Source organism: Microbaculum mangrovi (assembly GCF_051390635.1).
Taxonomy (GTDB): Bacteria; Pseudomonadota; Alphaproteobacteria; order Rhizobiales; family Tepidamorphaceae; genus Microbaculum.
In genome coordinates, this window is sequence record NZ_JBPODT010000001.1 from 345,811 (window position 1) to 403,481 (window position 57,671).

At 61.7% G+C, this 57,671-nt stretch carries 47 protein-coding genes and 1 tRNA gene (1 of these 48 running past the window's edge); 16 read left to right on the plus strand and 32 right to left on the minus strand.

The window, feature by feature from the left end; genetic code table 11:
- Positions 1-1,269, minus strand: the 5' portion of a protein-coding gene (locus ACSF9G_RS01695; protein ID WP_436637631.1) for a DegT/DnrJ/EryC1/StrS family aminotransferase. The gene continues 54 nt to the left of window position 1, outside the view; 1,269 of the gene's 1,323 nt are visible here — the first part of the coding sequence; the start codon lies at positions 1,267-1,269; the stop codon falls past the left edge of the window.
- 598 nt (positions 1,270-1,867) lie between these two features.
- Between ACSF9G_RS01695 and ACSF9G_RS01700 the strand changes: the two genes are divergently transcribed.
- From ACSF9G_RS01700 to ACSF9G_RS01715, 4 genes are all read left to right on the plus strand, one after another.
- Positions 1,868-3,019, plus strand: a complete 1,152-nt coding sequence (locus ACSF9G_RS01700; RefSeq protein ID WP_436637632.1) for a tyrosine-type recombinase/integrase — start codon at positions 1,868-1,870, stop codon at positions 3,017-3,019.
- A gap of 166 nt (positions 3,020-3,185) precedes the next feature.
- Complete coding sequence (locus tag ACSF9G_RS01705) at positions 3,186-3,446, plus strand: helix-turn-helix transcriptional regulator (RefSeq protein ID WP_436637634.1); 261 nt, start codon at positions 3,186-3,188, stop codon at positions 3,444-3,446.
- Between the two features lie 5 nt (positions 3,447-3,451).
- Positions 3,452-4,342, plus strand: coding sequence for a DUF7146 domain-containing protein (locus ACSF9G_RS01710; RefSeq protein WP_436637636.1), 891 nt, complete (start codon positions 3,452-3,454; stop codon positions 4,340-4,342).
- On the plus strand, positions 4,332-5,618 hold the full coding sequence (locus tag ACSF9G_RS01715) for a virulence-associated E family protein (protein ID WP_436637638.1): 1,287 nt from the start codon (positions 4,332-4,334) through the stop codon (positions 5,616-5,618). The genes ACSF9G_RS01710 and ACSF9G_RS01715 overlap by 11 nt, the downstream gene beginning before the upstream one ends.
- A gap of 1,211 nt (positions 5,619-6,829) precedes the next feature.
- Here ACSF9G_RS01715 and ACSF9G_RS01720 read toward each other — a convergent pair.
- Positions 6,830-7,600 carry an HTH domain-containing protein gene (locus tag ACSF9G_RS01720; protein WP_436637640.1) on the minus strand — a complete coding sequence of 257 codons (771 nt, stop codon included), beginning with the start codon at positions 7,598-7,600 and terminating at the stop codon, positions 6,830-6,832.
- A gap of 733 nt (positions 7,601-8,333) precedes the next feature.
- On the opposite strand from ACSF9G_RS01720, the gene ACSF9G_RS01725 reads away from it, so the two are divergent.
- From ACSF9G_RS01725 to ACSF9G_RS01745, 5 genes are all read left to right on the plus strand, one after another.
- Positions 8,334-9,431 carry a COG3904 family protein gene (locus ACSF9G_RS01725; RefSeq protein ID WP_436637642.1) on the plus strand — a complete coding sequence of 366 codons (1,098 nt, stop codon included), beginning with the start codon at positions 8,334-8,336 and terminating at the stop codon, positions 9,429-9,431.
- Positions 9,432-9,802: 371 nt separating this feature from the next.
- Entirely contained in the window at positions 9,803-10,699 is an 897-nt protein-coding gene (locus ACSF9G_RS01730; protein WP_436639630.1) for a competence protein CoiA family protein, read from the plus strand.
- Between the two features lie 411 nt (positions 10,700-11,110).
- Positions 11,111-11,557: a hypothetical protein gene (locus ACSF9G_RS01735; RefSeq protein WP_436637644.1), complete on the plus strand. Its 447-nt coding sequence runs from the start codon at positions 11,111-11,113 to the stop codon at positions 11,555-11,557.
- A 152-nt stretch (positions 11,558-11,709) separates the two neighbouring features.
- Positions 11,710-12,792 carry a hypothetical protein gene (locus ACSF9G_RS01740; protein WP_436637646.1) on the plus strand — a complete coding sequence of 361 codons (1,083 nt, stop codon included), beginning with the start codon at positions 11,710-11,712 and terminating at the stop codon, positions 12,790-12,792.
- Between the two features lie 40 nt (positions 12,793-12,832).
- Positions 12,833-13,774, plus strand: a complete 942-nt coding sequence (locus ACSF9G_RS01745) for a site-specific integrase (RefSeq protein WP_436637648.1) — start codon at positions 12,833-12,835, stop codon at positions 13,772-13,774.
- Between the two features lie 441 nt (positions 13,775-14,215).
- Here the strand turns inward: ACSF9G_RS01745 and brxL are convergent, their stop codons facing one another.
- The 14 genes from brxL to ilvC form a co-directional block, all read right to left on the minus strand.
- Positions 14,216-16,264, minus strand: coding sequence for a protease Lon-related BREX system protein BrxL (brxL, locus tag ACSF9G_RS01750; protein ID WP_436637650.1), 2,049 nt, complete (start codon positions 16,262-16,264; stop codon positions 14,216-14,218).
- A 1-nt stretch (position 16,265) separates the two neighbouring features.
- The gene (gene pglZ, locus ACSF9G_RS01755) at positions 16,266-18,548 is read right to left on the minus strand and encodes a BREX-1 system phosphatase PglZ type B (RefSeq protein WP_436637652.1); all 2,283 of its coding nucleotides are present in this window, start codon (positions 18,546-18,548) and stop codon (positions 16,266-16,268) included.
- Positions 18,545-19,003, minus strand: coding sequence for a hypothetical protein (locus ACSF9G_RS01760; protein WP_436637654.1), 459 nt, complete (start codon positions 19,001-19,003; stop codon positions 18,545-18,547). Before ACSF9G_RS01760 ends, pglZ begins: the two co-directional genes overlap by 4 nt.
- On the minus strand, positions 19,000-22,350 hold the full coding sequence (locus tag ACSF9G_RS01765; RefSeq protein ID WP_436637656.1) for an Eco57I restriction-modification methylase domain-containing protein: 3,351 nt from the start codon (positions 22,348-22,350) through the stop codon (positions 19,000-19,002). Before ACSF9G_RS01765 ends, ACSF9G_RS01760 begins: the two co-directional genes overlap by 4 nt.
- Before the next feature lie 4 nt (positions 22,351-22,354).
- Entirely contained in the window at positions 22,355-25,777 is a 3,423-nt protein-coding gene (gene brxC / locus ACSF9G_RS01770; RefSeq protein WP_436637658.1) for a BREX system P-loop protein BrxC, read from the minus strand.
- A gap of 10 nt (positions 25,778-25,787) precedes the next feature.
- Positions 25,788-26,333, minus strand: coding sequence for a DUF1788 domain-containing protein (locus tag ACSF9G_RS01775; protein WP_436637660.1), 546 nt, complete (start codon positions 26,331-26,333; stop codon positions 25,788-25,790).
- On the minus strand, positions 26,320-27,126 hold the full coding sequence (locus ACSF9G_RS01780) for a hypothetical protein (RefSeq protein ID WP_436637662.1): 807 nt from the start codon (positions 27,124-27,126) through the stop codon (positions 26,320-26,322). The genes ACSF9G_RS01775 and ACSF9G_RS01780 overlap by 14 nt, the downstream gene beginning before the upstream one ends.
- A gap of 506 nt (positions 27,127-27,632) precedes the next feature.
- Positions 27,633-27,708: transfer RNA gene (locus tag ACSF9G_RS01785), tRNA-Lys, on the minus strand.
- A 241-nt stretch (positions 27,709-27,949) separates the two neighbouring features.
- Positions 27,950-28,558, minus strand: a complete 609-nt coding sequence (locus ACSF9G_RS01790) for a cytochrome b/b6 domain-containing protein (protein ID WP_436637664.1) — start codon at positions 28,556-28,558, stop codon at positions 27,950-27,952.
- Positions 28,559-28,752: 194 nt separating this feature from the next.
- Positions 28,753-30,324, minus strand: a complete 1,572-nt coding sequence (locus ACSF9G_RS01795) for a 2-isopropylmalate synthase (RefSeq protein ID WP_436637666.1) — start codon at positions 30,322-30,324, stop codon at positions 28,753-28,755.
- Between the two features lie 355 nt (positions 30,325-30,679).
- Positions 30,680-31,099 (minus strand): hypothetical protein, encoded by a 420-nt coding sequence (locus ACSF9G_RS01800; RefSeq protein ID WP_436637668.1) that lies wholly within the window; start codon positions 31,097-31,099, stop codon positions 30,680-30,682.
- A gap of 9 nt (positions 31,100-31,108) precedes the next feature.
- Positions 31,109-32,011: a PhzF family phenazine biosynthesis protein gene (locus tag ACSF9G_RS01805; protein WP_436637670.1), complete on the minus strand. Its 903-nt coding sequence runs from the start codon at positions 32,009-32,011 to the stop codon at positions 31,109-31,111.
- Between the two features lie 95 nt (positions 32,012-32,106).
- Positions 32,107-32,571 (minus strand): GNAT family N-acetyltransferase, encoded by a 465-nt coding sequence (locus ACSF9G_RS01810; protein ID WP_436637672.1) that lies wholly within the window; start codon positions 32,569-32,571, stop codon positions 32,107-32,109.
- A gap of 197 nt (positions 32,572-32,768) precedes the next feature.
- Positions 32,769-33,788, minus strand: coding sequence for a ketol-acid reductoisomerase (ilvC, locus tag ACSF9G_RS01815; protein ID WP_436637674.1), 1,020 nt, complete (start codon positions 33,786-33,788; stop codon positions 32,769-32,771).
- Positions 33,789-33,935: 147 nt separating this feature from the next.
- On the opposite strand from ilvC, the gene folP reads away from it, so the two are divergent.
- Genes folP through folK form a run of 3 tightly spaced genes read left to right on the plus strand, consistent with a single transcriptional unit; the run spans position 33,936 to position 35,612 of the window.
- Entirely contained in the window at positions 33,936-34,742 is an 807-nt protein-coding gene (gene folP, locus ACSF9G_RS01820; protein WP_436637676.1) for a dihydropteroate synthase, read from the plus strand.
- A gap of 1 nt (position 34,743) precedes the next feature.
- Positions 34,744-35,115 carry a dihydroneopterin aldolase gene (gene folB / locus ACSF9G_RS01825; protein ID WP_436637678.1) on the plus strand — a complete coding sequence of 124 codons (372 nt, stop codon included), beginning with the start codon at positions 34,744-34,746 and terminating at the stop codon, positions 35,113-35,115.
- Positions 35,112-35,612 carry a 2-amino-4-hydroxy-6-hydroxymethyldihydropteridine diphosphokinase gene (gene folK / locus ACSF9G_RS01830; protein WP_436637680.1) on the plus strand — a complete coding sequence of 167 codons (501 nt, stop codon included), beginning with the start codon at positions 35,112-35,114 and terminating at the stop codon, positions 35,610-35,612. The genes folB and folK overlap by 4 nt, the downstream gene beginning before the upstream one ends.
- A 3-nt stretch (positions 35,613-35,615) precedes the next feature.
- Here the strand turns inward: folK and ACSF9G_RS01835 are convergent, their stop codons facing one another.
- The 5 genes from ACSF9G_RS01835 to ACSF9G_RS01855 all read right to left on the minus strand — a co-directional run bounded on the left by ACSF9G_RS01835 (position 35,616) and on the right by ACSF9G_RS01855 (position 40,861).
- Positions 35,616-36,704: an ATP-dependent DNA helicase gene (locus ACSF9G_RS01835; RefSeq protein WP_436639632.1), complete on the minus strand. Its 1,089-nt coding sequence runs from the start codon at positions 36,702-36,704 to the stop codon at positions 35,616-35,618.
- A 149-nt stretch (positions 36,705-36,853) separates the two neighbouring features.
- Positions 36,854-37,771 (minus strand): aminotransferase class IV, encoded by a 918-nt coding sequence (locus ACSF9G_RS01840; protein ID WP_436637682.1) that lies wholly within the window; start codon positions 37,769-37,771, stop codon positions 36,854-36,856.
- A complete protein-coding gene (gene ilvN / locus ACSF9G_RS01845; RefSeq protein ID WP_436637684.1) occupies positions 37,768-38,283 on the minus strand; it encodes an acetolactate synthase small subunit in 516 nt (171 codons plus the stop codon). Before ilvN ends, ACSF9G_RS01840 begins: the two co-directional genes overlap by 4 nt.
- An 18-nt stretch (positions 38,284-38,301) precedes the next feature.
- Positions 38,302-38,973, minus strand: coding sequence for a glutathione S-transferase family protein (locus ACSF9G_RS01850; protein WP_436637686.1), 672 nt, complete (start codon positions 38,971-38,973; stop codon positions 38,302-38,304).
- A gap of 109 nt (positions 38,974-39,082) precedes the next feature.
- Positions 39,083-40,861, minus strand: coding sequence for an acetolactate synthase 3 large subunit (locus tag ACSF9G_RS01855; protein ID WP_436637688.1), 1,779 nt, complete (start codon positions 40,859-40,861; stop codon positions 39,083-39,085).
- A 427-nt stretch (positions 40,862-41,288) separates the two neighbouring features.
- Between ACSF9G_RS01855 and ACSF9G_RS01860 the strand changes: the two genes are divergently transcribed.
- Both ACSF9G_RS01860 and ACSF9G_RS01865 read left to right on the plus strand, forming a co-directional pair.
- On the plus strand, positions 41,289-43,088 hold the full coding sequence (locus ACSF9G_RS01860; protein ID WP_436637690.1) for an RCC1 domain-containing protein: 1,800 nt from the start codon (positions 41,289-41,291) through the stop codon (positions 43,086-43,088).
- Positions 43,089-43,290: 202 nt separating this feature from the next.
- Positions 43,291-45,105 (plus strand): RCC1 domain-containing protein, encoded by a 1,815-nt coding sequence (locus tag ACSF9G_RS01865; RefSeq protein WP_436637692.1) that lies wholly within the window; start codon positions 43,291-43,293, stop codon positions 45,103-45,105.
- On the opposite strand, the gene miaA is transcribed toward ACSF9G_RS01865, so the two are convergent.
- Complete coding sequence (gene miaA / locus ACSF9G_RS01870) at positions 45,102-46,079, minus strand: tRNA (adenosine(37)-N6)-dimethylallyltransferase MiaA (protein WP_436637694.1); 978 nt, start codon at positions 46,077-46,079, stop codon at positions 45,102-45,104. The genes ACSF9G_RS01865 and miaA overlap by 4 nt on opposite strands.
- On the opposite strand from miaA, the gene serB reads away from it, so the two are divergent.
- Positions 46,078-46,968: a phosphoserine phosphatase SerB gene (gene serB / locus ACSF9G_RS01875; protein ID WP_436637696.1), complete on the plus strand. Its 891-nt coding sequence runs from the start codon at positions 46,078-46,080 to the stop codon at positions 46,966-46,968. The genes miaA and serB overlap by 2 nt on opposite strands.
- A 99-nt stretch (positions 46,969-47,067) precedes the next feature.
- Here serB and ACSF9G_RS01880 read toward each other — a convergent pair whose 3' ends face one another.
- The 10 genes from ACSF9G_RS01880 to ACSF9G_RS01925 form a co-directional block, all read right to left on the minus strand.
- The gene (locus ACSF9G_RS01880) at positions 47,068-48,594 is read right to left on the minus strand and encodes a DegQ family serine endoprotease (RefSeq protein WP_436637698.1); all 1,527 of its coding nucleotides are present in this window, start codon (positions 48,592-48,594) and stop codon (positions 47,068-47,070) included.
- Positions 48,595-48,734: 140 nt separating this feature from the next.
- Positions 48,735-48,920 (minus strand): DUF2065 domain-containing protein, encoded by a 186-nt coding sequence (locus ACSF9G_RS01885; protein WP_261616234.1) that lies wholly within the window; start codon positions 48,918-48,920, stop codon positions 48,735-48,737.
- Positions 48,917-49,849, minus strand: a complete 933-nt coding sequence (gene hflC / locus ACSF9G_RS01890) for a protease modulator HflC (RefSeq protein WP_436637700.1) — start codon at positions 49,847-49,849, stop codon at positions 48,917-48,919. The genes ACSF9G_RS01885 and hflC overlap by 4 nt, the downstream gene beginning before the upstream one ends.
- Positions 49,846-50,976 (minus strand): FtsH protease activity modulator HflK, encoded by a 1,131-nt coding sequence (gene hflK / locus ACSF9G_RS01895; RefSeq protein ID WP_436637702.1) that lies wholly within the window; start codon positions 50,974-50,976, stop codon positions 49,846-49,848. Before hflK ends, hflC begins: the two co-directional genes overlap by 4 nt.
- Before the next feature lie 147 nt (positions 50,977-51,123).
- Positions 51,124-52,251: an S-(hydroxymethyl)glutathione dehydrogenase/class III alcohol dehydrogenase gene (locus ACSF9G_RS01900; RefSeq protein ID WP_436637704.1), complete on the minus strand. Its 1,128-nt coding sequence runs from the start codon at positions 52,249-52,251 to the stop codon at positions 51,124-51,126.
- A gap of 77 nt (positions 52,252-52,328) precedes the next feature.
- Positions 52,329-53,324, minus strand: coding sequence for a serine hydrolase (locus ACSF9G_RS01905; protein WP_436637706.1), 996 nt, complete (start codon positions 53,322-53,324; stop codon positions 52,329-52,331).
- Positions 53,325-53,486: 162 nt separating this feature from the next.
- Positions 53,487-53,999 carry a dihydrofolate reductase gene (locus ACSF9G_RS01910; RefSeq protein ID WP_436637708.1) on the minus strand — a complete coding sequence of 171 codons (513 nt, stop codon included), beginning with the start codon at positions 53,997-53,999 and terminating at the stop codon, positions 53,487-53,489.
- Positions 53,996-54,511: a GNAT family N-acetyltransferase gene (locus tag ACSF9G_RS01915; protein WP_436637710.1), complete on the minus strand. Its 516-nt coding sequence runs from the start codon at positions 54,509-54,511 to the stop codon at positions 53,996-53,998. The genes ACSF9G_RS01910 and ACSF9G_RS01915 overlap by 4 nt, the downstream gene beginning before the upstream one ends.
- Before the next feature lie 18 nt (positions 54,512-54,529).
- Complete coding sequence (locus ACSF9G_RS01920; RefSeq protein WP_436637712.1) at positions 54,530-54,865, minus strand: DMT family transporter; 336 nt, start codon at positions 54,863-54,865, stop codon at positions 54,530-54,532.
- Positions 54,866-54,895: 30 nt separating this feature from the next.
- The gene (locus tag ACSF9G_RS01925) at positions 54,896-55,690 is read right to left on the minus strand and encodes a thymidylate synthase (protein WP_436637714.1); all 795 of its coding nucleotides are present in this window, start codon (positions 55,688-55,690) and stop codon (positions 54,896-54,898) included.
- 195 nt (positions 55,691-55,885) lie between these two features.
- On the opposite strand from ACSF9G_RS01925, the gene ACSF9G_RS01930 reads away from it, so the two are divergent.
- Positions 55,886-57,658: an adenylate/guanylate cyclase domain-containing protein gene (locus tag ACSF9G_RS01930; RefSeq protein ID WP_436637716.1), complete on the plus strand. Its 1,773-nt coding sequence runs from the start codon at positions 55,886-55,888 to the stop codon at positions 57,656-57,658.
- The last annotated feature ends 13 nt before the right edge of the window (positions 57,659-57,671 follow it).

Genomic DNA, 57,671 nt, shown 5'->3' on the forward strand with positions numbered 1-57,671 from the left:
GACATCCTCGTCGCTGAGCTTCGACGCGATGGACAGGAGCGCGGAGCGGTCGTGCATGTCGTCGCAGACCGGCAGGTTTCCGCGGTCGTAGGAAATCCCCGCCGCGAACGCGTTCGCGGGATGGGTCCACGGAAACCCGTCGCGCGCGTTCGATCGCTTGTGCGTCAGGCTCGGAATGTTGAAATACCAGTGCAGGCCCCATTCGCGCATGGTCAGGCAGCTCAGCGAGCCCTCGGGCCCCCGGATACCTTCCGCCCTCAGCGCATCGACGAACTTCGTGCAGATCTCGGAGTTGGCGAATGTGGTGATCAGGAAGGGACCGCTATCGCCCTTGGGATCGGGAACGGTGCGAAACGTCAGTTCGGGAATGTCCGACAGCGCTTCGCGGATCCGCCACTTGGCGTCGCGCATGGCACCGGTGATCGTCTGCAGCTTGCGCGACTGCGCCAGAGCCATCGCGCCGGCGAGGTCGGACATGCGTGCGCCGATGCCCCACAGCTGGCAGGTTTCGTCGGACGTATCCAGCCGACCGGCGGCATTGCGGGCGTATCCGAGATCGTGCAACGCGACGATGCGGCGGAACAGGCCGTCGTCGTCGCTGACCACCATGCCGCCGTCGCCGGACGTCATGTTCTTGTTCAGCTGAAAACTGAAGGTGGCGATATCGCCGAACCGACCGACTGGCGTGCCGTCCAGACTGGCGCCCGCCGCCTGGGCGCAATCCTCGATCAGCGGAACGCCGTGCTTGCGGGCGATTTCGGATATCCGCCGAACATGTCCCGGCGCGCCGCTCATGTGCACCAGCAGAATGGCGCGGCTGCGCGGATTGATCTTCGCTTCCAGGTCGTCCGGATCCATGCAGAACGTCGCGTCGATGTCGACGAGCCGCGGGATCGCGCCGTTGCGGACGATCGCGGAGATGCAGCTCACCCACATGTAGCCGGCGACCAGCACTTCGTCGCCCGGACCGATCTCCAGGGCGGAAAGCGCGATGGTCAGGGCCGCCGTTCCCGACGACACGGCCAGCGCGTGACGGTGCCCGAAGCGCTCGCACCATTCGGCCTCCAGCGTTTTGACCATGTACTGCGGGTCCGGGCCGTAGAAACGGAACGGGCTTTGCGCGCGAACGACCCGATCGACCAGTTCGCGCTCTTCCTCTCCGATCCAGTGCGCGCCGGGAAGCTCCCACGGCAGCGGGGCGGTTCGAACCGGCGTACCACCGTCGATTGCCAGTCGGTTGGCGCGTGCGGATGGGGGCGAACCGTTCACGGCGTGTCTCCTTATTTCGGGGCCGCCGGCGAATTGCCGCTCCGCCGCAAGGCAGGCCCTTGTTTTGTCCTCCCCCGGTCGACGGGGCTCGACGCGAGGCCAGCGAAACGCCGCTGGTCTCGTTCCGTCACAACAGCCTTGGCCGGAATGCCGGGCCGCAAGGTCGCGCACCCGATTTCACGAGGCGGCGCGAATACTGTCCGGGAAAATGTTAAGGAGGTCTGTGCCCGGCGAAGAAAATCGAGCCGCGACGATCGATTGCCCCCGGTGGACCGGCAACGGTCAGCGTCGGCGATCGCCACGCCGGAGGCGAACCGGGAACATAAACGTCAAACCGGCTTCAAACCGGCACGCGAGAGTCCGCGTCGGTGACTGCTAAGGTATTGTGAGGAATGGTGGGCGCACACGGACTCGAACCGTGGACCCGCTGATTAAGAGTAAGTGCAACCTACCCATTTATTTCCTTCACAATTACATTGCCTTACAAAATTAATCTCGTAATATCAATATATTATAGAAAGACAGCAATCGACACGCAAAGCCAGCAGTGCGCTTCGAATACGCATTTCTGTGCGGACACAATGCGGACACGACTGATATGGCGCAGCGCATCACTGAGAGTCTTGTTAGGGCTCTTCCAGGACCGACAACGGGCAACACAATCACCTACGACACCGATGTGAAGGGATTCGGGATCCGGGTCACAGCGGCGGGGGCAAAAGCCTTCGTGCTGAACTACCGCGTGGGAGGCCGGGAACGCAGACTGACCATAGGCAGCTATCCAGACTGGTCAGCAGCGGCGGCGCGCGATGAAGCCAAAAAACTGAAGCGGGAGATTGATCGGGGCGAAGACCCAATGGCGCAGCGCCAGGAAGACCGCGCCGCACTGACCGTTGCCGAGCTGTGCCACCTGTACATCGACAAGCGCGTCTCAAAGAAACGCCCCAAGACGCAACGCGATGATTTGGCCATCATCAAAACCATCATCCTGCCGAGATGGGGTAAGCAGAAGGCCGCCTCGATCCGCTACCAGGACACCGAAGCCCTTCACAGTGAGATCTCCGCAAGAGCCCCGTACAGGGCCAATCGGGTCCTTGCCCTCCTCTCCAACATGTACGCCTTCGCCATAATGCTGGGAGTGACAAGCGAGAATCCGACGAAACACATCGAGCGCAATCCCGAGAACCCGCGCCATCGATATCTCAACGGCGAAGAACTCGGGCGTCTGGTCCAGGTGCTAATCGAGCACCCCAACCAACAGGTCTGCAACGCCATCCGCCTCCTATTGCTTACAGGCGCGCGCAAGGGAGAAGTGCTATCCGCCACATGGGATCAGTTCGATCTCGAGATTGGCTATTGGGTGAAGCCTGCCGCCTCCGTGAAACAGGCTCGCCTGCACCGCGTGCCGCTCTCCGAACCTGCCCTGGAGTTGTTGCGGGAAATGCGGGCGGCAAACCCAGAGAGCAAGTTCCTTTTCCCAGGGAACGATCCAGAAAAGCCGATAGCCGACATCAAGAAGAGCTGGGCCGCCATCCGAGCAAAGGCACAGCTCGACGACGTCCGCCTCCACGACCTCCGCCATACGTATGCCTCGCACCTTGCTTCGGCTGGGAACTCGCTCCCCGTCATTGGTGCCCTGCTGGGGCATACCCAGGCTCAGACCACACAGCGCTACGCCCATCTCCTCGATGACCCTCTGAAAAAAGCAACGGAAGCCATTGGATCGCTAATCGATAATTTTAAGAATTAGATATGTTGTATTCGAGTTAGAACGCCATTAGATCTCTGTTATACTTTATTTGTACATAATTTATTCTTGACTATCCCGCCAAGACCCTCGTAATCATGTAATCCAAGCGCCACAACAGGCCTTTCACGCTGATTTGTGGACAGCAGTTACATGAAGGATATCGAAGATGAACGGCTCTAAACTTCCGTCTGATCGCGGCGATGTCCACGGTCTAGACGATATCCTTGACCGCGAAGGGGCAGCTGATCTCCTAGGCGTCAGTGCGCGAACTCTCGATCGGTGGCACGCGCTCCGAATAGGCCCCCCGCGTATTCGGATGGGCAGTCAACTGGTGCGCTATCGCCGCTCATCGATTCTCGAGTGGCTTTCAGACCAGGAAGTTGCCGGGCCGCGTCTAGTCGAGAACCCGACCGCAAGAGGGCGTTGACCACAATGACTCTCGAGCAACTCGCCTCTGCTCTCGGCGGAGATTTGAACGGCCGCTGGATCAATATTCCAGGGCCAGGCCACAGCAAGACAGACCGGTCCCTGGGTTTCAGCCTCGAAAAAGCGGCTCCCGCTGGGATTCGAACTCATAGCTTCGCAGGCGACGACGAAGAAAGGTGCCGCGAGCACATCCTAGGGCTGCTTGAAGGGAAGCCTTCAGTGCAATTTTTCAACGGAACAGCCCCGGAAACTGATGAGCAACGCGAGCGGAAAAAGGTCAGTGCACTTGACATCTGGCACCAATCAACAGCGCAACAAGGGACTCAGGTCGAAACCTATCTGAGGGCTCGCGGCTGTCCACTGTCCCAGCATCATATTGAAGCCGACGCCATTCGCTTTCACCCAGCCTGTCCGTTCGGCACGTTGCGCGTTCCGGCCATGATCGGATTGATGCGAAACCCCGAAACTAACCAGCCGACAGGCATTCATCGCACGGCACTTCGCGACGACGGGCGCGGCAAACGAAACATGCCGGATGGTTCGTCCCCCAAACGCATGCTGGGCATTGCGAAGGGAGCTGTCGTGAAGCTCCAAATCGAAGCGCCCCGGATGGGAATTGCTGAGGGAATCGAGACCGCACTCAGCGCAAGCTTGCTCTTCGACCAACCTGTATGGGCAGCTCTCTCCACTAATGGAATCCGCAACTTTCCGCTTCTGAAGCCTCTGCAGTTTCTGAGCATTTTCGCGGATAACGACGAAGCTGGACTCGCGGCTTCTAAAGAATGCGCGAGGCGTTATGCATTGGCCGGCATCAACGGAAGCATCTGCGCGCCGTTAGAACGTGGTGCCGACTGGAACAATTTTTCGCGAGAAGGAATCCCAGACAATGCCAGTTAAAGTAACGAAGAAGATAAAGCCCAATGATCCGGCCGCAAAGGTCATTGCGTTTTCCGATTTTGGACTTCCGAACGACACCTCAGACCCACCGATTTGGCTCGATCTTTGTCAAAAGACAAAGGACAAGCCTAATAGCAATTTGGCCAACGCCATGATCGCGCTGCGTATCGACCCGGCTCTCGCGGGCGCAATCGCGTTCGATGAGATGGCTGGGTTGTCCATGCTAATGAAGCCGCTGCCAAAACAAAATATAAGTGAATTTGCTGCCCGTCCGCTAAAAGACGAAGATGTGACCGCCATCAGAGAATTCCTTCAGTTGTGTGGCTTAAAATCAATATCGAAGGCGACAGCGCACGACGCAGTTGATTTTGTCGCGGCACAAAATAGTTTCCATCCGCTGAGGAAACAATTGAACGAATTAGTTTGGGATGGCGTTTCGAGAGTCGATTCCTGGCTTTCCGTTTATCTTGGCTGCGCGAATTCAGTTTATGTTTCCGCCGTTGGCAGAATGTTCTTGATATCGATGATCGCTCGGGTTTTTGAGCCCGGATGCAAAGCTGACTATATGCTCGTGCTCGAAGGACCTCAGGGAATTGGGAAGTCTACGGCGTGTGCAATACTTGGTGGTGACTGGTTTTCAGATAATTTACCCGACGTCACAGGTGGAAAAGATGTCAAGCAGCACTTGAAGGGCAAATGGCTAATCGAAATCGCTGAGATGTCGGCAATGAGTAAGGCTGAAAGTTCCCATCTCAAAGCTTTTTTAACAACGCGAATAGACCAATACCGTCCGAGTTACGCTCGCAAACCAATTGAACAACCGCGCCAATGCATCTTTATCGGGACTACAAATCTCTCCGAATACCTCCGCGATGAAACTGGTGGAAGGCGTTTCTGGCCAGTTTGTGTTGGGAAAATTCAAATCGAAAAGCTCGAAAAAGACAGAGACAAGCTTTTCGCGGAAGCATTAGAATTATACAGGCAAGGTCACAAATGGCATCCGAATCGAGAGTTTGAGCGAAAATATATACTTCCGGAACAAGAAGCACGTTTTGAGGCTGATACCTGGGAAGACACAATTAAAGAATATCTGCTAAAAAACGAGTTCGACAAAATAAAAATTGGGCTGATATTGGCTAACGCCCTCCAGATAGATACGCAAAATCGAAGCACCAGAAACGAAAGACGTGTTAGAGCGATTCTTCAGAAAATTGGTTGGAAAAAGGAATCGAAAAAAGACGCTGAAGGGAACTTCTGGTGGGTTAGACATAAATGAATGCGCAGAAGTTCACAGGTAGCCCGGATGACACGGATGACACGGATGACTTTTTCGATATTAGACGGAGAAAATAACACTGGCAGAAAAGCCAGCTAGGACTCATTTGGCGACGCAGATACTGCGCGTATGCAGTCGACCATAGGATTCGCTCGTCACTCAGAGCCCGGTAATTTAGCGCAAAAAAGTAGCGGTCCCTTGTGCATAGTCGTCGCTGTCGCGCAGGCCAGTCTCACAATGATGAGATAAATTCCCTCAAATTGTCTGGTGCCCGCCCGCAAAGCATGCTGCAGATCCCGCCATCACGATTCACTACATCCATAGCCCTGACCCGAGGTATCTGAGTGGGCGACGATCTAGAGAATCATAACGCATTAAGAATTCAATCCACTAAAAAGTCATCCGTGTCATCCGTGTCATCCGTGTCATCCGTTTTTGAAATTTCTGATCACTTCAGTTCACAAAATTCACGGCCCCGCCCTGCTAGATCATCATCTGGATTGATAATGAAAAACGTTCGGCAACAATTGCGCTATAGGCGCTCGCCCGTTCTCAATCGTGTACTGCCAAGGCGCGGGAAGTAACTGGTAGCCGGCGCGCCGCACTTCTCGACAAAGCCGATGCCGGGAAATGGAATATGCATGCCGGCGGTCGTCAATCTATGGAATCGCACTCAGTGTCACGGCGATCAGGGAAGTGAAGATAATTTCACAGCGCGATACTACCTGGAAACTGTTTGAATCGAGCTTTTGCCGCCATCGAAAAGGCAGCACGAATACGCGACCCAAGCGTAAACAGATCCAGCACTCCCCCACTGGAATCTGAATGCAGCGCGCAAACACTCTGCGTTTCCTATGGAGAGGTTCTTAAAAGCAAAATACGATCCAGCCGCCCGAGCCACTTTGAGCTGGAATCATAGCTGGCGCCGCTCGTATTGCGCAGTCTACAGGCTGTGGCTAAGCGCGATTGTGACTGGGCTAGCGCCGTCAACATTTATCGCGAATTACTCTAAGAGACGGGCCTTCCGTCGCCCGAGGAACTTCAGCAGGGACAAACTCAAAAATGCGAGCTAAGCGACTGCCCTCTCTTCCCAATCTTCGTCCTCAGTTGTTTCATGCCGCGCGTTGATTCAATAAACAGCAGGCCCAGTTCCTTTTGAGGTTCCCGCAATTAAAGACGCTCATTATTTTAAAAAATGGAATTTGAAAGCATCAATCACCAAATAATTTATTTTGCATATTTTTAAACATATCCTCCATTTGAACCCTCTCAATTTTCGGGTCTTTCACTTGTAAATACTCGGCACCAGAAAATCTATCCCCCCCCCCTTTTCTATTGAGAGGGGGTTCAAGACTTTCAATTAGTAATGCCTCCATTGTATCTATAACAACAGACTGTGACCAATGTGGGCTATCATCGGAGAGTTGCCCTTTCTCATCTACGGACCGAAGCCCGAACCACGAAAATCTATTCCAGCGCCCGCCGAGACGATCCGAAATATGAGTACGCAAGCGCACTCCGAGACCGTCAGCAGAGCGACCGACGTAAATAACGCGCTCCCTGTCGTGCAGAAGATAAACACCAATCTGCTCCGAAAAATTCACTTTCTCAGCGCCTAAACCCTGCCTTCCGAATAACGATGGTCTAGCAGATTTCCAATAAACAAACTCTCTTTGCCAGAACATCCCGAAAGAACGAAGCGCTCCAGCCTCTTTTTCTTCTTCTGCGGCCTCTAATGATGTTGTTAAATCACTTTTTTCTTTTGCCGACTCTTTTAAGGTGTATTCCCCTCTGCCAATCCTCAAATACGGTGAGTTGTCCCCCTTCAGAGAAACACTAAGGTGGGACGCAACTGTAGAGGCAGGTGTGGCCCCTACTTTTTTCCTCAGCCCTTGGGATACTATCCGGTCAGCAATTTCAGAGTAATGTAGCGCGCCATCTGCCTCTTTCAGTACTTGATTGATTGCGTCTTCCCAAGCCATTTCTCCTCTTGACATATCGACTCCTAGTCGCAGTTTCGTTAAATATACTTCAAGATAGTTTCTGCTGATTTTCCTTCGTTTTTGACAGCCGGGCTTCCCCATTTGGATCGCTAACGGTAAGTTTGCTGCAGTGGGTAGCGGCGATCAAGTTGAATGACCGCCCACACCGGTTGGGCGGACGGCCTCCCAAAAGCGAGAACGCAAGCCCACAGGCGTCAAGTGCCGCAAAGATGGCTATACAGCCGTGTTCCGGACAAGCCCCTCTCATCGCCAGCGCTGCGTGCCGACGATTTAGTGCTGGTCCCGATCATGCGGAATCGGCCTCGACAGGGGGGGGGCGCCGCGCAAACCTTCGATCAGCGCAACGATACGTGCGAACACCTGCCGAGGTAGCGCCGTCTCAGTCAGGCGGATCTAGAGGCTCCCTTGCCCCCCAAGGACATTTCTGGAGACAGCCATTCGTTCCGTCTCAAAGGGGGTACTGCCGAGGGGATTCAAAAGGCAATAGCTCCAGCAATTCAATGCCTTAGTTATTACGAGGTTGGGAGGCCCCGCGAAGGCCCTAAATGTGGAAAAGCCGAATCTGTCCTATGAGGACACCGGGGGACATACCAGCTCCTTTGGAAGGACATTTCCTGTCGCCGGGAGAGACATCACCAAAGGTGTCGGATACTACTCGTTCCGGGATTGGCATGCCTCATCGAGAGAGACATCTTCATCGAATGAGAGCCAGATGCGCAATTCTAGGGATGAGATAAAGGCGCTGGCTCGTTGGAAGACATACGAGGGAGGTGCAATTTTGAAGGTCGCCGCTAGGAAACTGTTTTTTGTTCTCTCTGGCCTCCTGTTCGTTGCGATTTCTCATGCTGCTTTCGGTCAGGAATTTAGCGTCATTGGAGACGGCCGGTTTGCCGAAATGACGGGTGCAATCGAAATTGATGCGGACAAAGAATTTTCCGCGTTTCTTAATTCTAATCCAAACGTAATCGGAATCCGTTTGAACAGTCCTGGGGGAATAGTTGTGAACGCCATCGCGATGGCGGAAGAAATATCTAAAAGGCGGCTGAGCACTTTTATCGCGGAAGACCAATCCTGCGCATCTGCATGCGCTATTCTGTTTTTCGCTGGCTATGATCGGTTGGTGAAAGGTCGGTTAGGAGTCCACCAAATGGATGATGGCGGACGAGGCGACGCATCAACGTTGCAATTTGTTCTCGCTGAGCAACTCGATGCCTTCCAACGGTTTGGCGTGCCTTGGACCGTTACACACTACATGCTGACGACTCCGCCGTGGGAAATGCGTTGGCTTAGTGATGATGATATTGAAAACTTGGCTCTAAATCGCGATCTGCCCGGCGACGCTTCGGAATTCGCACTCGCACAACCCGCTCCTAAAAGTCGTTCGGAGCAGTTTATATTTAGCGATTATCCGCCACATGAACATTTCACGGGACAACCTCGTCTGCCCGACTTTTCTGGTCGCGATTCCGACTACCGAATGTACCGCACTCGCATCCGAGAAGGTGCTGCGCGGGGCGTGAATTTCGCCGGCCACTACTCAATCGTTGAAATCGGGTGCGGTACATCTTGTCGCTTCGCATTCGTGGTGGACCTTCGGACAGGAGAGGTGGGGTCGTTTCCGCATGGAGGCGAAGAGAATTACCAAATGAAATTGCTCTACTCGCCAGATAGCAGACTGTTAAAGGTCCGTTGGATGGGCGACATAAATAGCGAGACTTGTACGGAGCAGGACATGCTCGTCGAAGGACTTAGGTGGCAGATTCTTGATAAGCGACCCGCTCCGATCATCAACGGGTTTTGCGACTACTGAGTGTTCGCACTCAGCGGGACGACGGCGAGCAAAGCCGCAATGCGTAGGTAACCGAGCCTCCGCCGACTGCACTTAGTCAAAGCAGGATGATACATTCGACGCAATGCTGGCTGACCGCCGACGAAGTTCCGAAAGTAGGCTCTCAAGTGTTTGCTAAGTTATACGGTGGTGAAAAAAAGCCGATGCCGCTTCGATGCTTGGACGAACATGGTCGGAGTATTCAATCATTTGATTTGACACCCGAGCAATGGCAGTTGCTTCGTTCGAGGAACAAATGCGTAGCGCACCTGCGGATGCCCTGCTGCGATTCCAAAGTCACCCTCAAATCGTCAAAACGCGGGACCCAGTTTTTTGCGCACAAGGCCCGCGGAATGTGCGCGACAGCGCCCGAGGGTGAAGTGCACCTTCGACTGAAGGCAGCAGCGGTTAGGATTGCCCGTGCCAATGGTTGGACAGCAGAGACAGAAGTTACCGGTTCGACACCTTCGGGAAAAACTTGGAGGGCGGACGTCCTCGCTCAAAGAAAGCACTTCAAGGTCGCGATAGAAATCCAATGGTCTAGTCAAACAAACGAGGAAATTCTCGAGAGACAGTCACGGTACAAAGCCTCCGGTGTTCGCGGCCTTTGGCTCGTTCGCCATCCCGGATTTCCAATCACGCACTATCTACCGGCTGCGTATATTCGCGGAGACGTGAACAGCAGATTTGAGGCGTGGATCCCAGGCTGTCCGGGAATGGGAGCGCGACATCGGTCCGATCCAAGTGATCTGCACCAAACATTGGAAATGGAGGAGTTCCTAGCGGCGGCATTCACTGGGCGATTGAAGTTCGGGATCCCCTTAAATGCCCCGGCAATCGTCTCGATCAGAGGAACATTTATTGACTGCTGGAAATGCCAAGCGCGCACACGGAAGATAACCACAATCGATGTAACGTTTGGACCAAACGAGTGCAGTTTCACTATACCCGAGCTTGGGGAAAACCCAGAACTCGTTGGAGAGGTACTGCAGCAATTGCCGAGTGGTCTAGGAATCGGAACGATCAAGCCCCGTTATAGCAAGACGCAGGAGCGGCGATACATCAGCAATGGCTGCATACGTTGCGATAGCCTTCAGGGCGAGTTCTACAACAACGATGGTTGGGAGAGCGAGGCACTTCTCTGCGAGTTCCCGATCCGTCTTTCTTCCCTTTGGAAGCATGCAATACTTGAGCAGTGGGAAGATGAAGGGTGCTGGAGTGTATATGACAGTCCCATTCCTATGAAATAAAACTCCTTCAGTATCAATCACCTAGGCCCTCGATTCAGTCGATCCGACGATCTATGGTTCCTCCTTCAGCCTCTGGGTCACCTTGCGCTGGTTCGGCCAAGATTGGCTGCAGTGGCGTTGCAGTCGGATCAAAATGACGCCTGCGTCTACGTTGATGAAAAGCTTCGGAAAATCCGACTATGGTCGCCTTGCGGAATCGACTGCTGGGGGTTTTGCTTGTCCGAATAAAACTGCCAAATCGTCAACTGCCCACTCACAATACACAATCCCCTTGCCACCGCCCGAACGATACCGTCATCATTTGGAGCCAGGCGGACATTCTTCAGAGAGGGAGAGAGAGCTCAACAGTTCGCGATTAGAAGTATGTGGTTGGGAAAGAGTCTAAATTTCGCTATTAAGCTGGAAGATTCTATGATTTATCCTGGTGATACTGCGAGTTTAAGTGAAATAATCGAATTGGCTGAAGAATTCCGCCTCGCGGCAAATACTCTTGTGACGAGTGGCCGAAAAGGAAAACCTCTAAGCCGTGCTCCTGGTCGGTTAGTGGCAATACACGCGATTGAGTTGTTTTTGAACGCCTATCTTTTACACATTGGCCAGTCCGCTCAATCGATAAGAGGCATGCAGCATGATCTAAAAATACGGGTGGACGCTGCCGCCGAAAACGGGCTTGTTCTGCGGAAACGAACTAAGGCGCATATTTCGAGCTTGGCAGCTAATAGGGAGTATCTGGTATCTCGCTACGGGCCAGAAATGACGACCAGCCTTTCTCAAATCAACCGACTAATGGCGACGCTTGAGGAGATAGCTACAAAGGTTTTGGCTGCAGCCGTGTTGGCTGAACAGTCCCAAAAATAAGCCCGATTTAGATCGAATATTTTGGCATGAACATTGGCGCGTTTTGATCTTGCTGAGCCGTCATATTCCTTTTCATAGAAGTCACTTAGGTTACGCTATTTAGTGGGTCAGACGATCTCTGGCTCCCCCTTGAACCTCAAGGAGGAGATCAGATGAACGGACCCGATGTACTCGCCAATTTACGTGAAGCTCTGGCACAGGAGCTTCAGGCCTACGCTCCCCCGAACATGCAGCCCCTGGACATATCGCCGTGGCTCGCAATGGCACTTCTGCAGAAGGCTGTCCGGCGCGGAGAGCGGGACTTCGCATTGCAGGCTGCGGCTACCCTTCTTCTCCGCTCCCCAGATCGTTTTTGGCGGCGCTGCGGTGTGATCGCGTTTGAAGACGTCGGCGTTGCCGATCTCGATACCGTAGCCCTGGTCACCGCCGCACTTAGCTGCAAGACATTCCGGGCCAAGCTCAGCGGAGAATGGGTGGTGGGGAGCTATGTGGTCGAACGGCTCGTTGAAGCGCAGAAGTGCCGAGCGGCAGATGACCTGCTGCTGGTCGCAGAACGGCACCCTGCCTACGAGCAAAGCAGGCTCCGCCTCACCTACCAAACAACGTCAGAGCTGCTTTGGATTGTGGTCGGCTCGGGGGATCTGGCAGAGCGGGCGTTGGCTTTGTGGAATGCCATCGGCACTGACCGCTGTCCTTCGAACCACCTACGAGCACGAAAGGGAAACCCGCACGCTGTTTTCGATGAACTGTGCGAGGCGGGATACCCCCACCAGATCGTAGAGATCGCGCGGGAGGGCTTCCGACGAACGGGGCAAGTGTTGTGTGCCTTCCTCCCGCTTCTCGTCGCAATGAACCACGGCGGGGTAGCAGTCGTCGAGGATGACCAGTTTCCCCCAGAAACAATGTACGGGGACCTACCGAGCTGGGCGCTCGACATGTACTCGCGTGAGGGGCTACAGGCGCTGACACACTTCCTGGAAGGCGATAGTGCGACAGCACGATGGGTGCGGAAACACATCCCATCAGCTCAACGCGTGAAGTTCCTCGGCAACATCCTATTCGCGGTCGAAGGCGGTCTCATGCGACGGCGGATAAACTGGCCGCTGGCCAACAAGCTGCGGAGACAAGTGGACGTGGAGTGCCAGGGTCAACACTGCCCTAACGCCTCCCAAATCATCGCCCTGCTTCGTGCCGATATCTCGATCCTGAACGAGGTGCGTCGCGATGTTTTCTAACACTCTAACTCGCGATAACCCTCTCTTATCGCGACCCAAAATGGGTGACCTCCAAGGAAGCAAAGGTTGTGAAATTAATTTCACCCACGTCTTGCCAGACGGGGTAGCCAGTTACGTCCGCGACAGCCTCGCTGCCAACACGCGAAGAGCCTACCTCTCCGACTTGGCGCATTTCGAAGCCTGGGGAGGAACAATCCCTGCCCCCGATACAATGGTCGCCGACTACCTGGCACAGCACTGTGAGGCGCTAAGCGTCGCCACATTGTCGCGGCGTCTGGCTTCGATTGCGAAGGCCCACTGCGCCCGAGGTCTGCCAAGCCCCACGAAGTCAGAGCTGGTGAAGGCTACGCTTAGGGGCATCAAACGCCAGAAAGGCACAGCTCAGAAGGAAGCAAAGCCGCTGCTGCGGGATGACCTGTTCCAGGTGCTCGCTGCGATGGGCAATGATGCGAAGAGCATCCGTGATCGCGTCCTCCTGCTGATCGGATTTGCCGGTGGCTTCCGGCGCTCTGAGCTGGTCGGGCTAGACGTGGAAGACATCGAGCACGTCCGCCAGGGAATTGTCGTCACGCTGCGACGGTCGAAGACCGATCAACTCGGGCAAGGACGGAAGATCGGGATCCCACTCGGGCGAATGAGATGGTGCCCGGTCACCGCACTCGATGAGTGGCTCACACGATGCGGGATCGAGACCGGGCCTATCTTCCAGCGCATAAACCGACATGGCCACATACAGATGGATCGGCTCTCAGGTGAGGCTGTTGCCCTCGTCATTCGAGAGCGCCTCAAAGCGGCTGGCTTCGATCCCACCGGCTACTCAGGCCATAGCCTCCGAGCAGGTTTCGCCACCAGTGCCGCCCAAGCTGGGGTATCGTCCTGGAAGATCAGAGCTCAGACCGGTCATGCCTCAGACGCCATGCTGGCTCGATACATTCGGGACGGCGAACTGTTCAGCGATAACGCGGCGGGCGCTTTGCTTTAGTAATCAGCCAAACGCCCATGCGATCACACTGTCCTGAATCTCGGCCGGGCTTGAATTTGGGATCGGGTAAGCCCGCTTAAATCGGCTGAAATTGGTGGGAATTTGACGGCGGACGCATGGTATTCTGCGAACTACTTCAATCGCCAAGCCATTGATGACAATAAAGTATCCAACCGATACATCTAGGACGCGCTAATAGTAAAGTCGGGCTACCGGATGGCTACCCATTTCGAACCAGATTTCGCTGTAGCCGAGGCGCGCACGAATGCCAACCATTGGTGATGTGCTAAACGAAGCGTAGTCGGCAGAATACCCCTCCCCCATATGAAAAGGCAGGTAAGGGGATGGGGGCGTCTTCGCTAGGGACCCTTGAAACACAGAGCCGAAAAAAATCCAACCAGTAAAAGATGGCACTGGAACTGCGCTCAGTCCCTGATCCAATCAGTCATGAAGGGCTTTCCGCAGCGCGTCCGGCGCATCTGCGTAGTACAAGACCTGAACCTTGGTCGCCACTTCGTCCGATAGGTCGAACATCTCTCTACGGCTGGAAACCGGAACGAGCACCGCATCAGCTCCCTTCTCCATAGCCAGTTCCACCACATCAATCGGATTGTGAATTTGTTCGATCGAACCGCCTAAGGTAATTCCGCCCGCGATTGCTAGCCCGCCCTTCAAGGGCTTGCCGAGCAGCCCTGAGCAAAGCGCGGCTAAGACGGCTACGCCAAGTTGCTCGCCACTCTTCGCGGCATCAAACGAGCGAAGTTGTACTGCAAACTCATGCTCCCGCGGGTTCCGCTCGCCAACAAGCTCGCGCGAGCGCGCATAAAGGTTCTGTTCTGCGATTCGAACACTCTCCCTAAAGGGCCCCGGAGGAGACTGATTGAGAATCCTTACACCCCCTCCAGGACTCTCGGTGACCTCAATGCGAAAGAGACCGGAGCCCTCATCTTGCCCACCTGGACTGATCGCCCATACCTGCCCCGCCGGTAGGGGGTCGTAGCCAATGCTGTCTTCGCTTTGGAGTTCGGGAGTCGAAACGAACTTCTCGACCCCGTCCAGGCCCATCACGTAACTAAACTGGGTGTTCCGGAACTCGGCGGACCCAATGCGTTTTTGTTGCTCCTTTACGCGACGGCGCACTTCAAGGGCGAGACGCACGGCCCATTCTAAATCCGCATCCGGCACGGCCATCGCGGCGTCCGGATAGATCAACTTAAGCAAGCCGGAGACCGTCTTGTTCACAGCGTTCTGGTCGCGTCCGGATAGCGCGCCGCCAAAATGAACGCGGCCGGCCAGCACATTCACGCGGCTCTGCGCACGCAGCCGCGAAAAGCATTCAGCGAGGACATCGCTCACTAGGCCAAACTGGTCGGTGAAGAGCGCCTTGCTGACTTTCGGAACATCCCATCCAGGCAAATAGCAGTGTATACGGTCCATGAAGGCGGTATCGTTCCGCATCTCGGGAGGCATCGGGCCGAAGAGTTGGCCGACGCGTTGCTGATGTTGGACGTCGACTTCGAAGTTTCCGAGCATCACGATGCTCCCCTCCGCACGTATGCTCTCGCGACCGCGCGAGAATTCTCCCGACTCCATGTATCCTTTCATAATGTTCACGCCGTCCTTCTGATCGAAGGAGATGCCCGATACCTCATCGAAACACACGACGTCATACTGGCAAACCAAGCCGCGCTGTCCGTTCGACATGTTGACAAACATGCGCGCCACGGTCGCCTTCCCACCTGAGACCAAATGGGCGTAAGGCGATACCTGTTGAAATAGATGGCTCTTGCCGGTACCGCGCGGGCCAAGCTCGACCATGTTGTAGTTGGATTCCACGAAGGGAACCATGCGGAGAAATATAGCGTCCCTAGCGCGCTGACTGAGTTTCTCTGGCTCTAGACCCACGCTGCGCAGGAGGAAATCCTTCCACTCAGACGTAGTCAGCTGGGCGCGCCCGGCTGCGATTTTGTCGAGGATATCCCGTGTGGAGAGCTGGATCTCCCGCAAGCTCATTACCTCGAATGGCCGCCCGCCTTTCTCCTGCGCGATGCTGGCATCGTAGCCGAGCTCGATCTCGGCATAGAAACCACCGGTCAGCATTCGCTCGTGGTCGTGGACGATTTTGTCTGCAATCCGAACATCATTGAGGCGCAGGCTCGGTAGGGTCGCCAGGTAGCTGTCGGTCTTCGCGTCCAATCTGGCTGTTACAATGTCGATAATGCGGACCGACCCACGGTCACGGGCCCTGGATTTAAACAGCTCCTCCTCGCCGGCGCGCACCGTCCTGTCTGACAGCTGCGACTGGACCATATGGAGACCTTCCTCGATCTCTTCAGGCTCAGTGCTTGCACAGTACCGCCCGAGCATGAACTCGACGACGTAGGTTGGCACTGGGAACTGACCGCGGAACCTTCGTACCAGGTCTTTTCGAACGATATGGCCCGGGAAAGCAGCCGCAGCTTTGCGATCCAATTCGTCAAGCGCGATCACGTCACTCCCCTCCTACGGTCAAGATGCTTTGGGCGAGCACCCGTCCGTCGTCATCGAGCACCACCAAACAGGCGGGCTCGCGTTCGTGTTCGTCGCTGACCAGGAAGGAGGTGCGCCCCTTCTCGTCCAGCACGCGCCCCCCTTTGATCAATGTTGGGCCGCTGGTTTCAGCTCCAAGCCGGAGATCGACATGCAGGTCACCCCCGCCCCTAACTTCCACTCGAAGGCGCAGCCCCTCCCAGGCCGCGCGGACTATAGAGATATCCTGCCGAACGCGTGACCCAGCAACATCCAACACCGGCACGACACACTCCTGGGGGCTGATCCCCCCATGCGCATACTCGTATCCGGCATAGAAGGAACGCGCTCCCGTTGCCGTTGCGATCGACACCTCATCATTCCAAGTCCATGGCACTTGGAGATAAGACGTGTGCGCTTTCGGTTTCACCAATGCGCATCGAGTACGCTTTCCATTCGGCTCGACAAGGCCCACGTCCAACGCGGCCGAGGGCAGCCCTCCGGGCATTAGTAACCAGCCATGGTCGGTCACAACCCGGATACTTCGGCCAGAGCGCGCCAATTGGAGGATCCGATCGACTACGTCGCGGATGCCCGCTAGAAGACGATCTGCAAGACGGGAGCCGAGCGCATGGCCTTCCTCATCAAAACGACCGGTTTCCGCCCAGAGTTTTCCATCTGGAAGCATCGCAGTATCCGTCTCCCATCCCTCAGCCTGCATCAGCTTGTATAGAATGGGCTTGGTGGCGGGTTTCCCGTCAGAAGAGACGGGTAAGACATCGGTAGTGGTCGATGGGCCACTCAGCATCGAGGCTGCCGGCGATACCAGTGGCTTGCAGGTCGCTGTGACAGTGGGGAACCCCGACCATGCCCAGCCTAGTTTGGCGGTCACCCCCTCTTTCTCGAGCAGAACGACCAACTCGCGAGCCAAATCCATACGCAGCCCGTCAACGAATAGGATCGTCGTGTCTGTCGGCTTCGACGAGTTGGCCGATGCCAACTTCACCTTGCCGGTGCGAACCAGCTCTTGAAGCGAGATGGCACTTTCCTCTAGCCAAGGAAGATAGATCGTGTGCAAAGCCGCAGTGACGGCGAGCCGGTCCAGCTCGCGGGGAGCAGCTGCGAGCGCAGACATCGCCGCCCAATCGATTGCCGCCCCTTCGGCGGCATAGGCCTCGGCCAAAGCGGCCCCGTCATGGCTCGGCAGAGATTTTCCTTTGGCCACGATCGCCAGGCAAGCAAGTGCCTGGGCTAAGGGCGCCCTACCGCGCTTTGCCCATACGGTATCCCGCCGCCAGCCGTGTTCCATCTCCAACGCTTCAATGCGCTGGCACCCATCTTCCGGCGAAAGGTCGGCGAGCTTTTCGAGTTCGTCCCGCAGCTTGGTCTCAGCTTGAGCATTCAACCTCGGATAGGCGCCTCGGTTCTCAGAATGATCGAACAGCGACGCCGGCTCTTCGAGCTCCAAATAGCCAACCACTGCGGAGTAACCGGTGGACGCGGCGAAGCGCGACCAAATCTCGGCCCATCGGCCTTCGCGCTTTGCCAAACGCTTGATGGCATCCTGGCGCGACAACTTGCGCGGATCGAACTTCAATTCCTTCTCGGCGATATTTGCGAACGCGGCGAAACGGCCGGCATCAGCGGTTTCCGATAGTGCACCATCGATCCAGTCGAGCATGTCAGCTGCAAGGTCCGGCGCCAACAGTGTGTTCAGTTGATCGGCGTCCCAGCGTTTGCCCTTCAACTCCTCAACCGGTCGCGTGCAAAACTTCAGGGCAGCGTGAGAGAGTGCCTCTCGCGTTGCTGCATCTTCGGCGAAGTTGAGCTTCAATGGCCCACGCTCGGCAGATAGGAAGCCGCGTAGGGTCCAGTCCTTTCCGTTTACGTGGCCGAAGAGAGATCCGGCTACCGTGTACCAGACCAGGGGCTGCAATAGATGCGGACAGTCCTCAGCCCCCTTCAGCGTGTCGCGCGCAATGCCCGGCAGGTAGATGATCGGTGTCGCGTCCTCGGGCCAGTTGACGCGCTCGATCGCCCCGACGGTCGCCGCTCTGATCCAGACAGCCGGCCCCGTGCGCGTCGTTAGGTCAAAATCGCCATATGTCAGCAACTCCGGCAAGCGTTCCCGCAGTGCCGGTATTAGCGGTAGGAAGTCATTGTTGGCATCGCACCAAACCACTGCCACGGGTGGCGCCTCGGCCGCCGCATTGTAGCTCGCCGCGTCCCGCAAGGCCGCGACGAGGGCATCGAGCGGCGTCGTCATCGCTCGGCGGCCTCGAACTGAAGTGCAACACCTTCGGGGCCGTGCGCTACCAGTGCCATAAGCATTCGGTCGCACTGACGGATTAGCTCGGGATCGCGATTGGGGCGGAACGGAACCTTCCCGCCATGGAATAGATTATTCCTTACTGTCTTTACGCAGTCGATTACAAACGCCCAGTCGTCCCGGGGCTCGACTGGTCTCCATTCGTAACGATCAGTCTGCTTGTTCGGTGGGCGGTCCCAGACATACTGACATTCCGCCTTGAGACCGTCGGGAAGTGGCCGCCCTTTCATCACCGCTTTCAGGGCACGCCAAGACGGCTGATAGGCGCCGTGCAGGACTACCCCGAATCCCCCGGTCTTCATGGCGAACTCAAAACGCGCGAAGTCGAGGAAGAAGCGCAGCAACAAGTTCCTAAGCTCTTCCTCTTGCGGCCAGCCCACCCAACCGTTCACTTCGCCGCCTCCGCGGGGTTCGCAATGGCTTCCCGCGCAGCATGCTTTTCATCTAGCGTGGTGTGGTGGTCGTTGCGGCGCTCGCCCTTGAAGACCGGATACCAAGGAGCCGACGGCACGTCCTTGCCACGGTCTTTGTCCTTCAAGATCTTTGACAGCTCGTGGGTCAGCACGCCAGCCTTGATAAAGGGGCGGATATTCTGGCGCAAACCATCATCCAGGTCCGGGTCCCAGCCCAAAGGCTGCTGAGCAAGAGACTTCCAGCGAACAAAGATGTCGTAGGGTTTCTCCCCCTCCAGAACCTTCTCCAGCACCTGTTGCAGCTCACGACCCTTTTCGTACCTGAGCGTATTGCCCTCAGCCTTCGCGCGAGCTAGCCAGTCGCCGAGGAGGGTATATGTAAGCTTGCGTAGCGCCGCTTGGTCGAAACGATGGTAGTGCACAAAGACCGAAAAGCCGTCCTTCAAGCCGTCGGTTATGTGCCACAGGAACGGCCGTTGACCAAAGAGTGTACAGTGCTGTCGGAAGGCTCGGTCTGACAACCATGCCTCAAGCGAATCATCTTTGAACGCTTTCTTGTCGAGGGTCTCATCGGCTTCCGCGACAAGACGGCGTTCCAATGCGTCCGACCAGTTCGTATCGAAGGCCGTGGCAAGGTAGGTCCGTAAGCGGCCCGCCAGAGGCTTTTCGCTAGCAACTGCCGGAACGCCGAGTAGCCCATCATTGTCTCCTTTAGGCAGCTTCTCTGATCTAGCTAGCCAACCTTTCGCTTCATTCGAAAGGCGCATGTCGACATCCGATTCAGCAGGCCACCGATACCCGCACAGCCTCGCAAGCGCTACATGAACTGCCAGTCCTGCCGTTACCTTTGCCGGATGGCCGTGAAATAGCCACTGAGTCGGATCGTCCGAATATGGTTCTGGAAGACCTTGAGGATATTCCTGCTTCGCAATATTTGTCCAATATTCCAAATCGAATGGCACTTTTGCTAATGTTAGATTCGTCACCTTTAAAGCGCGATCTATTTCTCTAACTCGTTTGCAGTACTCATCGGAAGAAACATATGCCCAAATAGCGGCTCGGTGTTCATCGCTATGGGGGATGATTGTTGCGGCACTCTCACTAAAAGGCGTCCCTTCATAGAGGCATGCGCCGAGGTCGCCCATTTGATTGACCCGTACGCCCAGCTGCCCCCACGCTTCCTTACCCTTCATGAGCGCACTTGGATTGCAAAGAAACTTTTCTCCATCTCTTCCAAAATGAAGAGCTGCGCTCATTCCACCATATAAGGCTGTTTCATTTGCAGTTTCTTGGAACAGTGCCCAGTCATTAAAATCTTGGATTTCCCAAAATCTTCTCAAGGATTTTGCAATATCACCAACGGTCAATCCTTTGAATGATCGAGCATGTTTTTCAAGTAAATCATTTGTTTCGATTTCCAATACGCCAATTCGTTGATCCGGGGCTTCCCAAGTTTTCTTCTGTGATAGGATTTTAAGATCGCAATCTATTATGAATTTTTCTTTTGCTTTGGCGCTTGGGGCGCTACTAGCATCGAAACCAGAATAACAAGCTGTATCGCTAGGCAATTTGTTGCTTGCCGTGAAAAGCAAAACATTTACCACCTCTCCGCTGATTGTTTCGAAAGCGCCAGGTCCCAAAATACCTATTGCATTAATCGCCATGTTTTTAAGAATTGATTGCCGAAATTTTTTATAAACTCCCAGGTAAATCCAGTTCTGAGGGGTTAAGGCCGAAATTGTTCCGCCATTTTCCGCTAGTTCTTTCATGCGAGCCAACATGGCAGTAGCCAGGTCCGCTTTAGCGTTTTCAAAGCGACGCTCTATATGAGCCGAGAGTACTGGAGCTTGTTTTCCTCTCCCAAGGTACGGCACGTTGGTTAATTGAAGAACGTAGCGCCTATGCAACAGCCCCGCCGCATCAGCCATGCCACGAGCCGCTATCACACCTTCCGATTTCTCTGGTTCAGCCTCGCGCGCTTTTTCTAGAAGAGGCCCAAGAAGTCGCTCAATTTCACCCATCTTTTCAGCTTCGAAAAGATCACCTCCTGATGGTTCGATCAGTGTGCCTAGTGATGGTGCCTGAACGAAAAGGTCATAAAGAGCAGCTAAAGCATATTCTAGCTCCGGGTCTCCCTCACCAAGCGCGACAAAGTCCCGTTCAGGTAAGGGAGGAGGGGCACCCACCCAAGCGACGTGAGGCAGCGGCAACGATTGCCACCCGCCGATTCTCCAAGCGGTAAGCGCTACTGCAAAAACGGCGATTTGCACACAACGGCCGTCAATCTCTAGCCCATAAAGATTATCTTTTAGCGCAGCCGAGACAGCTTCGGCCGCGTTGACCCGTTCCTCCGCCTGCCTGAGCGCCGCGAGGATTGATAGCGCCTCGGTTAAAAAATGTCCGGACCCGCAACACGGGTCGAGCATGGTTATTGCCTTGGCCTCATCTGGCCAGCCAGAGAAGGTTCCTGCCGCCGGAAGCCAGGGGCCATCCTTGGTCTCGCGCACGAAACGAAGCATGTCAAAATTGTAATTGGGCAGCGAACAGGCAGCGCGTAACGCATTCTCGTCAGCCGCCTTTTCCGCCAGGGTTGGATTTGCCGCAAGTACCTTGCCTGCCCACCAAGCCCCCAGCGTGTTATGCAGCAGGAAGCGCACCATGTAGGGTTCAGTAAACAGCTGCGTGACGGCGGGCAGCTCGTCCGCCCCGATTTTCACACCCGACGTGTTTACCGCATCCTTCTCTGCCGCGCGCCAGAACTGATAAGTCCAGCCAAGGCTGTCCTCGGCCTGAAACACCTCGGTATCGAGCGCCGTGACCAGTTGGTGCAGTTTCTGCGTGTGCACGGGATCTAGTTGGAGCGCGAGGACGGGATCGTCGATCCGGAAGACTGCCGGCAACATGGCGGCCGCATAGCGCTCTGCGATCGCCCAGGGGTCCGTCAGCCCCTCGGCCTCGGCCAGCTCTCGGCAATCCTCCAGCGAAACGGGAACGTCGTATTCCGGGTTCCGCAGCAGCCCGCGCTCCGCCAAGAACCGTGCAAAGAGCATCCGGTGCCAATGGGCGTAGCCTGCCGCCTCAACCAGCCGCCTCGTCTCCTGCGTGTCGTCCGACTTGTCTAAGATGTCGCCCATAGCCCGGGCATGGGCGCGCAAGCGGCGGCGCAGTTCCTTCTCGTCGTCATTTAGATACGAGGGGGCCTTGCCGTCTGCGACCCCGAGGCGACGGATGCCATCCCGCGCGCCGTCTTCGGCAACGATGCGGGCTTCTTTCACCGTCTTTTCAAGGGTACGGCGCAGAGAGGTGGTGAGGTAGTGATTACTCATGATGTTATACTTTCGGGATCACTGGGCCCTCGGCGAGCGCCTCGGCGATCCTTGCCCGCACTTTGGCGAGCCATTCGTCCAAATCCGCTTCGGACTTCACCATCGCGCCGGGCAGCGAGACAGTTCGGGCCTCGGGTACGAGGACAGCGGCTGCAGCCACAAGCGCATCGTCGATACGGGTGGGCAACGCCTTGGCCATGTTCTCCCACTCGGACAGGCCATGCTGGGAGAGTGCCTCTGCGATGGCCTGAGGCGTATCCACCGCAGGTTTCGTGACCATCAGCAAACCGCTTTCCTCGCGGATGCTGTGCTTCTGCTCCGGAGACAGCTTGTTCCAGGTCGGGTCGTTGCCTAGTCGCTCCTCACCCCTTTCCCAAGCAGCTTCCCAGGCTGCATGCGCGGCATTGAGCTTGCCGCGCAAGGTGTCGGAAGCCGCGCCGACCAATGGCGGAACAGGATCCGGATCAGCCAGTAATCGACGGCCGGTGCGGATGCTCTCCAGATCCGCTTCCTGGTCTGAGGCGCCCAAGCGAACCAGCCTCTCCGCAAGATGCCAGTTTGGCAGCCGCGCAACGATCTTCTCGCCCGCAGCCTTCCACTCTTTGAGCTTGGCGCGCAGCGATGTCGCATCGGTCGCCAACGCGGCCAGCAGGTCGTTGCCCGTCAGGCCTTTATAAGTTGCGAGGTTCGGAACGGTTTCGGGTGAAGGCGCTGGAGCCTCGCCACCTGAGCCCTGCGCTGTACTCTCCAATCGGTCGAGCAAGGCTGAAAGCGCCAGTTGCTCCTGATTGTTTTCGAATGAAATGCCTGTTTCTGTCAGCAGACCCCGTACCGGCATCCGCTGTGCGATAGTGATGATCGTTGTCTCCGCACGGAATGTGCAGGTACCGATTTTTTGGCGCGGCATGTCGGGAAGCGAGGCCGGCTTGCCGTCGTCTCCGGTGACGCGAAGAAGACCAGCATTCGCCAACACGATAAGCGCGCCGTCCACTGTGTCCTGCGACCAGCCATATGGTGGGTTGGTGAATTTAGACCGCAGGTCGGAGCCCTTCCGGCCAGCGCCGAGATCGGCGAGCAGTGCCTTGCAAACGGGATGACTCTCGGGTGCTCCGGTGTGATCGACCGCTTTCATGGCGTCCGGATCCTTACGAACCGCACGGTCGCGCACCTTGTCCCAACCCGGATGATCCCCGTCGGCGAACTGCGGGTACAGACGTGCAAGAGCGTTGGTCGCAGCTTCTTTGACTGCGTCGGCGGGAGCGCCGCTAATCAATTTTCCGCCTGCCTGGACGATGCGCGATTGCGCCACGGCTTCGCGAATAATCTCCTTCGCACCGCTCTGCGCCTTGTTGGCCCGAGACTGCATTGCAGATTGCGCCTCGCGCCCCGTATCGGTCTGCGGCACTCCGCGGAGCTGGAGAACGTTTTCGGCAGCACGCCAAGTCGTGAGCGCCGTTGTCAATTCGTTGTCACGCGATGGATGCCGCGGGACGAGAAGATGCACCGTGGCGTCGGACGTCGATGCTGCGGCGATTTCCTTCTCAACCGATGCGAGGTCTTCGCTCCAACCATTGTGCAAGCGAAGCGCAATTCCGTCAGCGGGCGCCTTATCATCAGGCTGCAAACGATGAATGCGGCGTTGTTGGCGGCTGGCCCCATGTGGGACACTGGAGGCGCCGGCCAATGCGGTTTCGATCGCTCCGTCAAGCAGGTCGCGGCGTGTTCGCGAAAGACCAGATTGATCCGCAAGGATCGATTTTTCCTCGTTCCGATAGGCAGCTTCCCACTCCGCACTCTCTTTTGTTTGGAGCCGCCAATCGTTACCGACCGGGATCACCGCGCCGTCCGCTTGGAGCTCACGCAACAACTCCGGAACTTCCCGGCGAAGATCATCCTCGCCGCCGAGATTTACAATGAGCAAATCGGCAATGGTTTCTGGTTGTGCACGAACGCCATGCTGGTCTGCATCAGGTGCGATACGCCCCAGCATATAGACGAGCATCAGGATACGAGCCTTCAGCTTGTCTCGATCGCTCCCCCCATTAAGCGCTTCGATCCTATTGCGTGTCTCTCCAGGTAAGAGCCCAGCATTATATGCTTCTGTCGCGAACCGGCCGTATAGGAAATCAACAGGAACGGCGTACCCAAGAGGCTTGTCACCGTAAGCGCGGGCCGCGTCGAGCGTAGTCCTGAGCTGGCCGCGTAGCGTGCCACCTAACCCGGTTCGGTCGAGCTCACGAAGGATGCGCTCCCAGACCCGACGGCGGGAGGGCAGCAACGGCCAATCGAGGACGGCGTCGTCGTCGTCGTGAACCGTATGCGCCAGGCGGCTGCCGTGAAGCTGGCGGCTGATCTCACCTGCGTTCGCGCTCAACATATCACGGATATCTTTCTCAGCTCCGGCCTTCTTGCGCAGCACAGTCTTACGGATCACGGAATCGACATCCGCTTCACCCAATGCGATTTGGATCGGGAAACGATCGAGCAGTTTCTGAAGATTCTGGACGTCGCTTAAAGCCTGCTGTCCTGTTGCAACTAGCAGAACTCGATTGTCGAAGCGCCCGGCTAGGCGTTCCGCGATGGTTTGAATCTTCAATGTAAGGCTGGGATCCTGACGAATGAACTGCTGGACCTCGTCGAGAACTACGAGGGTTAGTGGCAGCTCTTTGCGGCCCAACATCAACGCCTGGCGAGCGATTGTTTCCAGCAAATCGACCGTAACTGGTGGAGGCTCGGGGAACTGCGATTGAAGCAGTCCGCTCAGGTCCATTGTGGAATTTGCAAGGTCGGGTTTTGCCTTCAGAACGGCAGCCCCGAACCGAGGGGACAAAATGAAGTTGCGAATGTCTGTCTGGAACTTCTCACCCAACTCATTGCGAACCGGCTCTAGAATATCGAGGCTGTCCAACCAAAGCGCTACTTGAGCAGCGCGCAGGTCGCTCGGGAGGCCGACAGCCCGCAGGATGATACCAAGCGTCGCCTCGGCTGGATCGGAGGGACCTTGCCCGAGCGTGTCCCCTGCAGCCACCGCTCCGCCCACTCTGTTGGCAGCTATTCGAAACTCTTTAAGCGGAGCCGCGACATCTTGAGGTAGGTGTGAAATGAGCCCCTCCGCTGTGGCACCGTCATCAAACTCCAGATTTGTCCACAAGGCGGCCAGCATACTGGCCAGGTGAGACTTGCCCGAACCGTAGAAGCCCGAAATCCAAACAGCTGGGGCTCCTCCTCCTTTGCCGATTGATCCAAGAAAGCCCTCGAGTATGCGCGCCAGGCCATTTGCGTAGGCTCCATCGCAGACAAAGGTCGATAGCTCTCCGCGAAGCGTATCCATCGCCTCCGGGCCTGGTGGAAACGAGATCTTCGCGACGCCCTGATTCGCTAGCCGATAAGTCGCCGGATCGGTTTGGAACACTTCGCGATTGAGCATCTGCTTCGCCTCAGATTGTATGTTCTGGAGGTATGGGAATCGCGTGATAGTTCCACCCATCGCGCGCATCCAGCAGCCGATAAACTCCGCCGGCATGTTTGCCGGGGAAGCCGACCAACAACCGACCCGGAATCACGTCGGCAATTCTGCTGATTAAAGTCGACACCCGAGCGACTCCGAATAGTGCGCCACATCCGTCGACCGCCAGCACATCGTTTGAAGAACACGCTGCCAATGCCCTCTTCATTTCGGCCACGAGTTCGTCTTCGATGTCCGGGAGCAGGCCGCGCAGCTCTTTAGGCTGTTGGATCAGCGCATCGAAAAATTCGTGAGTAGCAATCCACCGGCCGAACCACGGTGCCAGATCAATGCTGTGCCAACCATGTCCCGCCTTTTGGGTTGCATGCTCGAATTCACCCAAACGGCCTGTAAATCGGCGCTGCAAAACCTTCTCATACCAGACCATCCAGACGCGACCTGCTGGCGGGGTATCCGACGCCCAGGGTAGGTTTACGTGCTTGATGTATGCAGCGAGAATGTCGTCAAACGTATTCAAGCTGTCGCACCCCTAGCGTAGCTGACATAGGTTGCCGAATGGAGATCTCCGTAACATCACCGGCTGAGCGGACCCGCGCCAAGCCTTGCGCCTCGGCGCGACGAAGCTGGTCCAAAGCTTGCTCAGGTGAGAGGTCGAGCACCTGCATCCAGACAGAGCCGAGGACTGCCGGGCCCCCGAAGCCGGCAACTGTTGCCAGTAGCGCTGCTAGCGCGACTGCTGCTGGCGTCGGAGATACACGCTGGCGATACTTCTTCACTGTCCCTTTAAGGTGCCCGCTCTGCGTCCAGGTGGCGGCGCAATTCTGAGCCATTGAACGGATCATCTTCTCGCTGAACCGATCAGGATGGGCATCGGCAAGCGCCTCTTCAAAGGAGACGCGCTCTAGTCGTTGTCCATACGACGCTTCTAGGATTACGTTTGCTGTCGACCGCAGCATCGGATCACGTGCCAGCGAGACGAGGAGTGCAAGTAGCGGCCGCCCGTCGGCGTCGACCTTCCAAAGACCAAAGAGCGCTTGGGTAAGCGGCGGCTGCTCTATGAGTCCGTATAGTGAGGACAAATGTCTAAACGTGAGTCGTCGCGTATTGGCGGTCTTTTTGCCTAAAGCGTTCTCGTCAATTGCCGCTTGTTTCATCTCGTCGGCCGCTGCACGCTGAGTAGCAAGGAGCGCCTCGATCTCCTGCAGCATCATCGTCTTGGATTGATGTGCGCCGCCTCCAGTGAGCCGAAATCCGAAAGCAACGGTCCTTGACTGATCTTCCGGAGCGCCGAACCAGAATACTTCTGCCAACTCTGATCCCCCCTCCCCAGCACATCCATTTGTGTCCTTGCCCACAGCACTTTACGTCATCAGCTTCTAGCCTAGCACCGTCGAGCGAACACCGGGTTGCAAACAATTCCGTCTAATCGATGTTGTGATGGTTCGTTGTTTCGGCAGGCACGGGCCACTACGGTCCCCATGGTGACAGGGAGAGTCAAGTCGCACACCTTACTGGGGCCGGCGCGAACGTCTATGATTGCCACTCACCGTCTCCCCCTTGGCGTCAACAACGTTACGTTAGGCCCACTCTTACCCTCAGGGGTCATCAACTCGGTGTTCCTGATGCGCCTAAGGCTCGGCAGATCGCATACAGAGCGGGACCATTCCCACACTGGCACCAGAATCTCGGTTCGAATTGAATTTGGGTGCCAGGCAAGACGCTTAAAACGCCCCCTCACGTCCGATAAAATTCCGGACACATCGCGGACACAAGCTATCAATCCGCAACGATCATTTTGCTAAGTCATTGAAAAGAATGGTGGGCGCACACGGACTCGAACCGTGGACCCGCTGATTAAGAGTCAGCTGCTCTACCAACTGAGCTATGCGCCCGCCGAAAAAGCGGAGAATGCGGCCGAGACGCCGCGAGGTCCGTTGGCGGGATATAACAACGTAAACCGCCCGCGTCCAGATACCCTGGCACGTTTTCCCCACCGGTCCTTAACGGGCGTCACGATGGCTCGATGAAGACCGACATCGATCGCAAGTCCCGCTCGGCCGCGCCGTTGGCACGTCGACCGGCTGCCCCTCGCCGAAGCCGGAATGATCGCGCTCAACGCCCCGTATCGGACGCTCACTCGGAACGCTTCACGCCGGTGACCATCGCACGCGCCAGGTTTTCCCTGTGCACGACACTCGCCAGCGCCACCCCGACCAGGTGCAGAATGATCAGCACCAGCGTGATGTTCACCAGCACCTCGTGCGGCTCCTTGTACGGCGAGCGGTAGCGGAACTCCTGCCCGGCGGCCAGGGCCGCCTCGCGCGCGGCGACGACATCCGCATTGCCCAGCCAGGCCGCCAGGGGCCCGGCATTGTCCGTGTCTGCCAGCGTCATCATGCCGGTGACGCTGATGGCCGCGAGGAAGACCAGCAGCGCGACGGTCATGGCGCCGCCGGCCGGGCTATGGCCGACGTAGCGCGGCGCCTTTCGCCGTATGAGCCCGGCCAGATAGGCGAACGCCCGGCCCGGTCCGGTGACGAAATCGGAAAAGCGGGCGCGCGGCGAGCCGACGAAGCCCCAGACGACGCGCACCACCACCAGTCCGGCGACGGCATAGCCCGCCCAGGTGTGCAGCCACAACGGATCGCCCTCGGTGACGTATCCGATGATGAAGGCAATGACGAGAAGCCAGTGAATGATCCGCACCAGCGGATCCCATACGCGAACCATTTGAGCGGCCATGGGCGGCGTCTCCGTTCCTCACGAATATCCGTGGGAGCGTATCCGCATCCGTCGCGACGCCACAGTGATCTTGGTCAAGGGAAACTGTCGCAATTTGTAAGCGAGGGGACTTATGCCCCCTCGCCCGAAGTATCTGCGCCCGCAAAGCCGGGCCTGAAGCGTCTGTGCCCGACTGTCCGGGACGACGCGACCCGTCAGCCCGCCTGGGCGTGCAGCCGGTCGCGCTTCGCCAGGAACTTGCTCAGCGCATGCACGTAGGCGCGCGCCGAGGCCGTCAGGGTGTCGGGATCGGCGCCGCGGCCGGAGAACTCGCGGCCATCGCGCTCGAGCCGGACCGAGACCTCGGCCTGCGCGTCGGTGCCCTCGGTGACGGCATGGACCTGATACAGCGCCAGCTTGGCCTGATGCGGCACCAGCGCCTGGATCGCGTTGAAGATCGCGTCCACCGGGCCGTTGCCGGTCGCCTCGCGCGTATGCCGTTCGCCGTCGACGCTGAGCGTCAGCGTCGCCTTCTGCGGCCCGCCGGTGCCGGCGATCACGGTCAGCGCCTCGACCTTGATGCGGTCATGCGCGGCGCCAATGCCCTCGTCCACCAGAGCCTCGATGTCCTCGTCATAGACGTGCTTCTTGCGGTCGGCGAGATCCTTGAACCGCTTGAAGGCGTCCTGGAAGGCATTGTCGCCCAGGTCGTAGCCCAGCTCCTTCAGCTTCTCGACGAAGGCGTGGCGGCCCGAATGCTTGCCCATCACCAGCGACGTCGCTTTCACGCCGACCGATTCCGGCGTCATGATCTCGTAGGTCTGGGTGTGCTTCAGCATGCCGTCCTGATGGATGCCGGACTCGTGCGCGAACGCGTTCCGGCCGACGATCGCCTTGTTGTACTGGACCGGGAACGAGGTCACCGCCGCCACCAACTTGGAGGCGCGCGTCAGCATCGTGGCGTCGATGCCGGTCGTATACGGCAGCACGTCGCGACGCGTGTTGATCGCCATCACGATCTCCTCCAGCGCCGCGTTGCCGGCCCGCTCGCCGATGCCGTTGATGGTGCATTCGATCTGCCGTGCCCCGCCCTTCAGGCCGGCCAGCGAGTTGGCGACTGCCATGCCGAGGTCGTTGTGGCAATGGACCGAGAACACGGCCTTGTCGGCATTCGGCACGGTCTCGCGCACCGCGCGGAACAGCTCGGTGTATTCCTCGGGCGTCGTGTAACCGACCGTGTCGGGGATGTTGATGGTGGTGGCGCCCGCGTTGATCGCGCCTTCGACGCAGCGGCACAGGAACTCGAACTCCGTGCGGGTGCCGTCCTCGGCACTCCACTCCACGTCCTCGACATGGTTGCGCGCCCGGGTGACCGACGCGATCACCGCCTCCAGCACCGCCTCCGGCTCCATCTGCAGCTTGTGCTTCATATGGATCGGCGAGGTGGAGATGAAGGTGTGGATGCGCGGCCGGGCGGCGACCTTCACCGCCTCGGCGCAACGGTCGATATCCTTGAAGGCCGCGCGCGACAGGCCGGCGATCACCGCCATCTTCGACCGCCGCGCGATCTCCTGGACGCTCTCGAAATCACCCTGGCTCGCGATCGGGAAGCCGGCCTCGATGATGTCGACGCCCATGCCGTTGAGGAGTTCGGCCACCTCCAGCTTCTCCTCGAAGGTCATCGAGGCGCCGGGGCACTGCTCGCCGTCGCGCAAGGTGGTGTCGAAGATGACGACGCGGTCGCTGTCGGACTGCGATACGCCGCCGTTACCATGTTCCGTGGTCATTGATGTAGTCCTTCTCGATACGTACGGCCCCCCGGGGTTGCTCCTTGGGGCCTGGGCGCAGGTTACCGGTATCGCTCCCCTGAGTGCCTGCCCGCACGCGCGGGCCGCCGGCTCTCAGGGGCCGGTAAGGAGAAGGAGCGCGATAAGGTCGCGGGTCGCCGGGCACGCGTCGGCGCGAGGCGCACAGGCCCCGTTCATACCGATGACGTCCCGTTCAAACATAGCGAAACCCTGTCGTTCCCGCCGTGTGAGGCAATGGTGCAGCCGGAGCGTTAACGATTGCTTTCGATCTCGAGCCGCAACCCGCCTTATGTAAACGAGCGGCCAGAATGAGGCAAGCGGCTTGAAATCGCGTCTATCCGAACGCGATCACCGCGAAGACGATGGCGAGCCAGCTGGTGACCAGCGTCCACGGACCGAGGCGGGCCAGGTTGGCGGCCGCGGCCGCGACGCCGCGGCGCGCCCGCCGCATCTCGATCCGGATCGCCACGCCGACGAGCGTCAGCGCCACGACGAACACCATCTTGACGGTGAACGCCCAGCCGAGCCCGGAAAAGCCACCGTATTTCAGCAGGCCGAGCGCGATCCCGGTGAGCCACAGCAGGGCGAGCGACACCATCGCGGCATCGCTGATCCGCGGTGGCAGGGTGCGCAGCACCGCCGCCTCCTCGGGCCCGCTCGCCGCGATCCGGCGCGCGATCAGAAACGCGACGAAGGAACCGCCGGCGCCGACGACGAAGCTCAGGTAGTGGACGATGAGCAGCGTCGTGACCATCGGCTTCCCCTACACGTCTATGGTGCCCTCGGAGACGACGACGGCGCCGCCACCGATCCGCACCGCATGCAGATCGCCCTCGACATCGATCTCGAGCTCGACGAGGCTCGGCCGCCCCATGAAATAGCCCTGTTCGATGCAATAGCGATGCTGGCCGCCGGGCGGCTGGTCGAAACGCTTTATGACGCCTGCGAACGCCGCGACGGCGCCACCGGTCGCCGGGTCCTCCTCCACGCCGAGGCCGGGGGCGAACATGCGGGCGTGGAAGTCGTTCCCGTTGGAGAAGGTCTCGCGGGTATAGGTATAGACCGCGCCCGACGCGAAGGCCTTGGAAAACACGCGGCGATCGATGCGGCAGCGCTTCAGGACCGCGAGATCGCGAACGGGAACGAAATCGAAGTCGACCCCCGCCGACCAGCGGCTTGGCTTGTGGTTCTCGAAGCCGACCTCGGATTGCGCCAGGCCGAGCGCGGCGGCGGCAAGCTCCGCATCGATCTTGGTCTCGAGTGGCTCCGGCTTCTTCGGAATGTCGAATTCGGCGAACGACGTGCCGTTCTTCAAGACAACGCCGACGCGCACGATGCCGATCTTGCATTCCAGCACGACGATGCCGTCCTGCTCCTTGCCCGCCTCCGGCGCACCCCAGCGCTTGCGCGCCAGGATGACCGAGGTGCCGACGATCGGATGGCCTGCGAACGGCAGCTCCGTTCCCGGCGTGAAGATCCGCGCCCTGGCGGTGTGTGCCGGGTTCTCCGGCGGCAGCAGGAACACGGTCTCCGACAGGTTGAACTCGCGGGCGATCTTCTGCATCGCCTCACCGTCGAGGCCTTCGCAATCATGCACCACGGCGAGCGGATTGCCGGCAAGCGGCTTGTCGGTGAAAACGTCGAGGACGTGATAGGCGCGTTTCACGGGATTTCGGCTCTCGAACTGTTGAACCCGGCGGGAGCCGCCCTTTAGCACGAACGCCGGCGCAGCGGTAGGCTGGCCCATCAATCGGGCCGCGTTCAGTCGAGCTGTTTGACCAGACGCGGCAGCATCCGCCCCGAAATGGATCCCGACGGCGCCTCGCCGACCCGCACGGCGCCCATTGTCCTGTAGAAGCCTTCCGCGTGAGGGTCGGAATCGACGCCGATTACGTCCAGTCCCGCCGCACGCGCGATCTCTTCGGCTTTCGTCCAGAGCACACGGCCGACGCCGCGGCCCATCGCGGACGGATCGACGAAGCACAGAAAGACCTCGGCGTGTCGATCCTCCAGCAGCACCTCCAGGACGCCGGCGGGCCTGCCCCCGATCTCGACGACCCACAGTTCCCCGGTCTCGATGCGCCGCGACTGCACCGTCAGCTCGTCCCGGCATGCCTCGATGAAGGCCTCGTCGTAGCCCCAATGCGCCTTGGCGCGCAGAACCAGATCGGTCAGCAGCCCAGCTTCATCGACGCGGGCGCGACGGATATGCGGCTCGTCCAGCATGCGAGCGAGCCTATCGGAAGCGCCTGAATCGGGCCATTAAAACACCGCTGTAAAGACTTGAGGAGACTCGCGATCTACCGCCTTGAGCCGGAGCGCAAAGTCGTTGAATCAGTTTCTCAAGTCGCCCCCATAATTAGCCCAAAGAAAAGGGCCGGCGTTTCCGCCGGCCCTCGAAACGATCCGAACGCGCTAGGCGATCAGTTCTTTTCCTTGTCCACGAGCTGGTTCGCCTTGATCCAAGGCATCATGCCGCGCAGCTTCTCGCCGACTTCCTCGATCGGATGGGCGTCGTTCATGCGCCGCGTCGCCTTGAACATCGGCTGGCCGGCCTTGCACTCGCGGATCCATTCCGAGGTGAAGGCGCCGGTCTGAATGTCCTTCAGCACCCGGCGCATCTCGGCCTTGGTCTCGTCGGTCACGATGCGCGGGCCGGAGGCGTATTCGCCGAACTCGGCGGTATTGGAAATCGAGTAGTTCATGTTGGCGATGCCGCCCTCGTAGATGAGGTCGACGATCAGCTTCACCTCGTGCAGGCACTCGAAATAGGCCATCTCCGGCGCGTAGCCGGCCTCGACCAGCGTCTCGAAGCCGCCGCGGATCAGCTCGACCAGACCGCCGCACAGGACGACCTGCTCGCCGAACAGGTCGGTCTCGCACTCTTCCTTGAAAGTGGTCTCGATGATGCCCGAGCGGCCACCGCCGATCGCCGAGGCGTAGGACAGGCAGATGTCGTGCGAGTTGCCCGACGCGTCCTGCGAAATCGCCATCAGGCACGGCACGCCGCCGCCCTTGACGTATTCGCCGCGCACGGTGTGGCCCGGGCCCTTCGGCGCGATCATGATGACGTCGATGGTCGGCTTCGGCTCGATCAGGTTATAATGGATGTTCAGGCCGTGGGCGAAGGCGATCGCCGCGCCGTCGCGGATGTTCGGCTCGATGTGGTCCTGCCAGATGTCGGCCTGCAGCTCGTCGGGCGTGCACATCATCATCATGTCGGCCCAAGCGGCGGCCTCGGCGACGGACTTGACCTCGATGCCTTCGGCCTCGGCCTTCTTCGCCGAGGCGGATCCGGGACGCAGGGCCACGCACAGGTCCTTTACGCCGGAATCGCGAAGGTTCAGCGCATGGGCATGGCCCTGGCTGCCGTAGCCGACGACGGCGACCTTCTTGCCCTTGATCAGATTGAGATCGGCATCACGATCGTAGTAGACGCGCATGGAATTGCTTCTCCTTGGGAATCCGTGTGAATGACGCGGGGAGACCTTGGATCGCCCCGCGCAGGAAAGGGTCGGCAGGGGTTTTAGCGTCGGCGACGGCGTGTTGGAAGAGAAAAGCGGCGTAATGCGTAGGAAGACGAGCGAGCCATGAGCGAAACGCATGGCGATTCCGGTGCCCATCGCACCCGTATCATGGGAATCCTGAACGTCACGCCGGACTCCTTTTCCGACGGTGGACGGTTCGAGGCGCTCGACACGGCCGTCGCCCAGGCCCTGCAGATGGCCGAAGCGGGCGCCGATATCGTCGATATCGGCGGCGAGTCGACCCGGCCCGGCTACGAGCCGATCGACGCCGCGAGCGAACGCGCCCGCGTGCTCCCGGTGATCGAGGCCGTCGCGCCGCGCCTCGCCGTCCCGATTTCCATCGACACCCGCAAGGCCGAGGTCGCGGCCGCCGCGATCCGGGCCGGCGCGACGATGGTCAACGACATCTGGGGCCTGCAGCGCGACGACGCGATCGCCCGCGTGGCGGCGGACGCGGATGCCGATGTCGTCGCCATGCACAATCGCGACGAGATCGACGCCACGATCGACATCGTCGACGATATCCGCCGGTTCTTCGACCGGTCGATCGCGATCGCAAGGCAAGCCGGCGTGCGCGACGAAAAGCTGATCCTCGATCCCGGCATCGGCTTCGGAAAGACGCTCGAGCAGAACCTCGCGGCCGTGAAACGGCTTCCCGAGATCAAGGCGCTCGGCTTTCGCGTCCTGCTCGGGGTCTCCCGCAAGTCCTCCATCGGCCGCATCCTCGACAAGCCGGTCGAGGAGCGGCTGATCGGCACCGTCGCCATGAACGTGTGGGCGATGCGCGACGGCGTCGACATCATCCGGGTCCACGACGTCGCCGAGCATGTCGACGCCCGCGAGATCGTCAGCGCGATCGAGGATGTCTGACATGAGCGACCGTATCTTCTTCCGCGGCATCGTCCTGTTCGGCCGCCATGGCCTGTTCGAGGAGGAGGAGCGGCTCGGCCAGCGATTCGAGATCGATCTCGACTGCCAGGTCGACCTGTCGAGGCCCGGAAGATCGGACCATTTCGGCGACACGATCGACTACGGACGCGTCTACGAGACGGTGCGCGCGATCGTCGAGGACGAGCGCTTCAAGCTGATCGAGGCCCTGGCGGAACGGATCGCCGACAGCCTGCTGGCCTCGTTCGAGCAACTGGAGGCCGTCCGGGTGGAGATACGCAAGCCGTCGGCCCCGATTCCCGGGGTCTTCGAGACGGTCGGCATCGAAATCCACCGCGACCGAAAGCGACCATGACGGAAGTCGGATTCAGCCTCGGCAGCAACATCGGCGACAAGACCGGCCATCTGACCCGCGCGCTCGAGGCCCTGTTCGCCGGCCCGGACCTCGCCTTTGCCGCGTGCTCCTCGTTCTACAAGACCGCGCCCTGGGGCTACGCCGACCAGGACTGGTTCGTGAACCTCTGCGTCGTCGGGCAGACCAGCCTGCCGCCGGAACGCCTGCTCGCCCTTTGCAAGCACGTGGAGCAGGTCGTCGGCCGCCAGGACACGTTCCGCTGGGGGCCGCGCGTCATCGACGTCGACATCCTCTATTACGGCGGCGATGAGATTTCCGAACCGGGCCTGGCGATCCCGCACAGGGAACTGTTCAACCGCGGCTTCGTGCTGGTCCCGCTCGCCGAGATTCGGCCCGACCTGGTGCTCTCCGGCCGCGCGATCGGCGAGGCCGCGACGCGCTTCGCCGACGAGGCGATGGAGATCGTCGCCCCGCCCTGGGCACCGGCGGGACGGTAGGTCTCACCGGACGATGGTAATCCGCTCCGCCGCCCGCGTGATCGCCGTATAGAGCCAGCGCTCGCGGGTATCCTTGAAGGCGAAGCTCTCGTCGAACAGCACCACGTCGTCCCATTGCGAGCCCTGCGCCTTGTGGACGGTCAGCGCGTATCCGTAGTCGAATTCGTCGGAATTGCGCCGCTGTGCCCACGGAACTTCCTCAGCGGATTCGAACAGCGCCTTCAGAACGCGGATCTTGACGATATTCGCGTAGGGCCCCTCGTCCTCGGCCCGCACCATCATCGACAGCGCCTGCGCCTTGCCGCGCCCGACCGACATCACCTGCCACAGGCTGCCGTTCAGTAGCCCCTTCTCGGAGTTGTTGCGCAGGCACACCAGCTTGTCGCCGGCGGCCGGCAGCGGGCCCTCGAACCCCTTGAGCTGGCGGATGCGTTGATTGTAGCGCCGCCGGGTGCGATTGATCCCGAGCAGCACCTGGTCTGCGTCGAGCACCCGGTCGCTATCGATGTCGCCGCGACCGATCACCCGGCTGTCGCCATAGGCACCGTAGTCGAGCGTGCCGCCCTCGCGAACGATCTGGGCGAGTTGGATGATCGGATTGTCGCGCGCCTGCCGGTGAATATCGGTCAGCATCGCATCGGGTTCGTGGTCGGTGAAGAAACCGCCGCCGGAGACGGGCGGCAGCTGGCCGGGATCGCCGAGCACCAGGACCGGCGTGCCGAAGCTCAGCAGGTCGCGGCCGAGCGCCTCGTCGACCATCGAGCATTCGTCGACGATGACGAGCTTCGCCTTCGCGACCGGGCTGGTGCGATTGAGCGAAAACGTTGGATTGACTTGGGTTTTCCCGCTCTCTTCGTCCTCGACCACCTCCTCGCCGCGCGGCCGGTAGATCAGCGAATGCAGGGTCCGCGCGCTCTCGCAGCCGCGCGCGCGCATGACCTGCGCGGCCTTGCCGGTGAAGGCGGCGAACAGCACGTCGCCGTCGAGCCCCTGGGCGAAGTGCTGGGCGAGCATGGTCTTGCCGGTTCCGGCAAAGCCGAACAGGCGGAACACCTGCGGTCCCGGGGCCTTCAGCCACCGCGACACCGCCATCAGGGCATCATCCTGTTCGGGCGAGAGTTTCAAGACAAACGGGTCCGTGAATCACTTCCTGGCCGACCCAATCTACACCATCCGCCGCCAGGTTCGGCCCCCGGGGGGCGCCTGCGCGCAGGCGTCGCATTGCTGCAGGTCCGGGTCGGCTATCCGGTCGGTTCGGTCGCCGGGAGGTCGGCTACCGCGGTGCTCCAGTCGGGTCTGGCATGGGCTGCCCAATAGGCCGCGATCAGATCGCGCGTGACCGGCCCCGGACGCCCGTCGCCGACCGGGCTTCCGTCGAGCGAGGTCACCGGCATGATGCCGCCGGCGGTCGAGGTGGCGAAGATCTCGTCGGCGGCGCGCAGCTCGTTGAGCGGCACCGCGCGGGTCTCGGTCGCGATGCCGGCCTCGGCCAGCAGCTCGAGCGCGCTCAGCCGGGTGATGCCGTGCAGCACGCCGGCGGCCGGGGTCGCGACGCGGCCGTCCCTGACGGCGAAGATGTTGAAGCCGGGGCCCTCGGTGACGTTCCCCGCGTCATCGGGCAGCACGACGGTGCCCGCCCCCTTGTCGTAGGCCTCGTAAAGCCCCATCACGAGATCGAGCCAGTGGTAGTTCTTCACCGTGGGGTCGACCGACGCGGCCCCGATGCGCTGCGTCCGCGCCACGGCCACCGCCAGCCCGGCCTCGCGCTCCTGTGGCCTGAGGATCCAGCCGAACGGGATGGCGAAGGCGAAGAAGCGGTTTACGGCGTCGCGCGGGTCGCGGCTGAAGGTGGGGGAGACGCCGCGGGTGATCACCATCTCCACATAGGCGTCCTCTAGCCCTGACCGGCGCACGCACTCGGCGAGGATCGCGGCGACCGCGTCGCGGCTGTGGGGAACGGCGAGTTTCAGCGTCTCGGCGGAGGCGAAGAAACGGTCGAGATGCCTGTCGAGCCGGAAGAACCGGCCCTTCCAGACATGGACGACGTCGTAGGTGGCGTCGGAGCGCAGGAAACCCCAGTCGAGGACCGAGATCCTGGCGTCCTCTATCGCGCAGAAGCGCCCGTCGAAAAAGGCGCAGCCGGGCGGATAGCCGGTCACATCGCCTCCGGCCCGCGCTGGATGGCGGCGACGCCGGTGCGCGCCACCTCGACGAGGCCGAGCGGCTGCATGATCGAGATGAACTGCTGGATCTTGGAGATCCGCCCGGTGATCTCGAAGACGAAATGGTCGGTCGTGGCGTCGATCACCTGGGCGCGGTAGGCATCGGCCAGGCGCAGCGCCTCGACCCGGAGATCGCCCTTGCCGGCCACCTTGACCAGCGCCAGTTCGCGCTCGATCGGGGGGCCGCCGGCGGTCAGGTCCACGACCCGGTGCACCGGCACCAGCCGCTCGAGCTGATGGCGGATCTGCTCGATCACCATCGGCGTGCCGGTGGTCACGATGGTGATCCGCGACAGGTGCTTCTCGTGTTCGGTCTCCGACACGGTGAGCGAGTCGATGTTGTAGCCGCGGCCGGAGAACAGGCCGATGACGCGGGCGAGAACGCCCGGCTCGTTGTCGACAAGCACCGAAAGCGTGTGCTGCTCGACGGTCGGAACAGTCTGGAGCATGGTTCTTCCTCTTGAAACTCAGGCGGCCGTGATCGCCGGCTCGTCGACCTCGTCGTGGTCGAGCACCCAGGATTCCTGCACGCCGGCGTCCTTCCACTCCAGGAAGGCCGGCAGCGACAGAACGGCATTCATATAGGCGCCGACCTCATCGTCGACGGGGATCGCATAGGTCTCGAAGCGCGTCACCACCGGCGCGAACATCGCGTCCGCGGCGCTGAACGCCCCGAACAGGAACGGCCCTTCGTCGCGATAGCGGCGGCGGCAGTCCGCCCATACCTGCTGGATGCGCACGGCATCGCGGGTCACGTCGGCGCCCCGGTCCCGGTAGGCGAACCGCTTGCGCAGGTTCATCGGGCACGCCGACCGGATCGCGGTGAAGCCGGAATGCATCTCGCACGCGATCGAGCGCGCCAGCGCCCGCGCCGCCGGACGTTCCGGCCACAGGCGCTTCTCCGGAAACCTCTCGGCCAGATATTCCAGGATCGCCAGCGAATCCCAGATGGTCAGGTCGCCGTCCTTGAGGACGGGCACCTTGCCCCCCGGCGACTGGGCGAGGATCCGCGTCTTGGTGTCCGGCTGATCGAGCGGGATCAGCACCTCCTCGAAGGGGATCTCGAAATGGCGCATGGCCAGCCACGGCCTGAGCGACCAGGACGAGTAGTTCTTGTTACCGATTACCAGCGTCAGCATGACAGAGCCGTTCCATCTTCACGCGGGAGCCGCCCCCTGCCCTCGTCATCCCGGCCGGCGCGAAGGCGGCGGTCCGGGATGCCGGCGCACGGGCGCGTGCCAGCCCGCCTCACACGAGCATCGCGCCTTCCTTGTCGATCGCCTTGGCCACCGCCTCGTCGTCGACCTCGGCACCGAGCAACATCTCGTTGTGCGCCTTGCCCGAGGGGATCATCGGGAAGCAGTTGGCGAGCGCGGCGACGCGACAGTCGAAGATGACCGGCCGCTTCACCTTGATCATCTCCTCGATCGCCCCGTCGAGATCGGCCGGCTTGTCGACCCGCAGGCCGACGGCGCCATAGGCTTCGGCGAGCCGCACGAAGTCCGGCAGGGACTCGTTGTAGGAATGCGAGATGCGGTTGCCGTGCAGCAGCTGCTGCCACTGGCGCACCATGCCCATGTACTGGTTGTTGAGGATGAAGATCTTCACCGGAAGCTCGTACTGAACCGCCGTCGATATCTCCTGCATGGTCATTAGCACCGAGGCATCGCCGGCGATGTCGATGACCAGCGAATCCGGATGGGCGATCTGCACGCCCAGCGTCGCCGGCAGGCCGTAGCCCATGGTGCCGAGGCCACCCGACGTCATCCAGCGGTTCGGCTCGTCGAACCTGTAGAACTGCGCCGCCCACATCTGGTGCTGGCCGACTTCGGTGGTGATATAGGTGTCCCGGTCCTTGGTCAGCTCGTAGAGCCGCTGGATCGCGTATTGCGGCATGATGACGTCTTCGTTCGGCGTGTAGCGCAGGCTGTCCCGCGCCCGCCAGGCGTCGATCTGCTTCCACCACTCGGCCATCGCGGCCTTGTCGGGCTGGGCGGAATTGGCCCGCCAGATCCGGATCATGTCCTCGAGCACATAGCCGACGTCGCCGACGATCGGCACGTCCGCCCTGACGTTCTTGTTGATCGACGAGGGATCGATGTCGATGTGGATCTTCGTGGCATTCGGCGCGAACGCGTCGAGACGGCCGGTGATGCGGTCGTCGAAGCGCGCGCCGACGCAGACCATGACGTCGCAGCCGTGCATCGTCATGTTGGCCTCGTAGGTGCCATGCATGCCCAGCATGCCCAGCCACTGCTGGTCGGAGGCCGGATAGGCGCCGAGCCCCATCAGCGTCGAGGTGATCGGGAAACCGGTCATGTGCACCAGTTCGCGCAGGAGCTGGCTCGCCTCGGGACCGGAATTGATGACGCCACCGCCGGTATAGAAGATCGGCTTCTTGGCGTTCGCCATCAGGTCGACGGCCGTGCGGATCGCGTCCAGGTCTCCCTTCAGCCGCGGCTTGTAGGTGCGGTGCTCGATGTTCTTCGGCCCGACATACTCGCCAAGCGACAGCTGCACGTCCTTCGGGATATCGACCACGACCGGGCCGGGACGGCCGCTCTTGGCGATATAGAAGGCCTCGTGGATGACGCGGGCCAGATCGTTGACGTCCTTCACCAGCCAGTTGTGCTTGGTGCACGGCCGGGTGATGCCGACGGTGTCGCATTCCTGGAAGGCGTCGTTGCCGATCAGGTGCGTCGCCACCTGGCCCGAGATGCAGACCATCGGGATCGAGTCCATCAGCGCGTCGGTCAGCCCGGTGACGGCATTGGTCGCGCCGGGGCCGGAGGTGACGAGGACCACGCCGACCTTGCCGGTCGAGCGGGCATAGCCTTCCGCCGCATGCGTCGCGCCCTGCTCGTGGCGCACGAGTACGTGCTGGAGGTCATCCTGCTGGAAGATCGCGTCGTAGATCGGAAGGACCGCCCCGCCGGGATAGCCGAAGATGAATTCGACACCCTGATCCTTCAGGGCCTTCAGGACGATCTCTGCGCCGTTCAATGGCTCATTCCGGGGTTCGCTCATGGCGAAATTCCTCTTCCTCGCACGCTCGCGCCCGGGCTTTCTCCCTAAAAGCGCGCATTCAGGCAATAAAAAAGGCCCTCGAGGGGCCTGGGGTGCGCACCGGCGTTCGCGACGGTTATCGGGCCGTCACGTCCGTGGTGCGCTGTCTTACGATAAGGATGTTGCCGGTCACACCGGGTCTCCATCACCAAAGTTGCGCGCGCAAGGTAGTCGCGGTGCCGCACTGCGTCAAGCGGGTTGGCGGCAATCGGGGCTGTTTACGCGCCGGGACGCTGCCTCGCCCGCCCCCTCAATTTAGTTGACTTGTTATCCAACCACCGTTGTTATGCCGCCTAATTCCGAGATCGGACCGCGCATCGAATAGAAGCACGGAACCGATAGCAACTTGCGCGGAAGTCCTTCCGCGTTCCAGGGAAGGAGTTTCGCTATGCCGTTTGCCGCCGTTTCCCGGGTGCTCCGCACGGTCCTTGCTCATGCCGCCCTTGTTCCTGCCGGGGTCGCCCTGGCGATCGCCGGGCCTGCATTGGCCGGCCCGATGTCGATCAGCGTCGAGAGCTCGCTCAATCCCTCGACCTACGGTCAGAAGGTCACCTTCACGGCTCGGCTCGACGGCGGCGGCCCCACCGGCTCGGTGACGTTCAAGGACGGGGCGAAAACGCTCGGCACCGGCACGCTCAGCCTGCTCGACGCCACCACATCGCTCGGAATAATGGCAAACCACACCTGCGCGTTGACCGCCGCGGGCGGAGTCGAATGCTGGGGCGTCAATACCTACGGCCAGCTCGGCAACGGCAATCTGGGTGTCCACGCCGCCACGCCCGTCCCGGTCGTCGGCCTTGAAAGCGGCGTCGTCGCCGTTTCCGTGGGCTTTTACAATTCCTGCGCCCTGACCGGGACCGGCACCGTCAAATGCTGGGGCAGGAACGAGTCCGGTCAGCTCGCCGACGGCACGACGAACGACAGCGACGAACCCGTCGATATCCCCGGTCTTCCCGACGATATCACGGCCGTCAGCGTCGGCGGCTCCCATATCTGCGCGCTGACCGATGGGGGCGCCGCCTGGTGCTGGGGCCGCAACGACGGCGGCCAAGTCGGCAACGACACCGTGGTCGACGTCCCGGTCCCGGTCACGGTTCAAGGGCTGTCCAGCGGCGTCGCCACCATCGCGGCCGGGTTCGGACATACCTGCGCCATTACCGAGACGGGCACCGCCAAGTGCTGGGGCGCCAATGGGAACGGTAAGCTCGGCGACGGCACCACTACGCCCCGCCAGACCCCTGTCGATGTCGACGGGCTGCCGGGTCCGGTCTCCGTCATCAGCCTGCAGCAGAACCACACCTGCGCCGTGACGCAGTCCGGCGCCGCCTGGTGCTGGGGCTACGGCAACGAGGGCGAGCTCGGCAACGGCGCCAACGGCAACAGCGCATCCCCGGTCCCCGTCAGCGGACTGGGCGCCGGTGTCGCCACGATCGAGGTCGGTTGGGCCCACACCTGCGCCGCGACCGAAGCCGGAGCGACCTTCTGCTGGGGCTACAACAATGCCGGCCAGCTCGGCGACGGCAATGCGCCCGCCCAGGCCAACACGCCGCAGGCCGTTTCCGGTCTGTCGAACGTCGTGACCCTCGCGGCGGGCCAGTACCACACCTGCGCCGTGACCGCGGACGGCGCTGTCAGGTGCTGGGGCGACAACGCCAACGGAAAGCTCGGCGACGGCAACAATCCGACCGACAGCGAAACGCCGGTCCAGGTCGCCGGCTTCGGCGCCGGTGCCGCGTTGGTTCCGGCCCGGGCCGAGCTCAAGACCCGCGACGTGCGCGGCGGCAAGCGCCCCATCACGGTTCACTACGGCGGCGACAGCGGGAACGACGCCTCGGTCTCCTCCGCCCTCACGCAGGTCGTGCGGAAGGGAAAGTCGAAGACGAAGGCCGCGGTCCTGCCGCGCGAGCCGGATACCGAGACCCAGATCCGCCTGAGGGTTCGCGTGAAGGCGGTGTCGCCGGCCAGGGGCCGCCCCGCCGGCAAGCTGACCGTGCGCGACGGCAGCCGCAAGATCGGCACCTTCAAGGTCCGCCGCGGCCGGGCGAATGTCCGGCTGGGCACCCTGGATCAGGGCAGGCACGCCCTGAAGATGCTCTTCCGCGGCAATCGCGACTGGAAGCGCAGCCGGGTGAAGAAGACCGTGACCGTGACCGCGCGTGGATCGGATACCACATCGCCGTGGTTCTAGGCGCCGCGCAAGCGGCCAGTTGGGGCGGCCGGCCGGAGAGGCCGGCCCCAGCGATCGCCGGAGCGATCGCCTCACGCTCTGGTTGACAATCTTCCCTTACGTCGCTTTATGCTGGTGGCATTCGCCGGTACCACATACGGATTCGGCGGATGATCGGAATGCGGGGGAAATGCCTTCCGCGGGTTCAGGAAGGAGTTCCCCGATGCGGTTTGCCGCCGTTGCCGGTTTCGTTCGTGCGTCTTTCCCCCTCTCCAGGATCGCCCTCGCGATTGCAGCCCTCGCGGGGCTGTCCATCGGCCCCGTGCTTGCCGCCCCTGCGCTTGCGGGATCCTCGCCGACCGCGCTGACCAGCACGCCCAATCCCTCGACCGTTGGCCAGACGGTGACCTTCAGCGCCCGGGTCAATGGCGGCGCGCCGACCGGGACGGTGACGCTCAAGGATGGATCGAAGGTGCTGGGCAGCGGCACCCTGCGCTTTCGGTCTGATCCACGCACCATCAGCACGGGCAGCACCTTTACATGCGCGCTGACCGTTGCCGGCGGCGTCAGATGCTGGGGCGACAACAGCAGCGGCCAGATCGGCGACGGCAACGCACCGAACAACGCCCACGTACCCATGGCGGTCGTCGGCCTCGCCAGCGGTGTCACCGCCATCGACGCGGGCTTCCACAGCGCCTGCGCCGTCACCGCCGCCGGCACCGTCAAATGCTGGGGCGACAACAGCAGCGGCCAGCTCGGCGACGGCAACGCGCCGAACGACAGCGACGAACCCGTCGACGTTCTCGGCCTTCCCGCCGGGATCGTCGCGGTCGCGGTGAGCTTCCAACATGCGTGCGCGCTGACCGATGGTGGCGCCGTCTGGTGCTGGGGCGGGAACATGTTCGGTCAGCTCGGCGACGGCAACATGGGGGTCGACAGCGCGAGCCCCGTGCCCGTTCAGGGGCTGTCCAGCGGTGTCGTCGCCATCGCCACCGGGCCACAATCCACCTGCGCCATCACCGAGACAGGCGCCGCCAGGTGCTGGGGCAGCAATGTTCACGGCAAGCTCGGCGACGGCACGCAGACGAACCGCGACACGCCGGTCGATGTCATAGGACTGCCGGGCCCCGTCGCGGCCATCAAGCCGGCCAATAATCATACCTGTGCTGTCACCAAGGCAGGCGCCGCCTGGTGCTGGGGTGACGGCACGAGCGGCGAACTCGGTAATGGCGACAACGCCAACAGCAACGCGCCGGTGGCGGTCATCGGGCTCGGCAGCGGCGTCGCCGCGATCGATACCGCCTGGGGCTACAGCTGCGCCGCGACGGACGCCGGCACCGCATTCTGCTGGGGCAATAACACCTACGGGCAGCTCGGCAATGGCGGTGCTCCGATCGCCACCAACACACCGGTGCCGGTCATTGGCTTTGCCGGCAGCACCGCCGCCCTTGCCGGCGGCAGCTTTCACAGCTGCGCGCTGACCAGGAGCAGCGCGGTGAAGTGCTGGGGCAACGACAATTGGGGACAACTCGGCGACGGCAACGCGCCGACCGACAGCGACATCCCGGTCGACGTTGTCGGCTTCGGCCACGGCACGGCCCTCGTCCGGGCCGAGGCGACGATCTCGACCACGAAACTGAGGGGCGGCAAACGCCGCATCACCGCCCAGTACGGCAGCGACGGCGTCTACGATGCCACCGCCTTTCCGCCCCTGACGCAGGTCGTGCGGAAGGGCAAGACCGCGACGAAGATCGCGGTCAGGCCAGGCAAGCCGAACGCAAGGAGCCTCGTCCGCCTGAAGGTCCGGGTTAAGGCACTGTCGCCGGCCAGGGGCCACCCCGCCGGCAGGCTGATCGTGCGCGACGGCCGCCACAAGGTCGGCACGTTCAAGGTGCGCCGCGGCCGGGCGAACGTGCGTCTGGGCGCCCTGGAGCCGGGCAGGCACGCCCTGAAGACGATCTTCCGTGGCAACGGCAACTGGAAGCCGAGCCGCGCGAAGACGTCCGTCACGATCCCGAAGCCGCAGCTGGGCCGTTAGGCGCGCGTGAACGGTTCCCGCCGGTTGGCGACCAGGACGTCGGCGAGCCCCTCCCCCGGCGCCAGCCGCTCCCAGTCCGCCATCTGGTGACGGAACCAGGTGAACTGCCGCTTGGCATATTGCCGGGTCTCGGCCCTGGTCCGCTCGGCGGCCTCCTCGAGCGCGATCTCGCCGCGAAGATGGCCGATCAGCGGACGCAGGCCATGGGCGCGGTAGCCGGGCAGATCCGGTTCTAGGTCCATGTCCATGACGGCGCGCACCTCGTCCAGCACGCCGGCCGCCAGCATGGCCCCGAAACGGGCGTCGATCCGGGCGCGCAGCCAGTCCCGGTCCGGCCACAGCACCAGCCGCCGCGCCGACCGCGGATCGAGCAGCGGCGCCGCGGCCGGCTCCTTCTGCCAGTCCGACAGCGGCCGTCCGGTCGCCGCCAGCACCTCCAGCGCGCGCACGATGCGCTGCGGATCGCGCGGCGAAATGCGGCTGGCGGTCTCCCGGTCGCGCACGGCGAGCTCGGCATGCAGCGCCTCGGCGCCCTCCGCATCGAGCCGGCCGCGGACGAACGCCCGCACCGCTTCGGGGATGTCCGGGATCGGCGACAGCCCTTCGGTCAGCGCCTTGAAGTAAAGGCCGGTGCCGCCGACGACGATCGGTATGCCGCCCCCGGCCCATGTCTCGCGTAGCGCGGCCGCGACGTCCTGGAGCCAGCGGCCGACCGAATAGGGCGTCTGGATCGGGACGTGCCCATACAGGCGGTGCGGCACGCGGCTCTCCTCCTCCCGGCTCGGCCGGGCGGTGAGGATGCGCAGCTCCCCGTAGACCTGCATCGAGTCGGCGTTTATGACGGTAGCCGCGCGGTGTCCGGCGAGGCGCTCGGCGATCTCGAGCGCCAGCGCCGACTTGCCGCTGGCCGTCGGCCCGGCGATCAGCACCGCGCCGGTTTCCCGCTCAACAACAGGTTTTTCGCGACCGTTCATGTCCCACGTCGTCGTTCTGATCTCCGATCCCGCCACCCCCGCCGTGACGCCCGAGCTGGCGGACACCGTCCGCGCCAGCGTCGACGGCGCCGCGCCGCGGTGGCTGATGCAGGCGGTTGCCTGCGACATAGCATTGCCGCAGGCGGTTGCCGAACCGAAATCGCTGGAGGCCCGCCTGCGCGACGGCCTGGGCGGCGCGCCCGTCGACGTCGCCGTGCTGCCGGCGGACGGCCGGCGCAAGAAACTGCTCATCGCCGACATGGACTCCACCATCATCGGCCAGGAATGCATCGACGAGCTGGCCGACCTGGTCGGCCTCAAGCAGCATGTCGCCGCGATCACCGAGCGGGCCATGCGCGGCGAGATCGCGTTCGAGCCGGCGCTGCGCGAGCGCGTCGCGCTGTTGAAGGGCATCGAGATCGCCACCCTCGACCGCCTGATCGCGGAACGCATCACCGTCAATCCCGGCGCCGCGGCGCTGGTTGCCACCATGCGCGCCAACGGCGCCTATGCCGCGCTGGTCTCCGGCGGATTCACCTTCTTCACCGAGCAGATCGCCGCCCGCGTCGGCTTCGACGAGACCCGTGCCAACGAGCTCATGGTCGACGGCGACCGGCTGATCGGTGTGGTGCGCGAGCCGATCCTCGGCCGCGACGCCAAGCGCCAGGCGCTCGAAGAGCTCACCGAGCGGCTCGGCATCGCCGGCGACGCGTCGCTGGCCGTCGGCGACGGCGCCAACGACCTCGCCATGCTGGATGCTGCCGGTCTCGGCGTCGCCTACCGGGCCAAGCCCGCCGTCGCCGAAATCGCCGACGTGCGCATCGACCACGGCGACCTCACCGCGCTTCTGTTCCTGCAGGGTTACCGGGCCAGCGAATTCCGCGCCTGAAACGGAACGCCTGACGCAAAGCGCCTTAGTCGACCTGCCTGAATCGAAAACGGCGGGCCGTTTCCGACCCGCCGTCCGCATTCTTCCGATGAAGCCCGGTCAGTCCTCGAAGGGCACGACCACGAAGCGCAGCTCGCCGGCCGGATTGGCAACCAGCAGCAGCGCCGACTTGCGGCCCTTGTCCTTCAGCTTGCCGAGCTCGTCCTGGACCTGTTCGGCCGAGGCGATCTTCTCCTGCGCCACCTCGACGATCACGTCGCCGGCGCGGATCTGCCGCTCGGCGGCGGGGCCCGAGGGATCGACCTCGGTGACGACGGCGCCGGCGATCGACACGTCGACCTGATAGCGCTCGCGCAGTTCGTCGTTGAGGTCCGACAGGTCGAGCCCGAGGGCGCTCACGGTGGTGCTCTTCGGCCCGTCCGGCTCCGCCTCGTCCTGCGCGTCCTCGAGCGCGGCGAGCTTCTCGCCCTCCTCGAGACGGCCGACGGTGACCTTTAGGATCTGCTCCTCGCCCTTGCGCAACACCTTGACGTCGACTTCCTTGCCGATCTCCGTGTCGGCGACCACGCGCGGCAGTTCGCGCATCTCGTCGATGGGCTTGCCGTCGAACTCCAGGATGACGTCGCCGGTCTCGAGTCCGCCGTCCTCGGCCGGTCCGTCCTCGCTGACGCCGGCGACGAGCGCGCCCATCGCCGCGTCCATGCCGAGGCTCTCGGCGATGTCGTCGGTCACCGTCTGGATACGCACGCCCAGCCAGCCGCGCCGGGTCTCGCCATACTCGATGAGCTGGCCGATGACGTTCTTGGCCAAATTGGCGGGGACGGCGAAACCGATTCCGATCGAGCCGCCCGACGGCGAGATGATCGCCGTGTTGATGCCGACGACCTTGCCGTCCATGTCGAACAGCGGCCCGCCGGAATTGCCCCGGTTGATCGACGCGTCCGTCTGGATGAAGGAGTCGTAGGGCCCCGCGTTGATGTCGCGGTTGCGCGCCGAGACGATGCCGGCCGTCACCGTTCCGCCGAGGCCGAACGGATTGCCGATCGCCAGCACCCAGTCGCCGACCCGCAGCGATTCGGAATCACCGAAGGTCACCGCCTTCAGCGGCTCCGGCGGCTGGACCCGCAGGACGGCCACATCGGTCTTCTCGTCGAAGCCGATCAGTTCGGCGGGAAGCTTGGAGCCGTCGTTGAAATTGACGACGATCTCGTCGGCCTTGGCGATCACGTGATTGTTGGTGACGATGATGCCGTCCTCTGAGATGACGAAGCCCGAGCCGAGGGAATTCACCCGCCGCGGCCGGTCTTCCTCCTCGTTGTCGCCCTTGCGGTCGAAGAACTCGTCGAAGAACTCCTCGAAGGGCGAGCCTTCCGGCACGTTCGGCATCGGCAGGCCGCGCGATCCCGACACGCGTTGCGTCGTCGAGATGTTCACGACCGCGTCGATCAGCGAGTCCGACAGATCGGCGAACGAATCCGGCGCGCCTTTCGCACGGGCGTCGCCAATGCCGCCAATCGCGGCGGTGCCAATCAGGGTCGCCGCCAACGCGACGGCCCCCAGACGCCCGATCCCGCGCCCGATCCGGCGCCCCAACTTACGGGGAAACGACCGTTGCTCAACCGCCATGTGTAAGCCTCCGATTACCTGCAAGGGGCAACGCCGATGCGCTCTGGCACCGGCGCCGGCCGTTGTTTGGAACAGACTATACTACCGGCAGGCGACCCGGCCGGTAGTCACGCATTCGTGTGCGCCCGGCCCGTAGGCGGTCAGCCCCGGACCAGCCAGACCAGCAACAGGCCGAAGACCGCGGCTGCAAGACCGCCGGCGCGGAGCGTCGAATCGGGCGTGGCGAGCGCACTCGCCAGCATCCGCTTCAAGCCGGACGGAAATGCGGCGTAGATCACGCCTTCTATTACCAGCACCAGCCCGAGCGCGACGACCAGATCGCTCATTGAGCGGGCGTGCTCGTCGCGGCCCCCCCGTCAGGCGCCCGCGTTCCATCGCCCGGATCTGCCGAGCCCTGCGCGGACCCGAAGTACCGGAAGAACTCCGAATCCGGCGACAGCACGAAGCGGGTGTCCTGCTTGGTCAACGCCTCGTCGTAGGCGAGCATCGACCGGTAGAAGGCGAAGAAGTCCCGGTCCTTGCCGTAGGCATCCGCGAAGATCGCACTGCGTTCCGCGTCGCCGTCGCCTCGAACCTGCTCGGATTCGCGGTTCGCCTCGGCGACGATGACCGTGGCGTCGCGATCGGCGCGCGAGCGAACCCGGCGGGCTTCCTCCTCGCCTTCGGCCCGGATCTGCGCGGCTTCCTGCTGACGCTCGGTCTGCATGCGCCGGAAGATCGCCTCGGAGTTGGCCTGGGGCAGATCGGCGCGGCGGATACGCACGTCGATGACGGTGATCCCCAGGCTCTGTGCCTGGCGGTTGGTCTGGTCGGTAATCTGGTTCATCAGTTGCTGCCGCTGATCGCGCACAACCGCGACGAAACTGGCATCGCCGAGCACGCGCCGGACGGCGGAGTTGAGGAACGAGGCCAACCGCGAGTCCGCCACCTCGATCGATCCGGCCGCCTGGAAGAATTTCAGGGCGTCGGTGATCCGGTAGCGCGCGAAGGCATCGACCACGAGACGCTTCTGGTCCGATGCGATGACCTCCTGGGCCGGCGAGTCGAGCGCCAGGATGCGCTTGTCGATGAGCACCACACGGTCGGCGAGCGGCACCTTCCAGTGCAACCCGGGCTCGGTGATGATCCGCTGCGGCTCGCCGAAGCGCAGGATCAACGCCTGCTGCGTCTGGTACACGGTGAACGCCGACGCATAGAGTGTGGCCAGACCGATGGCGATCAGGACGAGAAATCCGATGAGGAACGAGCGTCTCATTGTGCGGCTCCCGAACTGCTGTTCACTCTGGGCGTAGATCGGTTCAACTGATCGAGAGGCAGGTACGGGACGACCCCGCTGCCGGCGTCGCCATCGATGATGACCTTGTCCGTCTGGCCAAGCACCCGCTCCATCGTCTCCAGGAACATGCGCTGGCGCGTCACGTAGGGCGCCTTGCGGTATTCCTCGTAGACCTTGCTGAAGCGATCGGCCTGACCGCGCGCCTCGTTGATGGTGCGCTGGCGATAGGCTTCCGCCGCCTGGGTGATCTGGGCGGCCTGACCGCGCGCCTCCGGCACGATCCGGTTGGCGTAGGCCTGGGCCTCGTTGCGCAACCGCTCCTGGTCGGCGCGGGCGGCCTGCACGTCGCGGAACGCGTCGATGACCTGCGCCGGCGGGTCGACCTTCTGCAGCTGGACCTGGGTGATCAGAATGCCGGCCTTGTAGGAATCGAGCGTCTGCTGGATCAGCTCCAGAACGTCCTGCTCGGTGATGGCTCGCGCCTGGGTCAGAACCGGCTGCAGCTGGCTGCGACCGATGACCTCGCGCATGGCGCTTTCGGCCACCGCTTTCACGGTCGACTCCGGATTCTCGATGTTGAACAGGTAATCGGAGGCGTTGTTGATGAGCCAGAACACCGACACGTCGACGTCGATGATGTTCTCGTCGCCGGTCAGGATCAGGCTTTCCTCCGGTACGTCACGCGTCGTCGTGGAGCGTCCGTCCTCGAGCAGGCGCATGCCGATGTCGATGCGGTTGACCTTCGTCACCTTCGGCGTCAGCACGGTCTCGATCGGATAGGGAAGATGGTAGTGCAGGCCCGGCTCGGTCTGCGCGACGAACTTGCCGAAGCGCAGCACCACGCCCTGCTCGTCGGTCTCCACGACGTAGACGCCGCTGAAGCCCCATAGCGCGACCAGCACCAGCAGGATCAGGGCAAGCCCCTTGCCGCCCAAGGAACCGCCAGGCATGACCGATTTCAACCGGTCCTGGCTGCGTCGGAGGATTTCCTCGAGATCCGGTGGCTGTCCGCCTGTTCCACCGCCGCTCGGCGGGCTGCCCCAGGGGCCCCCGCTTCCTCCGCGCCAGCCACCGCCGCTGCCGCCGCCTTGATTACTCCAGGGCATGAATGCTCCTTGTCGGAATTGTGCCGGTCTCCGGCGTTTCGTTCGTTGCCGGGGTTATATGTCAGGGTTCCCGGCCTTTCAACGAAAGTCGGATTTCCGGCAGACGTGGGTTCCGCCGGCAAAAAAGTCAACGGTCGGACGGCTTTCTCAGAAAATCACCACCGAACGGATCGATTCACCCGCGTGCATCAGGTCGAAACCCTTGTTTATGTCCTGAAGCGGCATGGTGTGGGTGATCATCGGATCGATCTCGATCTTACCGTCCATGTACCACTCGACGATCTTCGGCACATCGGTGCGGCCGCGTGCCCCGCCGAAGGCCGTGCCCTTCCACACCCGCCCGGTGACGAGCTGGAACGGACGGGTGGCGATCTCCGCCCCCGCCGGCGCCACGCCGATGACGATCGACTGGCCCCAGCCGCGATGGGCGCATTCGAGCGCCTGGCGCATCACCGTCACGTTGCCGGTGCAGTCGAACGTGTAGTCGGCGCCGCCGATCTGGTCGGCGCCGCGCTTGGTCAGGTCGACCAGATACGGCACCAGGTCGCCGCCGATCTCGCTCGGGTTGACGAAATGGGTCATGCCGAATCGCTCGCCCCATTCCTTCTTGGAATTGTTGAGGTCGACGCCGATGATCATGTCGGCGCCGGCGAGCCTGAGGCCCTGGATGACGTTGAGGCCGATGCCGCCGAGGCCGAACACGACGGCGGTGGCGCCTTCCTCGACCTTGGCCGTGTTGATCACCGCGCCGATGCCGGTGGTGACGCCGCAGCCGATGTAGCAGACCTTGTCGAACGGCGCGTCCTCGCGGATCTTCGCCAGCGCGATCTCCGGCAGCACCGTGAAGTTCGAGAACGTCGACGTGCCCATGTAGTGGAACAGCGGCTTGCCATCGAGCGCGAACCGCGACGAGCCGTCGGGCATCAGGCCCTGGCCCTGGGTGGCGCGGATGGCCGTGCACAGATTGGTCTTCTGCGACAGGCAGGACGGGCACTCGCGGCATTCCGGCGTATAGAGCGGGATGACGTGGTCGCCCGTCTTGAGGCTCTTCACGCCCGCCCCCACGTCGACGACGACGCCCGCGCCCTCGTGGCCGAGGATCGCCGGGAACAGGCCCTCCGGATCGGCGCCCGAAAGCGTGAACTCGTCGGTGTGGCAGATGCCGGTCGCCTTGATCTCGACCAGGACCTCGCCCTCCCTCGGGCCCTCTAGGTCCACTTCGGCGATTTCGAGCGGCTTACCGGCCTCGAAGGCCACAGCGGCGCGAGATTTCATACCTGTGATCTCCTTTTCAAAACAAACAGCGGCACCTGTAGTCCGCAGCGTGAATACCCGACAAAGGGGCCGAATGCCTAGCTGTACTGCCCGGGCGCCAGCGTCTTGGCGATTTCCAGCAAGATTTCGGACATCGCCTCCACCAACTGCCCCGAGACTACGGGGATCGTATCAGGAGGACCATCCCAGTTCACGGTGACGCAGAACGTGACCGGGGTTCCGCAGACGATCATCTGGCCGGGCAGACATAGAGCATTGAATTCCAGCCACTCGATGCTGCCGCCCTTGGCGTAGGCCGCCGTATCGGCGGGAACGACGCGCGAGATGGCATCCGCCGTGGCCTGGATTCTCTTGAACTCCGTCAGCGTCGCCGGGCTTTTGAAGAATTCGCCGGAAAGAGCCCGCGTATAGTACTCGACGAAGTCATCTGCCGACCCCTTCATCGTCTCGCGGCCGTTGTCCGGGGACCGGGGAAAGCCGAACAGCTTGTCCTGCATGATCGCCTTCATGCCCCGCCATCCCTTGTCGACGCCGTAGGGCGCTCCGGCGAGATAGGAGAACAAGAGCCGGGTGGATCCCGGAAACCTGATGGATTTCAGACCCATGCGCCTGATCAGCCTGCGAACCCGATTCGGGCCGACGCTCTTCAGGATGGCATCGGTTGCCGTATTGTCGCTGTGCGTGATCATCGCCTCGAGCAGCGAGCGGGCCGTCGCCTCTCCCCTCAAATTCAGAAAAACCGGGCTGCTGAGGGAACGGATTTTATTGTTGACCGGCAGCAAGTCCGATTCCGACTTCTTGCCGCGCTCCACGTCCTGGAGGAACTTCAGAAGGAAGAATGTCTTGACCGCGCTGCCGACGAACATCGGAACATCCGAGCGGTATGCAGCATTGAAAATGGTGCCGTTCGTTCCGACCTCGAATTTGTAGCTCGACGTGCCGGGCAGTTGGGCGATCTTTTGCAACGGCTCGTCGATATTGAACCTCAGACGTCGCTCCGCCGCCGCTGGCAGGGTCATAACCCCAAGAGCCGCCGGGACTGACAAACCAAGTACGCCGCGTCGATCCATCATTTTTATTTTCCTGTCATAATTGTTCTCGTCGCTATCCGGATCGATTAGCCCCCCCGGACAGGCCACCGAATTTGGCCGTTTAGGCCTAACCTAGTGTGAACAAGCCATCCGGCCGTCGCGCATTGTCCGGACCCGGTTCCGGCAGCCCACAAAAAGTGCCTTTCAAATGACCCGCTCGTAGACCACGAAGGTCATCGGCGCGGAATCCTTTTCGCCCCGCACCGGCCCCTCGCGGGAAACCTCGTGCCAGAGCCTCGGATCGATGACCGGGAAATAGGCGTCGCCGTCGGGCGTCCCGGCGACCTCGGTGACATAAAGTCGCTCCGCCCGGCCGATCGCCTCCTCGTAGATCTGCGCGCCGCCGATGATGAAGATCTCGTCGAGCCCGCGGTCGCGGGCGAAATCCCCGGCCAGGCCCACCGCCTCGCCCAGCGAATAGGCGACGTGGATCTGATCGGAGGCGATCTCGGTGCCGCGCGTGACCACGATGTTGTCGCGTCCCGGCAGCGGCCGGCCGATCGAGTCGAAGGTCTTGCGGCCCATGACGACCGGCTTGCCTATCGTCAACGCCTTGAAGTGCCGCAGGTCCGTCGGCAGCCGCCACGGCAGCCCGTTGTCGCGCCCGATGACGCGGTTCTCGGCCATGGCGACGATAATCGAAAGTCGAATGGTCATTCCACTTGCCCCGCCAGCCGGTCCAGCGCCTCGCCGCTGAGCCGGAAGACCGTCCACTCGTCCATCGCCTCGGCGCCGAGCGAGCGGTAGACGTCGATCGCCGCCTCGTTCCAGTCGAGCACCCACCATTCGAGCCGGCCCAGCCCCTCCTCGACGCAGCGCCGGGCGAGGCGGGCGAGCAGCGCCTTGCCTATCCCCTTGCCCCGGAACCCGGGCTTCACGAACAGGTCTTCCAGGTAGATGCCGTGCTGCCCGCGGAAGGTCGAGAAATTGTAGAACCACAGCGCGAAGCCGGCCGGCTCGCCCTCCCACTCGGCGATGTCGCAGAAGGCGCGCGGCATCGGCCCGAACAGCGCCCGGTCGATGCGCTGCTCGCTCGCGGTCACCTCGTCTCCGAGCTTCTCGAACTCGGCGAGTTCCCGGATGAAGGACAGCACCAGCCCCGCCTCGCCGGGCCAGGCGGGACGGATGGCGATACGGCCGTCGCGTCCGGGCTTATCGGTTTTTGGCATGGTCCCCCGCGACCGTCTTCAATGCGTCACCGTCTTGGACATGAGGTTGATGACGATGACCCCCGCCATGATCAGGGCGATCCCCAGCATCGCCCAGAAATCCGGGACCTGCCGGTACAGGACCGCCCCGACAATGGCGACGAGCACCACGCCGAGGCCGGACCAGATCGCATAGGTCACGCCCACCGGCATGACCTTGAGCGTCAGGGCTAGGAAATAGAACGCGATCGCATAGCCGACGATGACGACGATCGACGGCACAAGCACCGTGAAGCCGTTCGAGGCCTTGAGCGCCGACGTCGCGATGACTTCCGCGATGATGGCGACAATCAGATGCACCAGATGGATCGGCATGCGTGCTCCGGAAAAATGCCGTGGGGCGGCCTAGACGGCCACCTCGGCCTTGATGTGCGGGTGCGGGTCGTAGCCTTCCAGCGCGAAATCCTCGTAGACGAAGCCGAAGATGTCGGTGACGGCCGGATTGATGTGCATCGTCGGCAGGCGGCGCGGCGCGCGCGAAAGCTGCAGCCGGGCCTGCTCGATATGGTTCGAATACAGATGCGCGTCGCCGAGCGTGTGCACGAAGTCGCCGGGCTTCAGACCTGTTACCTGCGCCACCATCATGGTGAGCAGCGCATAGGAGGCGATGTTGAACGGCACGCCGAGGAACACGTCGGCGGAACGCTGATAGAGCTGGCACGACAGTTTGCCGTCGCCCACCCAGAACTGGAACAGGCAGTGGCACGGCGGCAGCGCCATCTTCTCCACGTCGGCCGGGTTCCAGGCGGTGACGATCAGGCGGCGCGAATCCGGATTGGAGCGGATCTGCGCGACCACCTGCGAAATCTGGTCGATCGTCCCTCCGTCCTGCGTCGGCCACGAGCGCCACTGGTGGCCGTAGACCGGACCGAGATCGCCGTTCTCGTCGGCCCATTCGTCCCAGATCCTGACGCCGTGCGCCTTCAGATAGGCGATGTTGGTATCACCCTTCAGGAACCAGAGCAGTTCGTGGACGATCGACTTCAGATGCAGCTTCTTGGTCGTCACCATGGGGAAGCCCTCGGCGAGATCGTAGCGCATCTGATGGCCGAACACGCTGAGCGTGCCCGTGCCGGTGCGGTCGTCCTTTCTCAGGCCATCATCCAGGATGCGGCGCAGCAGGTCTTGGTATTGGCGCATGGCGGTTTCCAGTCTCGGCGCTCCAGTCTACGCGATTCCGCCGCCGCGTTCAGCGGTGGCCGCCCCCGAACGGGCACGGGACCGGATTCTCCGGAAGAATCGCGGGAACCCGGCGTATTCTCTTGCGCATGTGTCCCGTGTCGCGGCGCTATTGCCGGACTATCGGCTCCGGCGATTATCCGCTACGAATGGGACATGCCCGAAATACGCACAAATCGGCGGCTCGCGGCCATTCTGGTAGCCGACGTCGTCGGCTATTCCCGCATGATGGGGGTCGACGAGGCCGGCACGCTCGAAGCGCTCAAGCGCCATCGCGAGACCCTGTTCGATCCGACGGTCGCGGAGAACAACGGGCGGGTGGTCAAGCTCGTTGGCGACGGCACCCTGGTCGAGTTCGCCAGCGCGCTCGACGCGGTGCGGTGCGCGCTGGCCATCCAGCGCGCGGTCAAGGCGGCGGCCGGGTCCAACGGCGACGGCATCGTCCTGCGGATTGGCGTCAATCTGGGCGATGTCATCATCGAGGGCGACGACATCTACGGCGACGGCGTCAATATCGCCGCGCGCCTGGAATCCCTGGCGGAGCCCGGCGGCGTGTGCATCTCCTCGATCGTCAACGAAAGCGTCCAGGGCAGGATCGACGTCACCTTCAGCGACTGCGGCGAGGTGAGCGCCAAGAACATCGACCGCCCCATCCGCACATGGAAATGGCATCCCGACGGCGACGGGGCGGCCGCCCAGCCGGATCGGCAGACGCCCGAACCGGCGCAAAAGTCCAATGGCCGGGCCTCGATCGCGGTGCTGCCGTTCGACAACATGTCCGGCGATCCCGAGCAGGAGTATTTTTCCGACGGCATCTCCGAGGACATCATCACCGACCTGTCGAAGGTCGCCGGCCTGATCGTGATCGCGCGGAACTCGAGCTTCGCCTACAAGGGCCGGAGCATCGACATCCGCACGGTCGCCCGCGAACTCGGCGTGAAGTCGGTGCTGGAAGGCTCGATCCGCCGGGCCGGCAACCGGGTGCGCATTAACGCCCAGCTCATCGACGCGGCCAACGGCGCGCACCTGTGGGCGGAGCGCTACGACCGCGACCTGATCGACATCTTCGAGCTTCAGGACGAGGTGACGCGGATGATCGTCGACGCGCTGAAGGTGAAGCTGAGCGCATCCGAATCCGCCCGCCTGTCCGGCGAAGCGACGACGAGCGTGGAGGCGCATGATCTGGTCCTGCGCGCCCGCGCCCTTCTGCACGGCGCGGCCAAGGACGCCGCGATCTTCCGCCGCGCCGTCGCCATGCTCGAGGGCGCCATCGCGCTCGATCCCGACTACGGCGAATCCTACGGCGGGATGGCGATGGCCTATCTCTACGACTTCCAGAACCGCTGGAGCGACGAACCCGATCGATCGCTGGAGACCGCGATGCGCTATGCCGACCAGGCGGTCGAAAAGGCGCCGAACGATCCCTACTGCCACTACGTGGCCTCGGTCGCCGCCGGGTTCTCGAAGGACTACGACCGGTCCGAAGTCGAGGTCGAGAAGGCGCTCGCGCTAAGCCCCAACTTCGCGCCGGCCATCAACTCCAAGGGCGTCCGCCACATCTTCGGCGGGCAACCGGACGCGGCCGTCCCGGAGATCGAGCGCGCCCTGCGCCTGGATCCGGCGAACGGCCACAGCTACCTGCATTTCCTGGGCCTCGCCCACCTGTTGTCCGGCAAGTACGAAACCGCCGCCGCCGAACTGCGCGCCCGCATTCTGCAGGTTCCCGAAACCGACATGTCGCGCGCCTATCTGGCCGCCACGCTCGGCCACCTCGGCGAGATCGACGAGGCGCGGCGGGTCTGGGGCGAGTTGAAGGCGATCAACCCGGGCTATTCGTTCGACGCCCATGTCGGCCGGCTGCCGTTCCAGCGGCCCGAATATACCCAGCCGATCCGCGAGGGCCTGGCGAAGGCGGGCCTTCTCGGCTGATCGGCGCCGGATA

Bases quoted from the DNA above. Each gene is read 5' to 3' on its own strand.
- ACSF9G_RS01700 (WP_436637632.1), top strand. From the start codon at position 1,868: ATGGCGCAGCGCATCACTGAGAGTCTTGTTAGGGCTCTTCCAGGACCG.
- ACSF9G_RS01705 (WP_436637634.1), top strand. From the start codon at position 3,186: ATGAACGGCTCTAAACTTCCGTCTGATCGCGGCGATGTCCACGGTCTA.
- ACSF9G_RS01710 (WP_436637636.1), top strand. From the start codon at position 3,452: ATGACTCTCGAGCAACTCGCCTCTGCTCTCGGCGGAGATTTGAACGGC.
- ACSF9G_RS01715 (WP_436637638.1), top strand. From the start codon at position 4,332: ATGCCAGTTAAAGTAACGAAGAAGATAAAGCCCAATGATCCGGCCGCA.
- ACSF9G_RS01720 (WP_436637640.1), bottom strand. From the start codon at position 7,600: ATGGCTTGGGAAGACGCAATCAATCAAGTACTGAAAGAGGCAGATGGC.
- ACSF9G_RS01725 (WP_436637642.1), top strand. From the start codon at position 8,334: ATGCGCAATTCTAGGGATGAGATAAAGGCGCTGGCTCGTTGGAAGACA.
- ACSF9G_RS01730 (WP_436639630.1), top strand. From the start codon at position 9,803: ATGTGCGCGACAGCGCCCGAGGGTGAAGTGCACCTTCGACTGAAGGCA.
- ACSF9G_RS01735 (WP_436637644.1), top strand. From the start codon at position 11,111: ATGATTTATCCTGGTGATACTGCGAGTTTAAGTGAAATAATCGAATTG.
- ACSF9G_RS01740 (WP_436637646.1), top strand. From the start codon at position 11,710: ATGAACGGACCCGATGTACTCGCCAATTTACGTGAAGCTCTGGCACAG.
- ACSF9G_RS01745 (WP_436637648.1), top strand. From the start codon at position 12,833: ATGGGTGACCTCCAAGGAAGCAAAGGTTGTGAAATTAATTTCACCCAC.
- pglZ (WP_436637652.1), bottom strand. From the start codon at position 18,548: ATGACGACGCCGCTCGATGCCCTCGTCGCGGCCTTGCGGGACGCGGCG.
- ACSF9G_RS01765 (WP_436637656.1), bottom strand. From the start codon at position 22,350: ATGAGTAATCACTACCTCACCACCTCTCTGCGCCGTACCCTTGAAAAG.
- brxC (WP_436637658.1), bottom strand. From the start codon at position 25,777: ATGCTCAATCGCGAAGTGTTCCAAACCGATCCGGCGACTTATCGGCTA.
- ACSF9G_RS01790 (WP_436637664.1), bottom strand. From the start codon at position 28,558: ATGGCCGCTCAAATGGTTCGCGTATGGGATCCGCTGGTGCGGATCATT.
- ACSF9G_RS01795 (WP_436637666.1), bottom strand. From the start codon at position 30,324: ATGACCACGGAACATGGTAACGGCGGCGTATCGCAGTCCGACAGCGAC.
- ACSF9G_RS01800 (WP_436637668.1), bottom strand. From the start codon at position 31,099: ATGGTCACGACGCTGCTCATCGTCCACTACCTGAGCTTCGTCGTCGGC.
- ACSF9G_RS01810 (WP_436637672.1), bottom strand. From the start codon at position 32,571: ATGCTGGACGAGCCGCATATCCGTCGCGCCCGCGTCGATGAAGCTGGG.
- ilvC (WP_436637674.1), bottom strand. From the start codon at position 33,788: ATGCGCGTCTACTACGATCGTGATGCCGATCTCAATCTGATCAAGGGC.
- folP (WP_436637676.1), top strand. From the start codon at position 33,936: ATGAGCGAAACGCATGGCGATTCCGGTGCCCATCGCACCCGTATCATG.
- folB (WP_436637678.1), top strand. From the start codon at position 34,744: ATGAGCGACCGTATCTTCTTCCGCGGCATCGTCCTGTTCGGCCGCCAT.
- folK (WP_436637680.1), top strand. From the start codon at position 35,112: ATGACGGAAGTCGGATTCAGCCTCGGCAGCAACATCGGCGACAAGACC.
- ACSF9G_RS01835 (WP_436639632.1), bottom strand. From the start codon at position 36,704: ATGGCGGTGTCGCGGTGGCTGAAGGCCCCGGGACCGCAGGTGTTCCGC.
- ilvN (WP_436637684.1), bottom strand. From the start codon at position 38,283: ATGCTCCAGACTGTTCCGACCGTCGAGCAGCACACGCTTTCGGTGCTT.
- ACSF9G_RS01850 (WP_436637686.1), bottom strand. From the start codon at position 38,973: ATGCTGACGCTGGTAATCGGTAACAAGAACTACTCGTCCTGGTCGCTC.
- ACSF9G_RS01855 (WP_436637688.1), bottom strand. From the start codon at position 40,861: ATGAGCGAACCCCGGAATGAGCCATTGAACGGCGCAGAGATCGTCCTG.
- ACSF9G_RS01860 (WP_436637690.1), top strand. From the start codon at position 41,289: ATGCCGTTTGCCGCCGTTTCCCGGGTGCTCCGCACGGTCCTTGCTCAT.
- ACSF9G_RS01865 (WP_436637692.1), top strand. From the start codon at position 43,291: ATGCGGTTTGCCGCCGTTGCCGGTTTCGTTCGTGCGTCTTTCCCCCTC.
- serB (WP_436637696.1), top strand. From the start codon at position 46,078: ATGTCCCACGTCGTCGTTCTGATCTCCGATCCCGCCACCCCCGCCGTG.
- miaA (WP_436637694.1), bottom strand. From the start codon at position 46,079: ATGAACGGTCGCGAAAAACCTGTTGTTGAGCGGGAAACCGGCGCGGTG.
- ACSF9G_RS01880 (WP_436637698.1), bottom strand. From the start codon at position 48,594: ATGGCGGTTGAGCAACGGTCGTTTCCCCGTAAGTTGGGGCGCCGGATC.
- ACSF9G_RS01885 (WP_261616234.1), bottom strand. From the start codon at position 48,920: ATGAGCGATCTGGTCGTCGCGCTCGGGCTGGTGCTGGTAATAGAAGGC.
- hflC (WP_436637700.1), bottom strand. From the start codon at position 49,849: ATGAGACGCTCGTTCCTCATCGGATTTCTCGTCCTGATCGCCATCGGT.
- hflK (WP_436637702.1), bottom strand. From the start codon at position 50,976: ATGCCCTGGAGTAATCAAGGCGGCGGCAGCGGCGGTGGCTGGCGCGGA.
- ACSF9G_RS01900 (WP_436637704.1), bottom strand. From the start codon at position 52,251: ATGAAATCTCGCGCCGCTGTGGCCTTCGAGGCCGGTAAGCCGCTCGAA.
- ACSF9G_RS01905 (WP_436637706.1), bottom strand. From the start codon at position 53,324: ATGATGGATCGACGCGGCGTACTTGGTTTGTCAGTCCCGGCGGCTCTT.
- ACSF9G_RS01910 (WP_436637708.1), bottom strand. From the start codon at position 53,999: ATGACCATTCGACTTTCGATTATCGTCGCCATGGCCGAGAACCGCGTC.
- ACSF9G_RS01915 (WP_436637710.1), bottom strand. From the start codon at position 54,511: ATGCCAAAAACCGATAAGCCCGGACGCGACGGCCGTATCGCCATCCGT.
- ACSF9G_RS01920 (WP_436637712.1), bottom strand. From the start codon at position 54,865: ATGCCGATCCATCTGGTGCATCTGATTGTCGCCATCATCGCGGAAGTC.
- ACSF9G_RS01925 (WP_436637714.1), bottom strand. From the start codon at position 55,690: ATGCGCCAATACCAAGACCTGCTGCGCCGCATCCTGGATGATGGCCTG.
- ACSF9G_RS01930 (WP_436637716.1), top strand. From the start codon at position 55,886: ATGCCCGAAATACGCACAAATCGGCGGCTCGCGGCCATTCTGGTAGCC.